The 57,671-nt window shown below is 36.5% G+C and carries 59 protein-coding genes and 6 pseudogenes (2 of these 65 cut by a window edge); 15 read left to right on the top strand and 50 right to left on the bottom strand.

Annotated elements, in window-relative coordinates; genetic code table 11:
• Positions 1–322 (bottom strand): annotated as a pseudogene (locus tag QUF94_RS25965) (VOC family protein); it reaches 26 nt to the left of the window's first position.
• Positions 323–688: 366 nt separating this feature from the next.
• Between QUF94_RS25965 and QUF94_RS25960 the strand changes: the two are divergent.
• Together QUF94_RS25960 and QUF94_RS25955 are read left to right on the top strand one after the other, a co-directional pair.
• On the top strand, positions 689–1,096 hold the full coding sequence (locus QUF94_RS25960) for a helix-turn-helix domain-containing protein (protein WP_289318617.1): 408 nt from the start codon (positions 689–691) through the stop codon (positions 1,094–1,096).
• Positions 1,093–1,242, top strand: coding sequence for a hypothetical protein (locus tag QUF94_RS25955; protein ID WP_214795833.1), 150 nt, complete (start codon positions 1,093–1,095; stop codon positions 1,240–1,242). The genes QUF94_RS25960 and QUF94_RS25955 overlap by 4 nt, the downstream gene beginning before the upstream one ends.
• 251 nt (positions 1,243–1,493) lie before the next feature.
• Here the strand turns inward: QUF94_RS25955 and QUF94_RS25950 are convergent, their stop codons facing one another.
• The 5 genes from QUF94_RS25950 to QUF94_RS25930 all read right to left on the bottom strand — a co-directional run bounded on the left by QUF94_RS25950 (position 1,494) and on the right by QUF94_RS25930 (position 8,150).
• The gene (locus QUF94_RS25950) at positions 1,494–3,029 is read right to left on the bottom strand and encodes an APC family permease (RefSeq protein WP_057277229.1); all 1,536 of its coding nucleotides are present in this window, start codon (positions 3,027–3,029) and stop codon (positions 1,494–1,496) included.
• 605 nt (positions 3,030–3,634) lie between these two features.
• Entirely contained in the window at positions 3,635–4,081 is a 447-nt protein-coding gene (locus QUF94_RS25945) for a GyrI-like domain-containing protein (RefSeq protein ID WP_289318616.1), read from the bottom strand.
• A 288-nt stretch (positions 4,082–4,369) separates the two neighbouring features.
• Positions 4,370–5,839: an aldehyde dehydrogenase family protein gene (locus tag QUF94_RS25940; RefSeq protein ID WP_289318615.1), complete on the bottom strand. Its 1,470-nt coding sequence runs from the start codon at positions 5,837–5,839 to the stop codon at positions 4,370–4,372.
• A 218-nt stretch (positions 5,840–6,057) separates the two neighbouring features.
• The gene (locus QUF94_RS25935) at positions 6,058–6,735 is read right to left on the bottom strand and encodes a cyclase family protein (protein WP_289318614.1); all 678 of its coding nucleotides are present in this window, start codon (positions 6,733–6,735) and stop codon (positions 6,058–6,060) included.
• 47 nt (positions 6,736–6,782) lie between these two features.
• Complete coding sequence (locus QUF94_RS25930) at positions 6,783–8,150, bottom strand: purine-cytosine permease family protein (RefSeq protein ID WP_289318613.1); 1,368 nt, start codon at positions 8,148–8,150, stop codon at positions 6,783–6,785.
• Between the two features lie 500 nt (positions 8,151–8,650).
• On the opposite strand from QUF94_RS25930, the gene QUF94_RS25925 reads away from it, so the two are divergent.
• On the top strand, positions 8,651–8,809 hold the full coding sequence (locus tag QUF94_RS25925) for a GNAT family N-acetyltransferase (protein ID WP_289318612.1): 159 nt from the start codon (positions 8,651–8,653) through the stop codon (positions 8,807–8,809).
• A 351-nt stretch (positions 8,810–9,160) separates the two neighbouring features.
• Positions 9,161–10,138 (top strand): annotated as a pseudogene (locus tag QUF94_RS25920) (IS110 family RNA-guided transposase); the annotation flags it as partial.
• A 241-nt stretch (positions 10,139–10,379) separates the two neighbouring features.
• Here the strand turns inward: QUF94_RS25920 and QUF94_RS25915 are convergent.
• Genes QUF94_RS25915 through QUF94_RS25905 form a run of 3 tightly spaced genes read right to left on the bottom strand, consistent with a single transcriptional unit; the run spans position 10,380 to position 12,122 of the window.
• The gene (locus tag QUF94_RS25915; RefSeq protein ID WP_144553640.1) at positions 10,380–11,516 is read right to left on the bottom strand and encodes a zinc-dependent alcohol dehydrogenase; all 1,137 of its coding nucleotides are present in this window, start codon (positions 11,514–11,516) and stop codon (positions 10,380–10,382) included.
• Between the two features lie 15 nt (positions 11,517–11,531).
• Positions 11,532–11,894, bottom strand: coding sequence for a spore coat protein (locus QUF94_RS25910; RefSeq protein ID WP_289318611.1), 363 nt, complete (start codon positions 11,892–11,894; stop codon positions 11,532–11,534).
• Between the two features lie 12 nt (positions 11,895–11,906).
• On the bottom strand, positions 11,907–12,122 hold the full coding sequence (locus QUF94_RS25905; protein ID WP_137020448.1) for a spore coat protein: 216 nt from the start codon (positions 12,120–12,122) through the stop codon (positions 11,907–11,909).
• 187 nt (positions 12,123–12,309) lie between these two features.
• Here QUF94_RS25905 and QUF94_RS25900 point away from each other — a divergent pair, with 187 nt between their 5' ends.
• Positions 12,310–12,513, top strand: coding sequence for a hypothetical protein (locus QUF94_RS25900; RefSeq protein ID WP_098371985.1), 204 nt, complete (start codon positions 12,310–12,312; stop codon positions 12,511–12,513).
• Positions 12,513–12,812, top strand: coding sequence for a spore coat protein (locus QUF94_RS25895; protein WP_289318610.1), 300 nt, complete (start codon positions 12,513–12,515; stop codon positions 12,810–12,812). Before QUF94_RS25900 ends, QUF94_RS25895 begins: the two co-directional genes overlap by 1 nt.
• Positions 12,813–13,023: 211 nt before the next feature.
• Here the strand turns inward: QUF94_RS25895 and QUF94_RS25890 are convergent, their stop codons facing one another.
• The 8 genes and pseudogenes from QUF94_RS25890 to QUF94_RS25855 form a co-directional block, all read right to left on the bottom strand.
• Positions 13,024–13,176: a DUF8096 family protein gene (locus QUF94_RS25890; RefSeq protein WP_289318626.1), complete on the bottom strand. Its 153-nt coding sequence runs from the start codon at positions 13,174–13,176 to the stop codon at positions 13,024–13,026.
• 237 nt (positions 13,177–13,413) lie between these two features.
• Positions 13,414–13,698, bottom strand: coding sequence for a DUF3784 domain-containing protein (locus tag QUF94_RS25885; RefSeq protein ID WP_289318609.1), 285 nt, complete (start codon positions 13,696–13,698; stop codon positions 13,414–13,416).
• Between the two features lie 195 nt (positions 13,699–13,893).
• Entirely contained in the window at positions 13,894–14,121 is a 228-nt protein-coding gene (locus tag QUF94_RS25880) for a hypothetical protein (RefSeq protein WP_289318608.1), read from the bottom strand.
• Between the two features lie 232 nt (positions 14,122–14,353).
• Positions 14,354–14,548: pseudogene (locus tag QUF94_RS25875) on the bottom strand (CDGSH iron-sulfur domain-containing protein).
• 3 nt (positions 14,549–14,551) lie between these two features.
• On the bottom strand, positions 14,552–14,776 hold the full coding sequence (locus QUF94_RS25870; RefSeq protein ID WP_056529687.1) for a hypothetical protein: 225 nt from the start codon (positions 14,774–14,776) through the stop codon (positions 14,552–14,554).
• A gap of 109 nt (positions 14,777–14,885) precedes the next feature.
• On the bottom strand, positions 14,886–15,248 hold the full coding sequence (locus tag QUF94_RS25865) for a cupin domain-containing protein (RefSeq protein ID WP_289318607.1): 363 nt from the start codon (positions 15,246–15,248) through the stop codon (positions 14,886–14,888).
• A 159-nt stretch (positions 15,249–15,407) separates the two neighbouring features.
• Complete coding sequence (locus QUF94_RS25860; RefSeq protein ID WP_289318606.1) at positions 15,408–16,505, bottom strand: L-dopachrome tautomerase-related protein; 1,098 nt, start codon at positions 16,503–16,505, stop codon at positions 15,408–15,410.
• Positions 16,506–17,090: 585 nt separating this feature from the next.
• Positions 17,091–17,960, bottom strand: a complete 870-nt coding sequence (locus tag QUF94_RS25855) for a LysR family transcriptional regulator (RefSeq protein WP_289318605.1) — start codon at positions 17,958–17,960, stop codon at positions 17,091–17,093.
• 122 nt (positions 17,961–18,082) lie between these two features.
• Here QUF94_RS25855 and QUF94_RS25850 point away from each other — a divergent pair, with 122 nt between their 5' ends.
• Positions 18,083–19,345 carry a benzoate/H(+) symporter BenE family transporter gene (locus QUF94_RS25850; protein ID WP_289318604.1) on the top strand — a complete coding sequence of 421 codons (1,263 nt, stop codon included), beginning with the start codon at positions 18,083–18,085 and terminating at the stop codon, positions 19,343–19,345.
• 187 nt (positions 19,346–19,532) lie between these two features.
• On the opposite strand, the pseudogene QUF94_RS25845 reads toward QUF94_RS25850, so the two are convergent.
• Both QUF94_RS25845 and QUF94_RS25840 read right to left on the bottom strand, forming a co-directional pair.
• A pseudogene (locus tag QUF94_RS25845) lies at positions 19,533–19,948 on the bottom strand (LURP-one-related/scramblase family protein); the annotation flags it as partial.
• 309 nt (positions 19,949–20,257) lie between these two features.
• Positions 20,258–21,244, bottom strand: coding sequence for a YhdH/YhfP family quinone oxidoreductase (locus tag QUF94_RS25840; protein ID WP_289318603.1), 987 nt, complete (start codon positions 21,242–21,244; stop codon positions 20,258–20,260).
• 103 nt (positions 21,245–21,347) lie between these two features.
• Between QUF94_RS25840 and QUF94_RS25835 the strand changes: the two genes are divergently transcribed.
• Positions 21,348–21,767 carry a MarR family winged helix-turn-helix transcriptional regulator gene (locus QUF94_RS25835; RefSeq protein ID WP_056519665.1) on the top strand — a complete coding sequence of 140 codons (420 nt, stop codon included), beginning with the start codon at positions 21,348–21,350 and terminating at the stop codon, positions 21,765–21,767.
• Positions 21,768–22,386: 619 nt separating this feature from the next.
• The gene (locus QUF94_RS25830; protein WP_289318602.1) at positions 22,387–23,208 is read left to right on the top strand and encodes an STAS domain-containing protein; all 822 of its coding nucleotides are present in this window, start codon (positions 22,387–22,389) and stop codon (positions 23,206–23,208) included.
• A 1,088-nt stretch (positions 23,209–24,296) separates the two neighbouring features.
• Here the strand turns inward: QUF94_RS25830 and QUF94_RS25825 are convergent.
• The 28 genes and pseudogenes from QUF94_RS25825 to QUF94_RS25695 all read right to left on the bottom strand — a co-directional run bounded on the left by QUF94_RS25825 (position 24,297) and on the right by QUF94_RS25695 (position 49,682).
• The gene (locus QUF94_RS25825) at positions 24,297–25,385 is read right to left on the bottom strand and encodes a GerAB/ArcD/ProY family transporter (RefSeq protein ID WP_289318562.1); all 1,089 of its coding nucleotides are present in this window, start codon (positions 25,383–25,385) and stop codon (positions 24,297–24,299) included.
• A 26-nt stretch (positions 25,386–25,411) separates the two neighbouring features.
• Complete coding sequence (locus QUF94_RS25820) at positions 25,412–26,491, bottom strand: Ger(x)C family spore germination protein (RefSeq protein ID WP_289318601.1); 1,080 nt, start codon at positions 26,489–26,491, stop codon at positions 25,412–25,414.
• A gap of 28 nt (positions 26,492–26,519) precedes the next feature.
• Positions 26,520–28,055 carry a spore germination protein gene (locus QUF94_RS25815; protein WP_289318564.1) on the bottom strand — a complete coding sequence of 512 codons (1,536 nt, stop codon included), beginning with the start codon at positions 28,053–28,055 and terminating at the stop codon, positions 26,520–26,522.
• Positions 28,056–29,064: 1,009 nt separating this feature from the next.
• Positions 29,065–30,474, bottom strand: coding sequence for an NAD-dependent succinate-semialdehyde dehydrogenase (locus tag QUF94_RS25810; protein WP_289318625.1), 1,410 nt, complete (start codon positions 30,472–30,474; stop codon positions 29,065–29,067).
• A 241-nt stretch (positions 30,475–30,715) separates the two neighbouring features.
• Positions 30,716–31,579, bottom strand: a complete 864-nt coding sequence (locus tag QUF94_RS25805) for an alpha/beta fold hydrolase (protein ID WP_161923007.1) — start codon at positions 31,577–31,579, stop codon at positions 30,716–30,718.
• Positions 31,580–31,583: 4 nt separating this feature from the next.
• Positions 31,584–31,982 carry a hypothetical protein gene (locus QUF94_RS25800; RefSeq protein WP_056519646.1) on the bottom strand — a complete coding sequence of 133 codons (399 nt, stop codon included), beginning with the start codon at positions 31,980–31,982 and terminating at the stop codon, positions 31,584–31,586.
• A 207-nt stretch (positions 31,983–32,189) separates the two neighbouring features.
• Complete coding sequence (locus QUF94_RS25795; protein ID WP_289318600.1) at positions 32,190–34,049, bottom strand: sigma-54-dependent Fis family transcriptional regulator; 1,860 nt, start codon at positions 34,047–34,049, stop codon at positions 32,190–32,192.
• Positions 34,050–34,259: 210 nt separating this feature from the next.
• Entirely contained in the window at positions 34,260–34,562 is a 303-nt protein-coding gene (locus tag QUF94_RS25790) for an ArsR/SmtB family transcription factor (protein WP_056519639.1), read from the bottom strand.
• Positions 34,563–34,813: 251 nt separating this feature from the next.
• On the bottom strand, positions 34,814–35,029 hold the full coding sequence (locus QUF94_RS28965) for a histidine phosphatase family protein (protein WP_430104438.1): 216 nt from the start codon (positions 35,027–35,029) through the stop codon (positions 34,814–34,816).
• Between the two features lie 44 nt (positions 35,030–35,073).
• Positions 35,074–35,169, bottom strand: a pseudogene (locus QUF94_RS25785) (DUF2837 domain-containing protein); the annotation flags it as partial.
• Between the two features lie 177 nt (positions 35,170–35,346).
• On the bottom strand, positions 35,347–35,442 hold the full coding sequence (locus QUF94_RS25780; protein ID WP_286676078.1) for an anti-repressor SinI family protein: 96 nt from the start codon (positions 35,440–35,442) through the stop codon (positions 35,347–35,349).
• A gap of 260 nt (positions 35,443–35,702) precedes the next feature.
• A complete protein-coding gene (locus QUF94_RS25775) occupies positions 35,703–35,885 on the bottom strand; it encodes a hypothetical protein (protein ID WP_289318599.1) in 183 nt (60 codons plus the stop codon).
• Between the two features lie 188 nt (positions 35,886–36,073).
• Positions 36,074–36,835 carry a PAS domain S-box protein gene (locus QUF94_RS25770; RefSeq protein ID WP_289318598.1) on the bottom strand — a complete coding sequence of 254 codons (762 nt, stop codon included), beginning with the start codon at positions 36,833–36,835 and terminating at the stop codon, positions 36,074–36,076.
• Between the two features lie 562 nt (positions 36,836–37,397).
• Entirely contained in the window at positions 37,398–38,600 is a 1,203-nt protein-coding gene (locus QUF94_RS25765) for an IS110 family RNA-guided transposase (RefSeq protein WP_289314851.1), read from the bottom strand.
• Between the two features lie 294 nt (positions 38,601–38,894).
• Positions 38,895–39,427, bottom strand: a pseudogene (locus QUF94_RS25760) (GrpB family protein).
• Between the two features lie 364 nt (positions 39,428–39,791).
• Positions 39,792–40,649: a cupin domain-containing protein gene (locus QUF94_RS25755; protein ID WP_430104404.1), complete on the bottom strand. Its 858-nt coding sequence runs from the start codon at positions 40,647–40,649 to the stop codon at positions 39,792–39,794.
• 97 nt (positions 40,650–40,746) lie between these two features.
• Positions 40,747–41,007, bottom strand: coding sequence for a spore coat protein (locus QUF94_RS25750; RefSeq protein ID WP_289318597.1), 261 nt, complete (start codon positions 41,005–41,007; stop codon positions 40,747–40,749).
• 11 nt (positions 41,008–41,018) lie between these two features.
• Entirely contained in the window at positions 41,019–41,207 is a 189-nt protein-coding gene (locus QUF94_RS25745; RefSeq protein ID WP_289318596.1) for a hypothetical protein, read from the bottom strand.
• 769 nt (positions 41,208–41,976) lie between these two features.
• The gene (locus QUF94_RS25740) at positions 41,977–43,251 is read right to left on the bottom strand and encodes an IS110 family RNA-guided transposase (RefSeq protein WP_289318595.1); all 1,275 of its coding nucleotides are present in this window, start codon (positions 43,249–43,251) and stop codon (positions 41,977–41,979) included.
• Positions 43,252–43,568: 317 nt separating this feature from the next.
• A complete protein-coding gene (locus QUF94_RS25735) occupies positions 43,569–43,832 on the bottom strand; it encodes a hypothetical protein (protein ID WP_289318594.1) in 264 nt (87 codons plus the stop codon).
• 388 nt (positions 43,833–44,220) lie between these two features.
• Positions 44,221–44,778 carry an MEDS domain-containing protein gene (locus QUF94_RS25730; protein ID WP_289318593.1) on the bottom strand — a complete coding sequence of 186 codons (558 nt, stop codon included), beginning with the start codon at positions 44,776–44,778 and terminating at the stop codon, positions 44,221–44,223.
• Positions 44,779–45,532: 754 nt separating this feature from the next.
• Positions 45,533–46,138: an LVIVD repeat-containing protein gene (locus QUF94_RS25725; protein WP_289318592.1), complete on the bottom strand. Its 606-nt coding sequence runs from the start codon at positions 46,136–46,138 to the stop codon at positions 45,533–45,535.
• Between the two features lie 634 nt (positions 46,139–46,772).
• Positions 46,773–46,940: a hypothetical protein gene (locus QUF94_RS25720; protein WP_289318591.1), complete on the bottom strand. Its 168-nt coding sequence runs from the start codon at positions 46,938–46,940 to the stop codon at positions 46,773–46,775.
• Between the two features lie 148 nt (positions 46,941–47,088).
• The gene (locus QUF94_RS25715) at positions 47,089–47,253 is read right to left on the bottom strand and encodes a hypothetical protein (RefSeq protein ID WP_252210153.1); all 165 of its coding nucleotides are present in this window, start codon (positions 47,251–47,253) and stop codon (positions 47,089–47,091) included.
• 252 nt (positions 47,254–47,505) lie between these two features.
• Entirely contained in the window at positions 47,506–47,793 is a 288-nt protein-coding gene (locus QUF94_RS25710) for a hypothetical protein (protein WP_289318590.1), read from the bottom strand.
• Between the two features lie 255 nt (positions 47,794–48,048).
• Positions 48,049–48,219: a hypothetical protein gene (locus QUF94_RS25705; protein WP_170974059.1), complete on the bottom strand. Its 171-nt coding sequence runs from the start codon at positions 48,217–48,219 to the stop codon at positions 48,049–48,051.
• 490 nt (positions 48,220–48,709) lie between these two features.
• Positions 48,710–49,003 (bottom strand): DinB family protein, encoded by a 294-nt coding sequence (locus QUF94_RS25700; RefSeq protein WP_289318589.1) that lies wholly within the window; start codon positions 49,001–49,003, stop codon positions 48,710–48,712.
• Between the two features lie 355 nt (positions 49,004–49,358).
• Positions 49,359–49,682, bottom strand: a complete 324-nt coding sequence (locus tag QUF94_RS25695) for an FIMAH domain-containing protein (RefSeq protein ID WP_289318588.1) — start codon at positions 49,680–49,682, stop codon at positions 49,359–49,361.
• 370 nt (positions 49,683–50,052) lie between these two features.
• Between QUF94_RS25695 and QUF94_RS25690 the strand changes: the two genes are divergently transcribed.
• From QUF94_RS25690 to QUF94_RS25665, 6 genes are all read left to right on the top strand, one after another.
• Complete coding sequence (locus QUF94_RS25690) at positions 50,053–50,259, top strand: DUF1657 domain-containing protein (RefSeq protein ID WP_048683800.1); 207 nt, start codon at positions 50,053–50,055, stop codon at positions 50,257–50,259.
• 143 nt (positions 50,260–50,402) lie between these two features.
• Positions 50,403–50,609 carry a DUF1657 domain-containing protein gene (locus tag QUF94_RS25685; protein WP_289318587.1) on the top strand — a complete coding sequence of 69 codons (207 nt, stop codon included), beginning with the start codon at positions 50,403–50,405 and terminating at the stop codon, positions 50,607–50,609.
• A 29-nt stretch (positions 50,610–50,638) separates the two neighbouring features.
• Positions 50,639–51,499 (top strand): DUF421 domain-containing protein, encoded by an 861-nt coding sequence (locus QUF94_RS25680; protein WP_289318586.1) that lies wholly within the window; start codon positions 50,639–50,641, stop codon positions 51,497–51,499.
• Positions 51,500–51,758: 259 nt separating this feature from the next.
• Positions 51,759–52,334: a YitT family protein gene (locus QUF94_RS25675; RefSeq protein ID WP_289318585.1), complete on the top strand. Its 576-nt coding sequence runs from the start codon at positions 51,759–51,761 to the stop codon at positions 52,332–52,334.
• A 236-nt stretch (positions 52,335–52,570) separates the two neighbouring features.
• Positions 52,571–53,251, top strand: a complete 681-nt coding sequence (locus QUF94_RS25670; protein ID WP_289318584.1) for a DUF421 domain-containing protein — start codon at positions 52,571–52,573, stop codon at positions 53,249–53,251.
• A 143-nt stretch (positions 53,252–53,394) separates the two neighbouring features.
• A complete protein-coding gene (locus QUF94_RS25665) occupies positions 53,395–53,607 on the top strand; it encodes a hypothetical protein (protein ID WP_289318583.1) in 213 nt (70 codons plus the stop codon).
• 571 nt (positions 53,608–54,178) lie between these two features.
• Here the strand turns inward: QUF94_RS25665 and QUF94_RS25660 are convergent.
• From QUF94_RS25660 to QUF94_RS25650, 3 genes are all read right to left on the bottom strand, one after another.
• Positions 54,179–54,712, bottom strand: coding sequence for a hypothetical protein (locus QUF94_RS25660; protein WP_289318582.1), 534 nt, complete (start codon positions 54,710–54,712; stop codon positions 54,179–54,181).
• Between the two features lie 17 nt (positions 54,713–54,729).
• Entirely contained in the window at positions 54,730–55,764 is a 1,035-nt protein-coding gene (locus QUF94_RS25655; protein ID WP_289318581.1) for a bifunctional lytic transglycosylase/C40 family peptidase, read from the bottom strand.
• 88 nt (positions 55,765–55,852) lie between these two features.
• Positions 55,853–57,671 carry the 3' portion of a CD3337/EF1877 family mobilome membrane protein gene (locus tag QUF94_RS25650; RefSeq protein WP_289318580.1) on the bottom strand. It continues 227 nt past the right edge of the window, so the window shows 1,819 of its 2,046 coding nt (coding positions 228–2,046); its start codon lies off the right edge, out of view; the stop codon is at positions 55,853–55,855.

Below are 57,671 nucleotides of genomic sequence, written 5' to 3'. Positions count from 1 at the left end.
TTCCCTCTGGATCTTCAATCCAAATAAACTTTCCAAATTCATTAATCGTCTTTTCCATAACAAGGGGAACACCCATTTTTTCTATATGTTTGATACTGTCATCCAAATTTTCAACTTGAAAGTTTAACATCACTTGTTGTTCTGTTGGAAAATAGCGGTCATTTTCAGAAAAGAAGGAAAAGATAGTTTCATTGCCTGATTGTGGTGTAATAATGGTACCATTCCAATTTTCAATTTCAATTTTTAGGACTTTACTTTACCATTTTTTTATATCCTCTAGATTTTTAGTCCTCCAAAAGATTCCTCCAAAACCCTTTATTATCATAAGAATCTCCTTCCTATCCCATTAGTTATTAATTTAAATGCTAGTTTTGAAAGCGAATTCCTCTTTCACTAACCTGCCAGTTAGAACAATTTAAAAAAGGCTGCTTCGGTTATATGTAATTCCATATAAATGTTATTTTATAGGGGGGTTTATATAGTATTTAATAAGATGTTGATCATTAAAACAAGTAGAAACAAAAGGGATAGAAATCTATCCCTTTTTATTTATGCTGACCTCAAAATGACCTCATTTACCACAACAACTCAAAGAATGTAATTGTAAAATTTTCAATTTTAAATTTTGGCTCTGTTAAAGTAAATTGTTGATTTTTGAGCAAAAAAAAGACAACAATTTTTGTGGTCTTTGCTTTTCCTTATTCAATTAACGCACCCGTTACTTTGTGACCGTATCGCTAAGATTGAGGGCAGTAAGAATGAGTTTAAACGATTCCAAGCCCCAGTATTAACACTGAATAAGGAAGAGGAGGAGGATATCTTTGATAAGCTTATTCATCTGTTTGACGGGGTTGTTGTGGAGGGTGAAATTCAAGAGGTCAAAGAAGAAGAACCAATTGACCAGCTGAAACGCTGGATCGCAAACACTGGTGAGCTCCGAGTAAATGAGTTAGCAAGATTGATAGGTTTAGGGAATAATAAGGTTCATGCCATGATGGTGGAATTAGTAAATGAAGGGTATTTGAAGAAGGAAGGCAGAAGTTATGCCATTAACGTGAATGATGAAGAATTGGATAAATGGAGGGATAAGGAATGATACCTTTTACGACTGCATTGATAATCCCTGTTGTAACCTTCTACGCAATGATCAAAGGAATCGATTATATGTATAGTGAAATGACTGGAAAAGAAAAACCGATTACGTCCATTAACTTTCGCCAATGGAAGGACGGATGGGGATGAATAAAAAATTAGTAAAATGTAAGTCTGCGTTGATAGAATAATTGAACATAAGCAGAAGGGTTCGAGAATCTTTAAAAGATCTCGAACCCTTCTGTTTTAATATGTGAGTGTCCAGTCTAGTTTACGGGATGCGTGAAAAAAAAACGAGTGAAAATATAATTTCTGGTAATCAAAGTTTATGAGATTTTTACGAATAAAAAAAGTGAAGAAGGAAAACCCTTTAGAGTGGCTAATATGAGTTAGCAACAAACCTACATTGACATGTCATTGCGCTTGTTTTTATGAGAGATATATTTTTTCGGTATCGCAACATTATACGGCACATTGCTATGTCCGTAGCTACGATGAATCATCATATACAGTAAACCAATACCTACAACTATGACTCCTGAAACGAGCACGATATAGTTATCATACCAAGGTGCATCTGGCGTTCTTGGCCAACACATGTTGATCATTGCGATGATTCCGTAGACAAGCGCACCAATATTGACGGGCAGTCCCCACTTGCCCAATTGATACTTACCACTTGGCTTCCATCCTTTTAGTCTAGCTCGAAGTGCAGCAAAGACAACCATTTGGAATCCAAGATAAATGCCAAATGCCGCAAAACTGATTACCTTTGTGAGCGCATCTGTAGACACTTTTGATCCAAGCACAATGAGGGCTGGGACAATTGCGGCAAGAAGCAGCGCATAAGGTGGAATGTGACGAGCAGCCGAAAATTTCTTTAACAATCGGCTTCCTACAATCATGTCATCACGGCCATACGAATAGGCAAGTCTGCTTGCTGCCGCTTGTAAACTCATTACACATGAAAGGAAAGAAATCAACACAATACCCAGTACAATCTTCGCGCCAACAGCACCAAATGCATCGTTTAGTAAGGTATCAACAGGCGTTACGTCCTTACCAGCGATAACTGCTGGGATATCAGCAACTGATAGTACTAAAGCAAGGCAAACAAAAGTTGCTGCAGCACCGCCAATGTAAATGGTCCGACGCATTGCCTTTGGGATAAGAACACCTGGATTCGGTACTTCTTCAGCAACATCACCACAGGCTTCGAACCCATAATATTGAAAAATTCCAATTAATCCAGCTGCTGCAAATGCATACATGTAGCTATGACTACCTTGAGCACCAAAAGAATCAAAGAGCACATCAAGACCGTGCACCCTTTGTGTGATAAGCAACCAAAATCCAACTACAAGCGCACCGATAAGTTCAGCAGCAAAACCAATAACTGCAGCAGCCGCGAGAACCTTTGTGCCAAGAAAATTGATGATAGTCGATAGTGCAAGAAGGACTACTGCACAAAGAATCGCAGAGTCCACCGATACTTCAAAACCCAAAACTTGTGCTAGATAAGGTCCAGCTCCGTACGCGACACTGGCAATCGTCACAAGCAAGGCCATTAAGTAAACCCAGCCAGTCATCCACGCCCACTTGCGCCCCCATAGTCTTCGTGCCCAAGGATAAACTCCTCCTGCAACAGGGTATTGCGCAACAATCTCACTGAAGACAAGTGCGACTAGTAATTGTCCGAGTCCAACGATGAAAAAACTCCAAATCATAGGTGGGCCACCTTGCGCAAGTGCGTATGCAAATAGTGAGTACACACCTACTACAGGTGAAAGATAAGTGAACCCTAGCGAAAAGTTTGCCCACGGACTCATGTCGCGGCGAAATTCAGATTCATATCCAAGCGATGCCAGTTGTGCAGCATCACTATCATAATGTTCTGACGCAGAACCTCCAATTTTTTTATTCAGATTTTCTTGCATATTTGAGCCTCCTTAAAATGGTAGATATATTCTTATATGCAATTGTTGCGCCAATATAAAAAATAATATAAATATTCAGTTAATTATACTTTGATAGAGGTAAATTTTACAATTAAATTTCAATTTTGATATTTTGTATTCAACTCTGAAATAATTTTAAGATGGGGGATAGGGATTTTATGCCAAATAACTTCCATCTGTTATTACTTTTTAATCATTAATGCATAATTTATTCATAACTTCATAGGAACGTGGAATTGTTGGGCAGAACCCTAGCTTTTTAGTAAGTAGTTCAGATAACGTGGAGAAAAAGCCAAATAACAAAGTAAATAACATACGAATTGGCAAGTTAAATAGCAGATTAAATAACAATATAATTAGCATAAAAAACACTTGAGTACCCAAGTGTTTTTGGTCTTTAATGTGTAATTCTTGTTCAACTAACGCACCCGTTAGCTTAAGTACATTCTTTCACCAACTTTTGTTATTCCAAATTGGGCAAATCCTTTTTCATAATTGTAAACTACTCGAGGTCCATAAAAAAATGACCCTTATTTTCTTTCACTAAACTACCCGTTTGTTGAAGAAGACTTTCGATTTGTTTTTTAAGCTTGAATTGGTAAATAAATCTGTACTTCTTCATCTCCTTCCCCCATAGGGTGATATGTCTCGATAATATAAGAATCGAGATTTCTTTGATAACCTTGTTCTTCTGCCCAATTCAATAAATTCAAATGAAGTTCTCCCAAATTAGATATATTCCCTCTTGTAGTTATGTAACTTTTATTTATTTCAATATAATCCATTCCTGTTGGTACTTCATTTAATTTCTCACTCACAATTAACCCTACATAATAATGACCTATCCTATGCTCCTCATCCTTTTTAGGCTCAAATAATGCAATTTCATTCTCTGTTAGATTTAGGATTTCGTTTGATCGACTTAATAGTTGCTTTGCAAGCAAGGGTACTAAATTACCAAAGTTAACAAACTCCCCACTACCTTTTAATCCAACAAGCTTAAATTCTTTTTTAACCATCATAAACGACATATTAAACTCTCCTATTCACATAAAAATTCCATAATATTCTAATTTTATTTGTTCAACAAAAAATCCATAATATTCTAATTTTATTTGTTCAACAAAAAATCCTTACTTCCTGCATTGAAGTAAGGATTTCATACTGATTTCTGTACCTGTTATTCAACTATCCTGCCCCGTTAGTTCCATAAGAAACGGGGCAGAAAGGGCGTTTAAGAGCGGTAACACTCAATAGGTATTACCGCAATGAAATATAAATATAAAGTAGTATTCTTTCTTTTTGAAGAACTTCTAACCCTAAAATTTATACCAACCAAGTGATTCTACACTTTTTTGTGTATTTACGTGTTTTGTTTCCAAAAAACTGTCCAATCCTTCTGGGCCAAGCTCTCTCCCAATTCCGCTTTGTTTGTACCCTCCCCAAGGCGCTTCCACGTATGGTGTATGATAGCTGTTAATCCAAATCGTTCCCGCTTTAAGTTCCCCAGCTATTTTTTGTGCTCGTTCCTGATTACCAGATAAAATCCCCGCAGCAAGGCCAAATTTCGTATCATTTGCTAATTCAATGGCTTCTTTTTCCGTGCGGAAAGATTGCACTGTTACAACTGGACCAAATATTTCCTCTTGCACAATTCTCATATTTTGTTTTACGTTCGTAAACACTGCCGGAGTGATAAATAGACCTTTGCGATTTAAACGCTCTCCACCGAATAATAGGGTTGCTCCTTCTTCTTTTCCAATGGAAATATACCGCTCAATTTTGGCCAAATGTTCTTTTGAAATAATGGCACCCATTTCCGTATTTTCGTCAAATGGGTCACCAATTCTCAATTTTTGAAGCTTTTCATTAAGTTTTCCTAAAAATGTTTCATAAAGGTTTTCATGCACAAGTAATCGGGAAGAGGCCACACAAACCTCCCCTTGATTTAAAAATGCACCATAAATAGCCAATTCAGCTGCTAAATCAGCATCCACGTCATCAAAAATAAGAAAAGGTGATTTTCCGCCAAGCTCTAAAGATACCCGTTTAAACGATTGAGCACATAATTCGATAACTTTTCTTCCAGTTTCCGAACCACCAGTAAATGAGACTTTATCCACTTTATCGCTAGTCACCAGAGCTTCACCGGGTCCCTTACCAGCACCTAAAACTAAATTAAACACACCATCCGGCACATCGCATTGATCTAACAGTTCTGTAAACAGAATTGATGATATAGGAGTTATTTCTGAGGGTTTAAACACGATTGTATTTCCAGCTGCTAGAGCCGGTGCAATTTTCCACATCCCAAGTAAAAATGGAAAGTTCCAAGGAACAATTAACGAACAGACACCGATAGGTTCTTTGTGAACTTCACTGACAGACCCATCTTCCATTTTGATACGCCTTGGCTGCTTTTCAACTATTAAATCCACATAATAGCGCAAACATGCAATTGAATCATCTATGTCTAGTTTTGCTTCATTATATGGCTTGCCTGTATTAATAACTTCCAATTTAGTCAAATCGTCTTTTGCGTCTTCCAAGCGTTGGGCTATTCTTTTCAGAGTTTCAATTCTTTTTCCTTTATTGATTGCCCAATCGTTTGTTCGGAAAGCATCGAAAGCTGCCTGTATGGCCAGTTCAACCTGTTCAACACTCGCTTCGTGTATTTCAGTCAAAAATTCCTCATTAGCTGGATTGGACAGAACTCTTTTTTCTCCTTCACCCTTCAGCCAGTGTCCGTTAATGTATAATTGGTCGCATTTTTCTAATAGTTTTTTCAAATGATGCACTCTCCCTAAAAATTTATTTATTAATCAGCTAAATCCTCTACAACTTCGGTAGCTGAAACATAGCATGCTGAAGTTTCCTTGTGTAGTAATAGTGTCCAAAATTGGTATAAAGGTACTTACTACCTTCTTAGGATACTTTTATGACCTGACATTATTTGAGGATAATTTTTATTAATAGCTTGAAAGTAAGGAGATCGAATCCTTATCTATCAATTTTTTTGTGTAACGATTTTATAATCAACTTTCATTGCTACCGCTCGTACAGGTGAACCATCCGCACCTACAATCCGTAAAGGAAAAGCGCTGATGAGAGGATTAGGAAAATCTATCGCTCCAAAATTAGTTAGATTTTCCGCGATGATTCCGTTTACCTTGGCCACTGCATCGTGGATAGGAAATTCTGTACCACCTGTACGATCGATATTGATTGTATCGATGAAAAATGTACGAATTCCCCTTTTTATCATTTCATGAATAACATCTTCATGAACATAAGGATGACGAAAAAATGATTCCTTCGCTACATATCGTGACCAACCTGTATAAAACAAAACGATTTTTCCAGAAGCGAGTTGATCCAAGTAAGGTTCCACATCTTTCAGGGTAATAGCTTCTTCCTCCCCTTTTTCTGTTACTGGAATTATTACTCCAATCCCAATAAATAAACGCAAATCTGATTCATCAATACGTTGGCCCTCACTAATAAAATGGTATGGTGCATCTACATGAGAGCCTGTTTGTGAACCAAGATGTATATGAAGAAGATTATACCCGTCCATTTCTAGAGTTGTAGCAACACTAATGTTCGGTTCAGGATCTCCAGGATAAATAGGTGTATCATTCGTTAATTGGAGTGATAAATCAACAATTTTTTCAATTTTAAGCATAACTATGCCTCCCTTTCTGCGTCACACGCATATTTATTTGTTATTTTTTATATGACTTCAGATTCTTTGCTTTCTTCCTGCACCCTGATTTTTCCCGTAACTTTCATTAGCCCTGAATAAACTACGCAGGTAAGCAGGAAGGTTACTATTGTAGTTCCTATGGAAAGAGGTTGTACGTAGGTAAAGTAATAAGAGAATCCAGCTCCGATAATAAAAGAAATATAAGCAACATAGTTAATCCCATTCCGATACCAGTAAAGCTTGTTCTCGCCAGAAATAATCTCAGAAGCATCATACAGGCTGCGTTTAAGAAGGTAGTAATCTGTCAACATAATAGATACAACTGGTATAAAAAGACTTCCGATCATTATTAGGAAGCCTTGGAAATTCGAAAGTAACCAATCTTTAAGCAGGGCACCGCATATACAAATGATTCCTATTGTTAGCGCAACTTTCCAGAATCGCTGTTTCTTAAAAATCGCTAAGTAAGAAATCGTGGCACTATATAAAACCATTGTGTTCGTTGATACAACAGAGATGAAGATAACTAGCGCAGCAACAAGACCAAAAACAGGATTGGATTCTCCGATTAAAACAGTTGGGTCATACGTTCGTGTCATATTATTCAATAGTGAAAATCCAGAGACAGTTGCCCCAAGTGTCATCGCAATAATTGTTGCGGTACTAAACCCAAAATAAGTTCCAATCATACCGCCTTTTTCTGTTTTACAATGGCAATTATGATCACTTACCATAAGCATCCAGGAAAAAACAGTTGCAACTACAATATCAAATGCCACTATAGCAGTTATGGACGTATTATCAATTGTTGTCATTTGAATTAAACTTCCTGCATCAAATTTAATAAACATATAACCAAAAACGATAACAACCAGTATAACCATTAAACTAACGATAAATTTTTCCGCGCTCTCAATTACACGGTGGCCGTACATAGCCAATAGAACAACTAGCGCTTCAGTTAGAATCGTAAATAAATTAATATTGGTGTATCCTGTCAAATAAAATACCGCTTGATTTAGGCTCAGAGCCCCCATATATGCCTGTACCCAACTCCAGCCGATGAGAACAAGAGTGTTCACGGCTGTAGGCAATACTGCTCCTCGCTGACCGAAGGCTCCTCGAGCCAATATCATGGTGGGTAAGCCGGTGCGAGTCCCTATATTCCCCATTAAAATTAATGGTATTCCACCTACTAACGTTCCGATTATAATTATTGTAAGCGCTTTTGGATATGCCATGTCAGGAACAAACAGCATGCCAGAAAATACTGTGGTTACTACAACATTAGAGCCTAACCAAAGAAATAAAGTAGAGAACCAACTCATTGACCTTTCATTCATAGCGATTGGTCTCATACGATCCATGCCATTTGTTTCAGGTGAATTCGACATCCAATTCTCTCCCTATTCCACTAAAATTTAGCAGTAAATTTTATCATTTGGCTTTAATCAATTTTCTGCTTATTAGGTCTTTACCTTCAATTGTATTGATTTTTTTTGACTATGCTTTGTGTGCATTTCAGTCTGATAATAGCCTTTAATAGCTTTGGACGACGTTAAGTCATCACGTTATCAACACTATTGTAGACGGACTTGCAACGGCTTCTATCTACAGCATATTGAACGCCCCCATGTTTTTCATAAGTATGTAAACACTCCTTTTTCTTGAATAACGTCTGAAAAGTATCAATTTACATATTACTTAAGCAAGATTCGCGCCAATTTACTACACAGATATTGACAGCCAATTCCGCTAGTTTTTTTGATATATTGATTTAAAATCTAATCAATTTCTTATTTTCTGATTTAATTTTTAATTATTTCCTCTTTTTAATTTATATTTTAATCAACATCTATAGACATAAAAGGAAGGGAACCTATTTGATGATGGAATGACAATTCGGGTTGATCAGCAACATAATAAAGGGGAACTAGCTTATGCTACAGAAGCAACCAAAGAAATTGTTCTATTTGGTTTCGGACAGTTAAACCTTAATCGTATATGGGCAATGGCTATATCTAAAAACCCAGCTGCTGCAAAGTTATGTTAAAACTTGGAATAAAAAATGAAGGTTCAATAAAACAACATATCTATCAGGCTGAACTATATGAAGACGTTGACGTATTTGGGTTTACAAACACAAATTTTAAACAACTAAATTCTTAAGTCTTGTTCAACTAACAGGTGCGTTCGTATTATAAGGTCGGCCAGTAAAAGTTACTGTTGATCTTTTTTAATAGAACCTATTCTATCAGTAGCCAGGGTAGGACGTACGGGTGCGTAGAAATTGATCCCGTGAACTATAAACTGTCCGCCCCTACTTGTAGAAACATGTTTGAGGCTGGTTGGGACTACATGGAGGACTAGGGGTACTGATTAGTAAGTAGAGGAGGAAAAAACAATGAATCCAGTTGTTGGTCTGGATGTGGCAAAAGGAGAGAGTCAAGTTCAGGCAATTTAAACCGTATGGGAAGAGCTTTTCAATGAAGCATATCAAAGAGGAATTAGATCATTTTTTAGACTTTCTAAAAGAAGTTGAAGAGGTGACAGGGCTAATGCCTATGGTCATTTTAGAATCTAGGGCATTACCATACTCCCGTTATTCAATACTTGGCGGAACAAGGAATTCTATATATCTTACTAAATCCGATTATTTCTTATCAGGAAAAGAAAACCAGTTTACGTAAGGTAAAAACAGACGCAATCGCTGCGTACCAGTTGTGTGTGCTGTATTATAAAGGTGAACCTCATAAAATTAGAGGGATTCAGCTTTTAGACCTTCGGAATTTGTCAACACAACAGGAAATCGTAACGAATATGTATGTGGAAGCTAAACTTCAGTTTCACACCATTTTAGATCAAGTGTTTCCTGAATACCGGAAGGTTTTTTGGGGATCTATATTCGAAGGTTTCTTTATTGATGTTAAAGGAACATCCTACTTCAGAGGCGGTATTAACAGCCGGAGAAAGTAGACTTGCAGAGAGTGTTATAGAGTTCTGTTCTAGCCGATCGAGTGAATGGGCATGGGAAAAATCAAAAAAAATGATGGATTCCGCATCTCGAAATCCATTTCAAAAAAAACGTGTATGAAAGTCACGTAATCAATCTTCGTATGTATATTGAGTTGCTTTTTCATTACCAGGGACACCTTTCTGATTTGGAAGATCGTATAGTGACCTTGGCAAATGAAATGGAAGAATATAAGATTATCCAATCGATTCCGGTATAGGAGAAAAAATCGCAGCCACGATTATCTCTGAAATTGGTGAAATCGTTCGGTTTAATCATCCGAAAAAACTGGTTGCCTTTGCTGGAGTAAATCCAAGTGTTTACTCATCGGGTAAGTTTACGGAAACCATTAATCGTATTACTAAAAGAGATTTTCGTGGTAGATGGTGGCGGCTAGGATCGCCGCCATAGAAGTTCTTATGGAACTAACCTGCCCCGTTAGTTTAAGTACAAACCTTCACAATCTGCTTCTTTTATCAACCCAAAAACATTGAAAAATTAGTGAAATCCTATTTCTAATTATTGCTTAATTTAATTTATTAGATAAGTTTTCCATAATTTCAACACTCATTGAAGTTAAATCTATTTTTCCAAATGAAAACAACCATCTTTATGGCTTAAGGACCACTTTAATACATCCATCTGTCCTTGTATCAAATACTTCATACCCATGCTTTGCTTGGTCAATTGGAAGTACATGGGTTACAACATCGCCAGGATCTACTTTTCCTTCTGATATTAGTTTATAAAGGTAGGGCATATAAGGAATAACAGGAGCCTGTCCGGTTTTAATATCCACGTTTCTTTGGAAAATATCTCCTAGGGGGAATCCATTATAACGGCCGCCATAAACGCCTGTTATTTGTATGGTTCCCGCCTTACGCACGGCTTGGGACGCAATTACAATCCCTCCCATGGCTCCCCCATGTAATTTAAGACCCGATGCAAGATATTCCATCGGAGTCATTTTGCCACTCATCCCGGAACAGTCAATAACGATATCTGCACCACCTTTAGTGATTTCTTTAAGGTATTCGCCAGTGTTTTCATATTGTGCAAAATTTACGGTTTCGACTTTATTCGTCCTTTTTGCATGCTCTAAACGATAATCGAGATGGTCGACAGCAATCACTCTTTTCGCCCCTTTAAACCAAGCGAATTTTTGAGTAAGTAGACCTACAGGACCACAGCCTAAAACGATAACCGTATCGCCAGATTTGACACCTGCGTGATCTACACTCCAGAATGCTGTGGATGCTGCATCAGCGAGCAACACCAATTTTTCATCTTCTACCTCGCAGTCTTCTGGGATTTTGAAAGGGGTAAAGTTTCCATAAGGAACACGCATATATTCAGCTTGCCCGCCCGCATACCCACCAGTTGTTTCTGAGTATCCAAAAAAACCACCCATTTCCCCATGAGGATTTGAATTATCGCACTGACTTGTAAGGTCGTGGTCGCAATACCAGCAGCTCCCGCAGCTAACGTTAAAGGGGATAATGACCCGGTCTCCCTTCTTTAACTTAGTTACCCCTGGTCCAACTTCCTCAACAACCCCCATCGGCTCATGACCAATCACATAATCTGTAGGCATATTGGGAATTAATTGATGAATTAAGTGCAAATCGGAGCCGCAAATCGCTGAAGTAGTGATTTTTACAATAATATCATCCGAATTTTTGATGTTAGGGTCTTTAACTTCTTTAACCTGTACATTTTTATTGCCCTGGTAAGTTACGGCTTTCATGATGCTTTTCCTCCTTTATTTATTCGGCGTTGCGAACATGCCGAGTCTGTCAGTATCATTCGGGAAAAGATTCATCCCAGCGATACTAACCGCCATATCGGCTGATTTCAAATCTAATTCCACCTGTTTACCTACATCGTTCGGATAAAGCCAGCCCTTCCTGATCATTAAATCGGTTAACTCACCATGTAAGTCAATAGATTGCTCCATTTGCTGGTACAATGCTTTTCTCAATGCGGGATTCGCTGTTTCAGATAATGCAATACCATAAGTATGAATCCCACTTTTGATAGAGAGTAGAAAATCTAGCGCGAAAGAGGAATCAGCCATTTCCGGCATATGTTCAGCGCCTTGAGGATCTAAAAAATCCATTTCCATTTAAATTTCACCTCATTTTTCATAGTTTGTTCGGGCTTGTGTATAAAATCCCTTTAGCTCGTTTATAGCAGCTATAGATTGTTGTACGTCTTTTTCCATTAATGCTTTTAAGTCATTGTCAAAGCAAATTCCTTGCATTAATTTTGATCTCATTAAACCTATTGTTTTAAAATTTAAAATTTCATGCGTTTCCATGGTTTCATGAAATGCCAAGCTTTCATTTTCCATACGTTCACCTCCCTAATCTATATAACAAAAATACCTTTCCCAGTTCATCTGTTAGTTATACGGAATATTGACCGATAGGTAGTTTATTTCGCAAAATACACGTTACCTTTGCAAATGATGATGTATAAAAACTTTTGTATTACAAAAGATATGTAGGTGAATTCTCAAAGAAATGGAGTGAAAAATCATGACGAAGAATTTAGGTCTGCATGAGACTTTAGAGGCGCACGAAATTTTAACTTTCAAGAGTCTTTGTCTAACAAAGTCCTCTACAATGAGCAGTTTAGTACAGGATACAGAACTACAAAATATTCTATTAAAAGACATGAGCACTGGTACACAAGATATTCAAAAACTGCAGGAAATTCTGACGAATCGAGGGGAACAGTAATGACAAATTTTTTGCAAAATATGGCGGGTATGGGTGGCATGACTGATCAGGTTATTGCGTCGGACTTCTTAATATCCGCAAAATCAGGAATTAGAAATATTGCATTTGCCATTACGGAAACAAAAACACCTGAATTGAAAGCAGCCTTAAGAGAACAGCTTCGTGTCGCTGTAGAAAGACACGGAGAGATAAGTAACTATATGATTTCAAAAGGTTACTATCATCCACATGATTTAAGTGAACAATTACAAGTTGATTTAAATACAGCAAATACAGCCCTAAACCTTCCTCAACAATAAAGTCAACTCATGGATGTGAAAACAGACAGATTACACAGCGGTACGGGCAAATAGAAAAAAGCAATGAATTTCTCAAACTAGAGATACATTGCTTTTTTTAGTGGTATATTATAGCAAGTTCTTATAATTGTAATGTAGATGATCCAATCTATAATAAGCTGTTGTGTTTTACTAATTTTACTTCTTTCTTAATATGTTTAAATCGATTTCTTCATGCCACACATACATAGTTCTTAACCGCACTTTCAAACTGAGCTTTACCGCAATTGTCACAGCGACCACTAACGATGTCAGGATAATCTTCGTAGTCATAAATAATTATGCTGTCATATTCCTTTTTTTCTTCTGGAATTTCTTCAGACAAAGTAAAATCACCTTCACTATTTTATTTGATTATATATATTCTACGAAAGACGGAATGCGGAGCTTATCAAGACCTTAATTATAAAAACCCTAATAAATAAAGGAGAGCACATATTAACGATGTATAATATGTACTCTCCTTTTATCTTTTAATGAACTAACGCACCCGCTAGTTCCATAAGAAAAGAGCTGATCGTGATCGTCACAGCTCATTAAAGCTATAGTACCTTTGGTTGGATTAATCAAGTAACCTTCTATTGATAAATACGTACACAATGGTTAATAAAATCAACATAGCAATGATAAAAACCGTTAATTCATAAGGATAGTCAATAAAACTATTGACGACTACTAACAATCCTAACGGTAGAAAAAAAGTTCCACCTGTTACTGTGCCTAATAAGGACTTATTTTTTATCATCTTTTCATTAAATCCTGCTAACAACCAGGTTTGCTTTTTCACAGCTACTAAGTACGACACAAGTAAAAGAGCTATACCAATTACCAATAATCCATAATCCACCTTTTTACCCCCAAAGGACACTTTATTTCCGGATACTTTTTTATACGAACCAAAAAGGTAAAAGTTCCCTTTTTTTGAACTAACCTGCACCGATAGTTGCATAAGAAAAAGCTGCCTTAAAGACAGCTCCGATCTTCAGCTAACGCACCCGTTAGTTGATTAATATGTCTATCCCCATTCCACAAAACATTATCGTTAGAATAAACCAAAATATATATTCTCTTTTTTTACAATGTAGTTTTCAATTCTTATTAGTAGGGTGATTATTCCTGCAATTAGTCTTAAAATTCCAGAGTGAAAATAATCTATACTGTCATAAGTTTGGAAATATAATATTGTTGCAAAGATTACCAAAACCCACTGTAAAAACAGAATAGGTTTATTTCTGTCATCCCAAAATTCTTTTCTCAAGAAAGAACGCATTGTTTTATCTCCTCAATCTAAATAAAAGTCTACTCGTATTATAAACTGTAATGAACTATCCCGCCCCTTTAGTTCATTAAGCAAAAAGGCCACCCAATGGCAGCCCCGGTTCTCAACTAACGCACCCGATAGTTCAACAACATACTCTTTCGTAAAAGAAAAATGAATCGGGCGGCTTTTTTTGGGGTTCGATTTCCCAAAAGGGTGCCCTACAGCTTCTGTCCCACTAGCTTTATTCTGCCCTAACTACGCTTTCGAAATTACTTTTGTGGGATCCGTCACAAAAAGGTTTATTATCGGAAAGTCCACATCTGCATAGGGAAAAGGCTTCTTTTGTTTAAATTTTATTCCCTTCACCATCGACTAGCTCTACATTCCCTGATACACGTAATGAACCATTATCATTAACTTTAATAGTAGCTATAATAAATCACCTCTTTTTTAAAACATTTTTGCCATGGGGGAATAACTTTAAACGATAAATAAGTTCTACTTCCTCAATATTATTTGATTGACATCCTGCAATTACCAAAAGAAGGAGTGTTATACCAATAAAAACACACCACATTTTATCGCCCTCCCCCTTATTTTTAGAGGATATTACTTTAAAAAGTTCCAAAAACCTTATTCTACTAACCTGATCCTTTAGCTGCATAAGAAAAAGCAATCCTTCTTAATGAAGAATCGTACCCGTTAGTTAAGGAATCGACTTTTTTTACTTCTTCTTAATGAACTAACGCACCCGTTAGTTCAACAAGATTTTTTTATTTATGTTCTTTAATTGGCATAAAATTAGAAGGGGTTAATTCTTCAGACTCAATTACAATTGCAGTTAGTCCAGTGGCAGTTGCTGTTTCGTGTCCTTCGCCTTTTTCCCAAAAGACCACATCGTTAGCTTTTATATTTACTTTTAATTCATCATCACTACGAACCCACCCTTCCCCATCTACAACAATGAGTAATTGTGGAATAACAGCTTGATGGAAACCTACAATTCCGTTAGCTTCTAAATGCATACAACCAATTTGTGTGGGTTTTTCTGTTTTTACAATTCGAGACATAATGAAATTTGAATTAAAATGAGAAATATTTTTTCCTACTTCCTTGTCAAATCTATAAAATTCCAAAAAGATTAACCCCCTCTTTTTACATTCTACTTTGTAAATACTACGTACTTAATCAATAGTCCTGTTTAGAATTTATTCTTTCACTTACCTGCCCTTTTTGCTGCATAAGAAAAAGCTGCCTTAAAGACAGCTCCGATTTTCAGCCTGTTCGTTCTATTACTATGAAAAGGTAGGAGCAGGGAATTCATCAATTCTCATACGAAGTAAACTATATGGTTTTTCCCGCAGGTCTCTTCCATAATGAAATCTCGCCTGCCGATGTAATTGATTCACAATGACATATAAGTATTGATCGGGGCCAATCGAAAAAGTATCCGGCCATAAAATTCTCGGGTCATGTGCGATGGTTTCCATTGCGCCATTCGGCAATATCTTCCGGATACTATTGTTTTCATAGTCTCCCGCATAAACGGTTCCTTTTGCGCCGGTAATCATTCCATCAGACGCACCTTTTTCCCCCCAATACTGCACATATTGGGATAAATTCAGGTCCTGTATCCTTCTGTCTCTTAGGGCTTCTGTTGAGATCGAGAACAGCTGACGGCTGGTTAGCGGAGCATAAAATAAAACCTTTCCATCAGGAGAAATCGCTAAACTATCGGAAGCCAATCTAAATGGGAAAGTCGAGCCGTCCGGGTTTCGATTCATCAAAGTTTCACCTTCTACTTTCGGTAAAAAATAGGGATCAGGTGAAGTTGATATTGCCCCATTTAACCGTCTAAACGCGTTCCCATTTTCTAAATCTACGACGATAATAGCCCCTGGCCCTCTGGAAGAAGAATCCGTTATATATGCATAGCCTGCTCTTCCAACCCGAAAATCCAAACGGACATCATTCAGATAAGTTGTTGGCAAGACAACATCTTCTGTAAAGGTATATACTCTCCTTATTGTATTCGTTCTTAAATCAACAGCAACTAATTTTGCTCCCCCTTGAATAGGTTCAGAAAAATTTGGTGCCCCTGTATCTAGTACCCAAAGTGTTCCTCTTCCATCAGCAACGATACTTTGGACACTGACGAAAGACATCGTAATATTACCAGTATTAACCAAATTGGTTTCTACATTGGGATAAGGCTGCAATTCACCCTCAACAATTTCCGCCACAGTAAATTGAACGTCGTCTCCCCATTTCGGAAAGCATACAAAAATACGACCGGTTTCGGAAACGCTGACACCTGTAGGCATAGCCCCATAAAAAGCATGCACCAGTTCAAACTGCCCAAAATATTTTTCCATAGGTAACATAGGTTGCATGATATCCTCCTCATCAAATCCGAACGGATATCACCTATATATGATGAAAATTTTTTGTAGTGCCTGGTTCTTGATAAATTTTCTATCGTGATGGATGCTGTGGGTTTATTAGTCCAGGAGAAACATGGGAGTTTCGATAAAGTGATTCAAACTTCCATGTTTCTCCAAAGACGGGGAATGAGAGCATCTGAATTTACGTTTGCAGTCAATTTTAGAACTAACATAAAAACTATTATGATTTGAGTCCCGTCCAGCAGCCTGGTTAGAAAATAAATCTGTCTCCTTTAAAGGGGAGTAGTTTTAAGTTTAATGTAACTTTTTCATCCTGAGCATAAGTAAGAATTTTTAGAAGCCTATAAAGTGGGCGGATATTCATTTAATATAGATTATTTAAGAACCTCATTTATTTATGATACGGTTCCCCATAACGAATCTAAATGAGGTTATAAAACCATGATATATTTTATTTTTCATTTAAAGATCTACTTTACCACAGTCAAAACTAATACCTGTTTCATTTTATTTGCCATTTTTGCCATTTTTCAACGTTGAAGTCTTTTACTTTTGAGTAAATAATTTTGGTGTCTAAAAAAGTTTTAAAAATTCTTTTGCTGCTTTTGATAAATAACTATTCTTCCTCCAAATTACTTTGGGTTCAGATATTAAGGTCTGATCCTTTAGCTGAATGACTCTCAATCCTCCCAATGAATGGAGGGATAATAACGAGAGCGGTAAGATCGTTGCACCAAACCCCGATGAAACGAGACCAAGTAACATAATTAAATCCTGACATTCGCACAGTATATTTGGTTCTAAATCTAACCGTTGAAATTCATTGACAATTTGTCCATACGCACCTAAACCATAGTTTGGTCGCAGAAGAATCAATGGCAAATCGATGATTTCCTCTAACCTGCATTGTTCTGATCCACTCCACGTCCATTTTTCAGGCAAAACAAGCACATATGGGTCAATTTCCAATGTCATTTGAGAGATACTTTTTTCCGTTATTGGACTATTTGTTATCGCAATCTCAATCTGACGTTTAGATAACATTTTCATGAGATGAATCGTTTCACCTTCCCATACTTTGAAAGTAAGACCAGGATTTTTCTCACGAATATCTACCACCTTGGAAAGAATTAAAGATGCACAATAAAGATTGGATCCAACAGATAAAATCCCACTGTTGTCTTTCCTCAATTCTTGAACTTCTACCATTGTTTCATCAAGTTTATTTAAAAGTTCTTTTGCTCGAAGAAGTAATCTTTCCCCCTCCAAGGTTAAATTAAGACTTTTGTTATCTCGATCAAATAAAATGACGCCTAGCTCTTCTTCCATTTGTTTGAGTTGTCTGCTCAAAGGGGGTTGAGCAATATTTAATTTCTTTGCAGCTGTCGTGATCTTACCTTCTTCTGCTATAGTGACAAAGTATTTTAACTGTCGAATATCCAAGATGAAACCTCCATCATATCTAAAAGATATAGTAAAAAGATAAAACAGATATTTTAAGTATTGATAAATTAAGTATACACTACGATGTAGTGTAATTCATAAGTTGAAGGGGAGTGACTTTGTTGTTCAAAAAAAATACCATACAATTTCCAAAGCTTTTATCAGTTGGGAATATATCGAATGGATTTGTGGCCTGGCTTTTTGGTTCAGCAGGACCATTATTAATTGTTTTACAAGCTGCTGAAAAAGGTCATTTGTCTGGTAGCATAACCAGCTCATGGATTTTCGCCATTTATGGAATGGGGGGACTCCTAACGCTCATCGTCTCCTTATATTATGGGCAACCCATAGGCTATGCCTTTTCAATACCTGGAGCCATTCTTGTCGGCTCAAGCTTAACCCATTATTCTTTCAACCAAGTGGTTGGTGCCTATATTATAACCGGGATCCTTATTTTTCTTTTAGGATTATCTGGCCTTGTTACAAAATTGATGAAGGTTTTGCCTATGCCAGTTATGATGGGGATGGTGTCAGGCGTCTTACTCCCTTTCGGAACTGAAATGATCGGCTCGGTTGTAAAAAATCCTTTACTCAACGGAATCCCTTTACTTGTCTTTCTAGCTCTTTCTTTTTTCTTACGATTTTCAAAAAAGTTTCCGCCTATATTAGGGGCGATCATTGCAGCAATTCTTTGTCTTAAATTTTTGCCGAACGTTTCTGTACAGCCTATCCATATAACAATGGGCATTCCCCATTTTATCATTCCATCATTTAGTTTTTCCGTTGTAGGGGAACTTGTCATTCCATTACTCTTAACGGTTATTGCCATTCAAAATGCCCAAGGGATTGCTATGTTAGAGACCCATGGCTATCGTCCACCGATCAATGCCATGACCAATTGGAGCGGAATCGGTACCATTATAAATGCTTTTTTTGGGGGCCACCCAGCCTGTATTGCAGGTCCCATGACGGGCTTACTTGTTAATAAAGAATCAGGCAAACTTGAACATAGGTATGTCGCTGCTATTGTATTAGGAGTATTATCCTGTCTATTAGCTCTATTCTCTCCAATAGCTTCGCAAATTCCATATGTCATTCCTGCCTCATTAATTCAATTACTAGGTGGCGTCGCCATGATTAGTGTACTGGTTGACTCTTTGAAAATGAGTTTCTCTGGTCCATTCAAATCAGGCGCCCTCTTTTCCTTTATAATCACAATCTCTGGGATCTCTATTCTCCATATTGGAGCGCCATTCTGGGGTCTGGTTGGGGGTACCTTGGCCACCGTATTCTTGGATAAACAAGATTTTTATAAATCCGAATCAAGTGACCAAAACAATGAAACTAACTTGAGTGAAGCTCTTTACAAGGACAAAATTTCCTAACACCGTTTCTTTAGACCTCGGATACATCTCATGACAAAATAAATGCCACCTAGACATAGTGCAGTCTAGGTGGCATTTATTTCTTTGTATAGAGTAAAAACCTCATATACTTATGATACGATTCACCGCACCTATTCAAGCAGTGATTTTTTTAAAACTGTCAGCCTTTTAATTTTACACTTCTACTTTAAATCGACGCTGCTGATGAAGCAGCTGCTTGATCAGCCTTCACACAATCAATTGTAACAACGAGTGCAATAATAATGGTTTCCATCTCTTCATCTATTATTTGAACCTTGTAGCTATCGCCCCAAGTGAACCACTCCTTGCCCACTTCACCTACGATTTTACCATGCTGTACAACTTGAAAATCCATATCCAACCAATTACCATATACTTCAATGCCTGCCGCATCAATTGTATATCGTGCTTTTAAGAAGGAAATTCCTTCTTTATTGTTAATACCTCTCGACCATTCACCTCAACCAAAAACTTTGGTAAAATGCTGAACACCTTTTTCGTAATGAGTGCTACTTCATCTCTTGCTGTATTCATAATGGAGAAAGTCTTTGGAACTTGCATAAAACTTCCCTCCACGTAATATTTAAGTCTTTTACATTACTTACGTTTGAAATGGGCATTGGTTCCAATCTTATGCATTAAATTCCAAATAATAGTTTCACTTAAAAGCTCCTTCTTTTCGGTTCACCACTATTTATCCTTACTAATTTACCTTTTGTAAAGTCAGCAATTCTTCCTTCGCAATCTGGCCCAATTGTTGAATAACTCCTTATGTACTCTTCAACTAGCTGCCCCGATGGTTCCATAAGAAAAAGCTGCCCTAAAGACAGCTCTGATCTTCAGCTAACTAAGATAAGCGTTGTTTACTTCTTGAAAAAGGTTAAATGTTTTTTAATATTTAATAATGGTTCTTCCCAAATGGTGACCATTTTTAATCGCTTCAATCGTTTGAGGTAATTCTTCAAGTGAAATTTCACTTATTAGAGTAGTTTGAGAAATATTCCATTCATTCGCTATTTTCTCCCAAATATAACCACGATCTTTGATTGGTACATTTACAGAATCAATTCCCAAAAGGTTAATTCCTCTAAGTATAAACGGCAATACTGTTGATGTTAGTTTTATACCACCTGCATTCCCACACATACTCATACTTCCACCATAAGAAATTTGAGGAATTAATACAGAAGCAATTTCCCCACCAACAGTATCTAGGACAAAGTCAAACTTTTGCTTATTTAATGGTTTATTTTGCACTCCTAATTCATTTACAAAAATGACATCGGTAGCTCCTAAAGATATAGCTACCTCTATTTGGTGTTCTTTTCGAACTAAAGCAGAAATATTTTTGTAACCAATTTTAGATAAAATTTGTAAAGCAATACTACCTACTCCACCAGTTGAACCAGTGACTAGAATCCTAGGGTTTTTAATTATATCCATACCTTTCTCCTCTAAAGCTATGATAGAAAGGGCAGCCGTAAACCCTGCTGTTCCAAAAACCATAGCATCTTTTAAGGTTAAATTGACTGGCATAGGAACAATCCAATCTCCAGGGACTCTAGCATATTCTGCAAATCCTCCTGTATGGCTCATCCCCATAGCAAAACCTGTAACAACAACTTTCTGTCCCTCTGTGTAACGATTATCTGTTGTATGAACAATGGTTCCACTTAAATCAATTCCGGGGATCATTGGGTAATTCCGAATAATTCCTCCATTTTTTTGAACAGCTAACATATCCTTATAGTTTATTGAAGAATATGACACCTTAATTAAAACCTCGCCGTCCGAAAGACTGTCAAGATTAACATCTTCCAAACCATAAATTACTTGATCATGTTTTTCTTTTACAATAATTGCCTTGAATGTATTCATAGATATCTACCTCCTTTTTGATACAAAACATTTTTGCATCAAAAATGTTTCATTACAAAAACTAACATGATATTATAGGTAATGTCAATATGGAGGAGATACTATGGAATTAAAAGATTGCATGAACTTTTTACTAAGTGCTAGTCAGAATAAAGTTTTTAAATATTTCAGCAAGCTTTTAGAGGAATTTGGAGTAACACCAGCTCAATATGGTGTGTTAAATTGTTTGTGGAGAGAAGGACAATTATCCCCTAAACAAATTGGAGAAATGGTATATTTAGAAGCCCCTACTGTCTCGGGGATATTAGATAAAATGCAAAAAGCTGAATTAATAGAACGTTCGGTAGATCCAAAAAATCGTAGAAATGTTTTAGTGATGGCTACTCAAAAATCTAAAGAAATCAGAGATGAAGTTGAAGCTGCAACAATTAAGTTGAATAATAAGGTTCTTCAAAACTTGTCGGATAATGATAAAGTAGTACTAAAAAAAGCATTAAATACAATAATAAAGTCTGATTTTTAACGATATGTAGCCAATATAATAACACTTATTTTCTTAACCTACGGTTGGAACAGTACTTGGTTGGAGTGTAAATTTGCAGATTAGCTCTACCTAGTTTGTTAATATAAAAAAATTAAATTAGCCCCCCTCATAATGATTGATGGGGGGGGCCTGACTACGTTGTAAAATGTAAGACTTATAAATCCCATTGTTAAACTAACCTGCCCCTTTAGTTGCATAAAGAAAAAGCTGCCTTAAAGACAGCTCTGATCTTCAGATAACGCCCGTTAGCCATCCATGAATCGCAAAAATCGGCGATTCACCACAAAGAATGAAAAAGGTTAGGAAGTGTCAATACTGATACTGCCCTTAATCCAGTCAACCCTAATCCATAGACTAATTAATTAACGCTCTCCTCTTTTTTTTAAACGATTGAGCAGGGTCTTCTTAAGTATTGTCATTTTTCATTTTTAAAGAAACTTATTTTCATGGTAGTTTAAGTAAAAATCTTAACAATATTAATTAACAAAAATACATCCATTTTCCCTTTAAATTAGAAGCTTATGGTGTAAACGTGTTTAGTAATTAAAAGAACCGGGTAATAGTAGTTTTGGCATATAAAAAATAGGAGGATTAGGTTATGAAGGGGTCACTAGATACATATAAATTTCTGGAATTCATCCAAGAAAATAAAGAGGATTTTGAAGATTCATTATTAAACGAAGCATCTTATGTGAAAGAAAAAATCGAAGAAATTTTAACGATCGGTAATATTGACCTGATAAATAATGCCCATAGTCTTGTTCAATACATTATTGAGGGTAAAGAACAAGAACTTCAATCATTTGCTAAGCAAGAAGGTATAGCTTGGGCGACACACGCAATACCCTTATCTTTCAAATTAGAGTGGGTGCAAGCCATTCGAAGGACCTTGTGGAGGTTCCTACAAGAATATAACGAGGTAAAGAATAAGGTTATTACTGAAGAATTTTTTTCGGTAGAAAAACAAGTTAATAATCAGGTAGACAGATTTTTAAATGTTTTTTTTATTACATATTCTCAATACAAAGATTCGTTGATAATGGCTCAAAAAGAATTGGTTGAAAATCTTTCAGTGCCTATAATACCAATAACACCCACTATATGTATTTTGCCTCTTATTGGTGCGGTTGATCTTTACCGAACGAATATTCTCGAGGAAAAAGTTTTAATAGAGATTGGAAAATTACGTATTCAAACATTGATTATGGACTTATCTGGAATTATGGAAATCGAGGCCGAAGTAATTGATCATTTAATGAAGATTATAGACGGCACTTCATTAATGGGATGTACCACTGTGATTACCGGGTTAAGAGCTGAAGTGGTTAGTAGTATGATAAACGTAGGAATAAGATTAAATGAAAAAGCACAAACATTAGGAACTTTACAACAAGCATTGAATAAATACTTATTAAGTTAAACACGGAGAATTTTAGAGGAGAGTGCTTTGCCGACTCTTTTTTCTTATTCAATATATTCTGAACAACTGTCTAAATATTTGTTCCTGCCCGGCAGTTACGCCTTGGTATAAGCTATAGTTAGGGTATTTAGTTTTTAATTCAACACTAATCAAATCATTTTTTTCTTCAACTAAAATGCTGGTACATAAAGAATGTGCTGCCTTAAAAACAGCTCCTGTTTTCAGCTAACGCACCCGTTAGCCATCCATGAAGCGCAAAAATCATCGCTTCACCGCAGAGAATGAAAATTGGTCTCTAGGTCGATAATGTTTTAATGGCTGGCGAACAAGGTCGTTGAACTATGGTGCCTTTGAGCCCATCAGTTAGTCTGACTCCGACGACCACGGTGTACCACCGACTGTCGCGCCCTTTATGGGTAGCACTCATGGGAGATTAATCCTTTTTGATCGTCGCGCTAGCCTTTACTTAATTTGCAATGATTGGAGGTTTTTGTTTAACGATTTACCAAACTAATTAGATCACTCATAAGGCTCAGCCTTTTTTTAAAAAGCATTTTTACTGGGTCAATTTTGTTGTGGTTTTTTCTGGATATTGAGCTTTTTTAACTTTTATGGGAGCTCAATAAGAAAAACGATACCTCTTATTGAAGTATCGCACTCGTTAGTTTAATAAGTACATCATTAATCAATCAAATGGTTCTCTTCAATTTTCTTTTCTTATTTGAATCTGTAATTAATATTAAAACTAAGATTCTTAGGGCTTATTCCGCACAATTGCACCTCCCCTACTTACTCCCATTCCTCCCCCCCTAATTAACTTCAATCCAACAAAATGCGTTATGATACCTAAATTTACAGAATCAATGGAGAAATATATAATGGTAAGCTTGATTTGTGTTAAAACATCAGTGTGACAAATCCCGGACGCAATAAGGCGAACTAAAACCTCACTTAGTTTAGGATCATCATTGTAATTTCTGTGATTTGGAATGGTTCACCTTCCCCAATGTAACTGCAGACCTTTTCTGTTGAATCCTTACAAAACGATCTGCCCAGATTGTATTATAAGTTTCTAGAAGCTTTCTATCCTACTTAGTTATTTTATGCTTAATATGAATGTACAAAAAGAGAAAAGGGATATATAGATACACAAAGTAAAAAGCAATGTTTGAATACATTTCATTCAATCGCTCTATTTGACTCCTCTCTTTGAGCACATTAGCTATAATAAAGAATAGGACCAGTACAATGAACAGACTTATACGTTGTTTCACATTTATTACTTTCTTAATAGCACGACAACCTGCCCATATTTTCACACTGATATTGGGTAATACGAGAAGTAACCAAATCGAAACAACGATAAATTCGACTCTTTCTATTAGAGGGAATTTCGCAATTTTCATTTGAGCTAATGTTGGCCATATTGTATGGTTTAATTGTCCTTCACTAAAGAAAACAAATGTGATGAGTGCTACTATTAGATAAAGTAAGCTTGAGAACAAAAGTCCAAAATGGGCCCATTTTTGTGATTTGTCTGGATTTTTTATGAATGGGTAGAACATGAATAAGGTCTCAAAGCCAACATACTGAAACAACATAGCTTTAGAGGATGATACGATTTCCTTCACAGAGTGGTTAAAGACGGGTAATAAATTGTGAAAATTGGCAAATTCCAATGAAAAAAAATTAAGGGGAAACAGGATAATAAAGGGTATGATAGTTCCCCAGAAACACATTCCAGTAATCACGCGGAATCCACCGGATACAACGTAATAAATGAGGACTAGAAGAATGAGGCTTATTTGCCAGGTCTTCATTAAGGGAAACAGCCAAACTTGAACAACTTCAACATAAACACGGAAAACAATTAACGCTAATATAAGAAAGTAGAAAATCACAAAAATGTTGAACAGTCCGCCAATCCATTTTCCAAAGCAAAATTTGTGAACATGTATGACATCATTTTTAGCAATTCCAAGAATACGATAGACCATCCAAACTAGTATATGAATGCTTATACTTGATAAAATGATGGAAATCCATGCATCATAACCTGCGTCCTTCGTTATTTCTCGTTGAAAACTCATGATTCCTATGCCAATAATATTCGTGTAGATCAGAAAGAAAACGTAAAAGGAAGATACTAAATGTCGTTCGTCTAGTAATGATTTCACGTGGTTCCTCCTCTTATCATGCAGACTTACTCTTCAATACCTGTATTTAGGATGTCAATATTTGTGTGTACAGTGGTTTTTACTTCTGGGTATATCTCCATAAACCGTTGATAGTCCCAATTTCTTGAGGTGGCTCTAACCTTTTCTCCCAACCCAATGGGATCAACATTGTATCCTTGTGCCAGTGAAATTAAACGTTGGACCTCTTCCTTAAAGTGTGCATTTAAAATTCGTTCCAATTTTACAATATCTTTATCTTTTTTCAAATCAAACCAGGATGATGCTTTTTCAATCTCTGCATGGATGGTTAAATCGATGAATATACTCGGAATGTCTTCGCTTTTCTCAACCGTATATGTAGTTTTTGCATCCAGGTTTTTCAAGAGAATAAAACCTTCCTTTTTATTTTGCGTGATTTTGGTTTTATATTGTCCATTTTGAGACCCATCAATTAATGTTTTTAGAATTAAGGACTGTCTTAAATTAATATGATTTATGTACTTCCCGTTTTTTAATAAGGCTAACCCGTCAATTTTAATTTGATTTTCCTCTAGGATAAAGTAAGGTAAAATTTGATCCCTCCCTTCTTGATGAAAATTGTTCAAAAACATGTGCAGATTCATTTTTGGCAAATTACCACTTTCAATGTTTTGATTGATTTTTTCACTTAAATGGAATGAAAGATTCACATGTTTACTGGATTGAAGTATATCTTCGGCTGTGTTTTCAGCAATGCCCAACTGCATTCGACTCGCCGTATTTGGATTTCGGGCAAAATTAGTGATAACATCTTCGATTCCTTGTGTGGCATATTCCTTGCCGAACAATACAAAATCTAATTTTCCTGTCTCAATAGGATAAGCAGATTTTGCATTCAGTCTCGGGAGTATGTCTTCATATGAATCAGACACCGTTTTATAAATCTTCAATTTGATATTTCCCTTCTCCGCGAAAGTAGGATAAATAGCAATTCCTTTAACTTTGCCTTCTTCCCGATCATATCCTAGAGCTTCAATTATCTGAACTTCATCAATGATCCTCTCATGTATACCACACCCTGATAAAAAGAAAGTTAAGCTAAAAGTTAACAGAAAACATAATTTCATTTACTTCACCTTTATGACCCTTTCCTGATTATTCATCAAAATCACTTTTCTTTTTTTTGTGATTATCTGGGTGGTATCTCCAAATTGATTTAGGACGTAAATAATTTGGCCTTTTGGATGTTTTACTATAAGAGGAACGGATCAGGCTGTCCGTTAAATCCTCTGGCCTAAAAGGATAAAATGGAACGGTATAGGGTGTTCCTAAAGATTCTAACCGTGTAAGGTGAGTGATTAAAAAGGCAATCCCGATAACGATACCTAGTCCCCCCCAAATAGATGCGAAGAGAATTAAAGGAAAACGTAAAAAACGTATAGTGTTCGACATTTTATAAATGGGGGTAGTAAAGGAAGCTAAGGCAGATAAGGCGACTATAATGAGTAAGACATTACTTGTAAGGGCCGCCTCAACTGACGCTTGGCCGATAACAATACCGCCCACTATTCCCAATGTTTGTCCTACTTTTGTAGGTAACCGGACTCCCGCTTCACGTAATAGTTCAATCGTGAATTCCAGAAAAATCACCTCTAATACCGGTGGAAACGGGACATTATAACGAGAAACACTAAGTGAACCGAATAAATCGTTTGGAATCATCTCGTAATGGTAAGTGATAACGGCTATATAAATAGATGTTCCAAAAATGGAGAAAAGGACACTGCATATCCGTATTAAACGAAAAAAAGATCCAAGAATCCATGGGAGAAAGTAATCTTCAGGTGAAATAAAATAATCAATGATCGTAGAAGGACCTGTAATGACATATGGCGACCCACTACTTAAAACAGCTACTTGTCCGTTAATAAGAGATTGAACCGCCCTATCCACACGTTCAGTTGGAAGAAGCAAAGGAAACGGTGTAAGGGAATTATCTTCTATAAATTGATGCAGCTGAGAAGTATCAAAAATGACATCAAAATCAATATCTTGAAGCCGTTGGGTCATGGTATTAACATGCTGCTCACTCGTAATCCCATCAATATGAGCAATAATAACTCGAGTATTTGAAGTAGAACCAATGTTTACTTCCTTCGTAATTAGATCAGTTGTATTTATTTGTTGTCTTAATAAATGTATATTTACATCAATATTCTCTAGAAACCCAATTTGTGGACCCACCACACTAAACTCATTTTCAACGTTATTTTGTTCACGCAATCCAGCTTTATCATTAGATAAGAGAATTAAAGCAACCCTTTGATCATTTTCCTTCATTTGAAGTATCGCATACCCTTTAAGTAACTTTGATTCAGCTTCGTTCCCATTATCCGTTATTACAATATCTTCTATTGCGATGATTTTCTTTATGTCATCAATTTTCTCTAGCCTGTCTAGTTTAAAAGGAGTCTCTCGGAAAATCAGTAAAATTTTCAGTTGGAGTTGTTGTTGATCGACCAGTGTATTGTAGTAAGAAATGATTAAATGTCCCGATTCATCCGTAAGTGGAAATTGTTTAAAATCACTGGATTTTTTAGCCTTAGCAAACAGCTGGCCAATATCTTGTGAATTCTCAGTCACGGCCTGTTTGTCTTTATTATTTCTAATCTTTCGTTTTTTGAAGAACATCTAATCACCTCCCTATTACAAATGAATTTATATCCTTCTATATTATGTGAAGGCATCCCCATATTTATGTAAATCCGTTTTATAATAAGTGAAAACTTTATCCTCTCCAGTTTACATAATATAAATATAGCTTAGAGTAAGCAAAGGACCATGATCCTAAAGAAATAATCCCTGTAGGGGTAGGTTCGGACAGCAAAACACAAATTTACAAAGTTAAAACTTTTTCAAAATAAAAAGAGCCAAAAGGCTCTCTTAAATCATCGAATGGAGTTTAAATTTTAATGCTCCCCTGTATGATAAGTTAAATATTACAAGATATTGTTAATTTAAATCATGTTTAATCATTGATTTATAATAATTAATTAATATAACAATTTAAGGGCTACTAATCACTTAAAATACTTTATCTTTCATAAGTGTCTTCACTACATAAATTTGTTGAAATATAGAAAATAAACTTCATTAATGGTTTGTTTAAACGACTTCACCGGAAGGGGGCGCATACAGGCTTCAGATAAGGAGGAATGTTCGTTTATCTAATAGCAGCAGAAGCCATGAGCCGTTTGGAGGATGCAATACAGTAATTTTCAAGTGTATATTACTGTGTTTTTTCATTCTATCAATTAGTGTTTAACATTATTAGCGATTTTAATATGTTAAACACACATTATAAATAGAAAACGTGTATATTATGTATTAACATTTGATAAAAACAAGCCAGATTTACTATCAGTGTTTAGTTTACATAATACGGATTATCAGCAATTAAAAAAACTTGGATTTGAAGTCTTCCTAAAATAAAGTCAAATTCATATATAATTTGATTGGAATTGCTTCATGAATCTCAAGATAACAACTAAAATACAAGTTATGTTTCTATCGAATTATTTTCACTCCAGAACCTAATACGTTGAAAAGGAGCGAGCTGTTGCCAGCTCCTTATTCTATTTCTTCTTATGTCTACAAAACCGAAGTTTTATCACCCCAACGGCGAAAGTAGAATGTTCGATTAAATGCCGATGGAAATGTATTTCACTTCAAAAAACTCCTCAATACCATAATGGCCGCCTTCACGTCCTAGTCCGCTTTCTTTAAATCCACCAAATGGTGCCTGTGCAACAGACGGAGTGCCGTCATTTACACCAACGATCCCGTATTCCAAGTCCTCACTTACACGAAACGCACGTCCAAGGTTTTCAGTAAATACATACGCTGCTAATCCGTAAGGAGAATTGTTCGCACGCTCAATCGCTTCTTCTTCCGTTTTAAAGGTCGTAATCGGCGCGACTGGTCCGAACGTTTCTTCTTTCATACAAACCATTTCATCTGTTACACCGCTTAAGACTGTTGGTTTAAAGTAATAGCCGTTCGTTTCTCGAAGCGCATTCCCACCGGCCAATATTTTTGCGCCTTTATCGACTGCATCAGAGATATGGCTTTGTACTTTTTCTACTGCTTTGTCGTTAATGAGCGGACCGATGTCAGTCCCTTCTTCTAAACCGCTGCCTACTTTTAATTCCGAAACAGCTTTCACGAACTCTTGTGTAAATGTTTCGGCGATCCCTTCTTGCACATAAATGCGATTTGTACAAATACATGTTTGACCGGCATTACGGAATTTTGATTCAATAACACCTTCCACCGCTTTTTCGACATCGGCATCGTCCATCACAATGAACGGGGCGTGACCGCCCAATTCAAGCGAGACCTTTTTCACGGTGTCCGCTGCGCGTCTCATTAAATATTTGCCGACTTCCGTTGAACCCGTAAACGTAATTTTCTTTACACGGGTATCGTCTAGCCAAACGTTTCCGATTTCTTTCGGGTCTCCTGTAACGACATTGACAACCCCTTTTGGGATGCCTGCTTCTTGCGCGAATTTTGCTAAAAGCAACGCAGTTAACGGAGTAGACTCAGCTGGCTTAACAACGACCGTACAACCTGCTGCTAATGCCGGGGCTACTTTTCTTGTAATCATCGCCGCCGGGAAGTTCCAAGGCGTAATCGCTGCGACAACACCAACCGGATGCTTTTGAACGAGAAGGCGTTTATCAGAATGCGCAGCCGGAATCGTTTCTCCATATACACGCTTTCCTTCCTCTGCATACCATGTTAAAAAACTGTTGGCATACTGCACTTCACCAAGCGCTTCTTTTAATGGTTTTCCTTGCTCCATGGTCATCGTTTTCGCAATTTCCTCTTTGTTTTGATCGATGAGAGTATACCACCTTTTTAAGTATTCACTACGTTCATAGGCCGTCGTTTTCGACCACGTACGAAACGCCTTATGTGCCGCATCTACTGCCGTTTTTGCTTCCTCTCTCCCGCCGTTTGGCACGGTCGCAATGATTTTTTTTGTGGCAGGATTATCTACTTCTAATACGTTTTGAGTATTAACCCATTCGCCGTTTATGTACATACTGTAATGTTGCATTGAGCTTCCTCTCCTTTTTCGTTTCAAATAAATGCTCGCAATCTTCTCCTTGAAAGAAGGTTCTTCTGTAAATCAGGACACATAATAAAATTCCAACCGTAAATGCCCATATTGCGCCTTTTACAGCAAGGACAGAAAAAATAACAGGAGAGACTTTTCGTCTCTCCTGTATGATGTCATGATTCGTTTGAAACAGACTTTGTGATGGCCTCTTTATTTTTATTTTTTATACTAAAGTATTTTCTTTGGTTAAGATATCTTGAAGAACTTCTTCCAAGTATTTAACAAATACTTCGTGGTTTTCACTCATTGGGAAATGACCAATACCTTTCATTTCTACAAACTTGGCTCCTGGTATTTGTTCAGACGTACGTTTAGAGTCTTCAGGTGTTGAAAGATAGTCATATTCTCCTGTCAGCATATATACTGGACATTTATTCGTGTCAATTTGATGGAGCTTTCCACGTAAATCATGATCTACACTATAAAAATATAGGTCTCCTTTAAATACACCTGGAGCCCCTTGGCTATAGTACCACGATGTTAAACGACGATCTTTTTCTGGGCTTTGTGGAGCCATGAGTCCCCAGACTCCTGATCCACAAACTTCTCCACCGTGAGTATGGGGATGATTCCACCATTCCTGATAAAATCCAGGTGTATGGTCGGATCCCTCAACAGGTATGGTGGCTCGGAAGTACTCAGGATACTCAAGTGCCAACTGAAGCGCAGCATGTCCGCCAAAAGAGCTTCCCATAAAAATGGGATTTTCTAACTCCAAAGCCTCACAGAAATTAAGAACAAATTGAAGATAAAAATCTGTTGTAAGCTTGTATTCTTCTTTCCACCATTCCACACCATGAGGGGGATCTGATTTACCGTGTCTTGGTAAATCATAAGCTATCACTCTAAAATTCTGTGTAATGTTTGAATCTTCAAGTAAGTCTCGCCATTGTCTGCTGTCAGCCCCAGCTGTATGCTGACAAACTAATGGGATACCTTGTCCATTTTCCTCAAAATAAACCTTGTGCTCAATGCCATCTACTTCAACATAAACATATTGACCTTTAACAGAAGAAAATTTACCCATCATATTACACTCCTTTAACTAACTTGTTTTTTACTTCTCGAGTAACATCCAGGAAACGGATCATGTACCTCAAATTGGCATACAGTTCCTTAAGATTTCCTTCCAATTGCAAATTCCCTTGAAAGACTGCTGCGAATAATTCATGGAACATTGGAGGTGGTATTGGCTGAGTGAATTTTTCCCAAGCTTCTAAACTACCTCTAATCGCAAAACTCCATCCGTCTAACGCTCCCTTTTCAAAGAAGTTAGTCAGTTTACCTTGCTTAATTTGGACTATGTATTCCTTTGCACCGATTTGCAAGAGTAAGTCTGTAACACAATATTTACCTATTACATTTAACTCTTGATCTGTGTTTACGGCTTCTTGGAAATTTTCCATCCATTCTTTTGATCCTACTTGCATATTTTATTAGCCTCCCTTTACTTGTTTTATTGGGACATGGTCCTCAACTTGATATATTGCAAGAACCGTGCCAATTAATTAGACGTTTAAAATAAAGTGAAAATGGAGTCTGCAATGGGGCTTTTACTTTATGAGCTTGATGATTCCCATTTTAAAAATGTACATTTGACCGGTCTGTGTTCGGACAGACGAACAGTTATATATACTTTATTCGACGTTATATTTTTGAATTTTCCGATAAAGAGCACTGCGGGAGATACCCATTTCCCTCGCAGCTTGGGCACGATTACCGTTGGCTTTATTGAGAATGATAGAGAGATATTCACGTTCACTTATTTTATCTATTGATTGATCCAATCCTAAAAACTCATGTGCATGAAATGAATCGAAGTGATCTTCATCATGTAGATAAACAATTCGCTCAATTACGTTCCTCATCTCTCTTAAATTCCCTGGCCATGTATGTTGTTCGAATATATTCATTACTTCTGGAGTGAAAGAGATTGTTTTTCGTTGTGCTTTTTCACAAGCTTCACCTAACATTGTATTCAAGATGCTTTCCACGTCTTCAATTCGTTCTCTTAAAGAAGGGATTTTTATATTAAAAACGTTTAACCGATAATAGAGATCCTCTCGAAATTCTCCTTTTTCAATTAGTTCTTTAATATTTTTATTTGTCGCAGCTAAAAAACGTACATCAACTGGAATCGGTGTAGTACCTCCTACTCTTACCACTTGTTTTTCTTCTAAAGTTCTAAGAAGAGTAGCCTGTAAATCAAGTGGTAAATCTGCTATTTCGTCTAAGAATATGGTTCCTTTGTCCGACGCTTCAATTTTCCCTTGACTCCCTTTATGTTTTGCACCTGTAAAGGCTCCGCCTTCATAACCAAACAACTCTGTAGTAATTAGTTCTCGAGGCAAGGCTGCACAATTAATCGCAGTGTAAGGTTGGTCCCTTCTTTCGCTTTGCTTGTGAATAAAGCGAGCCATAAAGTCTTTCCCGACTCCACTTTCCCCCTGTATAAGAATACTTGCATCACTTCTTGAAACCTTTATAGCTGTTTGTATGGTCTTCTGGAAAGCTGTATTTTTAGTGTAAAAGGCAAAGTAATCTTGATTGATTTTACCTTTTGGTAGGGTTTCCTTAGTTTGGGAATGTATAAATAGGACGTTGGCTAATGGTTTACCTCGCTTCACTATTTCTTCTGAATTGATGAAAAACTTCTTCTCATTCACTTCAATTTCGGTTGAAACTGAACCTTTTTCAACGCCACTCAAAATCATTTTTTTACTTGATTCCGAATGACCGTTGTTTTCTTCCCACAACTTTAAAAAGTCATGAGCAGGCTTGTTTTTGTATAACTCTATACCTTGTTTATCAAACGATATAATACCTGTGTTGGAGTTGAACTTATGAACGTATTCAGTTAATACGTGTGATAAAACTTGCTCTTTGATTTCTGCTTTATGAAATCGGTATCTTTCACTAATAGCATGAGCACCAGCAAATGCCAGTGTATATAACTCTCTCAAATCATTATTAGGACCCATACGGCAAACGTCAAAGGCCCCTATGTATTCTCCATCAACAAAAATAGGACACGCAGAACAATCCCAAACGCGAAGGGCTAAACAGTAATGCTCATTCCCTGAAGTAGCCATGGCAGTGCGTGTTCTAAGCGCAATTGATAGCCCTGTTGAACCAACGTTTTCTTCCATCCATCGTGCACCTACAGACATTCCACACTGGTCGGCTATTTTTTGAGATTTCTGATCAGCCATCATTTCCACTAAGTATCCTTCTGCATCTGCAAGTAAAAGAAGGTATCCTCCTCCTTTTAAGCGCTTACAAAAATCCTTCATAACTGGCAACGCAGCATTAATCAGGTCGAGGTTTTTCTGTCGTCTTCCTACAAGATCACTTTGTGGAATATGAGAAAAAACATTTTCCCTCTCATGAGAAACACCCATCTGTTTACACCTATTCCACGAATCCAAAACTTCTTTTCGTACGTTGATGTCGGTGTTCCCATCAAGAACAAACTGCCTCCATTGCTCGTCAGCCATAATAAATGTTCCCCTCCTCAAAACTGAATTTCGTTGATATCCATTCATACATGAATATCCCTGGTGTTTATCAAACTTATTCATCATTATCTTCTTTACATCATTGATAGTACTTTCATTAAACATTTTAACATATCTGAATTTGTCGATATATTTGAGGGGTTAAGCTGAATTTTTCAACACAATGGCGAGAAATTCAGTCTAATTTTCTTATATGTCTTGCCGAATAAACTCGGCGAGTTGAAGGATGTTTTCTTCGTTTCTTTTATAATATGTCCACTTTCCAATACGGGTGGAACTTACAAGTCCAGCTTTCTGTAAAATGGAAAGATATTGAGAGACCGTTGATTGTGTAATATTTAATTTTTGGTGAAACTGGCTTACACATACCCCTATATCTCGAAAATCACCCACTTCCTGAAGGGAAAAATGTTTTTCCGGTTCTCTTAGCCATTCTAGCATTTTAAGCCTTGTTTCATTTGATAATGCTTTGAAAATTTCAATAGGTTTCATGATTCTTATTATATCTATTATTTACGATATGTAAAATCATTTATTATCTTGTAGGTTCTCGTTTAAAAACATTCATTAGAAACATAAGACTATGCATTTCTTTTAAATATAGAGATAAAGGAGAGAACATATTAGTTATGTATAATATGTTCTCTCCTTTTTATTAAATTAAAGCTCCCTATTGCGGAACAAGAAAAACATATTTCTTATTCTGCCTATTTAACATAACGTCACATTACAGGAGGTAGAGACTAAACACTCGTTACATTATTCAGGTGTGAAACATCACCCTCCGATAATAAGTGATGCATCCCATCTTTTATTTCTAAGATTGTAAGGCTTGTGTCATGTATAAATGGTGGTGCCCATAAATCTTTAATCGATTTTCCTTTCACATACATGAGTAAAGATTTTAGAATAACAGAATGAGTGACAACTAAAATATTTCCGGACTTATGTTTTGAGATAATGTTTTTAAATCTTCAACCTTCATCTTTTCACCACCAAATAAACCAGATAATCTGACTGCATATGCAAGTGTTTCGATAGAATGGATAATAAATATAAATAGAGATATAAGAATTAATTTTTCTGTAAAGAGTTCCAAAACAAATTACCTACTTTAATATATTTCTTCCCATATTACCACATATATTTCCAATTTGTGTTATGGAACTATCCTGCCCCTTTAGTGCCATAAGAAAAAGGCAGCCTCAGCAACCTGCCTTATTATAGAGTTGACACAATCTGTGCAACAGCTTATAAGGTGAAAATAAAAAGGACCTTATCGAGGTCCCGAAGATTGATTTAAGAATTCTTTAATTTTATCAATAGATATACCAGATTCTTTAGCTAAAAGAATTAAATTTATCCACTCAATATCTAAATCAATATTTGATTCAACCTCATTAATTAAATTGATAATATTATACCTTGAGAATGATATATCTAATTATACATTTTTCCAACGAGGTTTTAATGGAAATTTTCTGAAAATTACCTACACGTTTCTACAAAAATCATCGTCTTACTAAGAAACTACCCTTCTTCAACTATCCAGCCCCTTTAGTTGCATAACAAAAAGATTGCTTCAGCAACCTCCCTTATTGATGTAAAGCACACGTTAGCTTAACAAACAATTTAATGATGTGAATTATTTACCTTGTTCCTTTTTCCAAGCGAAAACCCAGCAGCTAATAAAGATACTGTCGCTAAACCAACTCCAATAATAATAGAATAGTCGAAATAATTTTTAAGTGCCATACCACTAGAAATAGCTACAATAAACAAAAGTAAAAAGAAAACCGTATAATTCTTACTCATAATTCCTCACCACCCTTTAACTATATTACTAAAAAAAGTAAATAAATTGTTGAACTAACCTGCCCCATTAGCACAATAAGAAAAAGCAGTCTCATGACGGCTCTGACTCCAGAGAACGAACCTGTAATGAAGATGGATAACAATATATCACGGAATATAGTTGATATCCTATTCAAGCACTTACGAAGCTATCCTTTAACACAATCACGTACTGCCTGCTGTAAAGTTCCAAATATCTGTATTAGGGATAAATCGGCTCCGAGCTGAACAACACTTTGGGCAATTTCGGGTCTTATTCCCGTTACAATAGAACGAACACCAAGCAAACCAAGTACGGCACTAGTTTCAAACAGACATTGGATTACCATTGCATCAAGTTCATAGATGCCTGAAAAATCGCTAATCAAAGTATGGACACTCTGTTCCTGTATTTTTAAAGGCACATGTTCTAAAATATAATTCGCTCTTTCAGAATTGATAGAACCTACTAGGGGTAACACAGCGACCCCTTCCAATATAGGGACGACTGGAGCTGATAGTGTGTTAATTTCTTTGGACACTTTTTCGAGTGATCTTTCGATTTCTTTACGCTTTGTTATATCTCTGACGACAGATTGAATCGCTTTTTTATCCTCATACAAAACAGGAGTACAGTTTGTTTCTACATCAACTAGTGAACCATCAAACCGTCTTAATTGTTTTTCGATAGTTCCAGTTGGTTTATTTTCATCAAGGATCGATTTTGTGTGCCTTACTGTCAGCTCTCTATACTCCTCGGGTACGATATCGAATACAGATTTACCTATAACTTCCTCACTGGAAGCTGCCCGTAAAAAGTCTACTCCTGAAGGGTTTATATACTTAAATTTCCCATCTTGTTGAATAATAATTGCCTCCGTGGTCGATTCCACGATTTGACGATACAATTTTTCATCCGTATTATTTCCCATGAAAATCCACTACTCCTTACCAAAAGCTATAAGTTTTCAACTAAAAACATTATACAATAAGTGAATAATTATTGTATTTTACGCCCCATATCTGTGCTTATTAGTTTAAAAACCCTTCTTCAACTCCCTCAGTTTAATGCGAATATCTCTCGAAGGAAAGAAAAGAATTAGCCATTTCCTGATAACATAACTAAGTCATACAAGTAATTTACAACCTTCCCCATTCTCCAAACTATTATTGCTGAACTAATTGCAATTACAGCTAAACTCACAACTTTTATTAACTCTAATTTGCCTTTATCCACCTCCTCAACCTGTACTATTTATGAGTATATATTCTTCAATGATAATAAATAATCCTTGTGCAACTAACCTGCCCCGTTAGTGCCATAAGAAAAAGGCTGCCGCAGCAACCCGATTTATTGAACTAAACCAGCTAATAGGATGTCAATATCTTTCTCTAAAATTTTCATTTCCCTTATGATATACTATTTTTGTTCATGACAAATAACCCTCCAAAACCCTTTTGGAAGGATTTTTCTCTGTTTCACAAAACCGTTAATCAGGCTAAATCTAGGAATGCTTCTTTTCTCTTTAATAAAGCGTAAATCCAATGAAGAAGTTTATTCATACAGGCAACGATCGCCACTTTGGCTGGCTTTCCTTCTGATTTTTTCTTATCAATGAAAGCTTTAAGCTTTTTGTTTCTTGAACTCCTTATGCCGCATAGCACGGCAAGATACAGGGAATGACGTAGTCTGCTCGAACCTCTTTTAGTAATACGATTAATGGTTGCCGTATACTTACCCGATGAGTGAACACTTGGATCTATTCCAGCGAAGGCAACCAGTCTTTTCGGATGATTAAACCGATCGATTTCACCAATTTCAGAAATAATTGTGGCTGCGATTTTTTCTCCGATACCTGGAATCGATTGGATGATCTTATATTCCTCAATTTCATTTGCCAGGGCCACTATACGATCTTCCAAATCAGAGAGGTGTCCCTGGTAATGAAAAAGCAACTCAATATACATACGAAGATTGATTACGTGACTTTGATACACATTTTTTTGGTATGGATTTCGAGATGCGGAGTCCATTATTTTTTTGGCTTTTTTCCATGCCCATTGACCCGATCGGCTAGGACAGAACTCTATAACACTCTCTGCTAGTTTACTTTCCCCGGCTGTTAACACCACCTCTGAAGTGGGATATTCCTTTAATATCAATAAAGAAACCCTTGAATATAGATCCCCAAAAACCTTCCGGTATTCAGGAAACACTTGATCTAAAATGGTGTGAAACTGAAGTTTAGCTTCCACATACATATTCGTTACGATTTCCTGTTGTCTGGACAAATTCCGAAGGTCTAATAGCTGAATTCCTCTAATTTTATGAGGTTCAAAATCCTCTTTGTAATACAGCACACACAACTGGTACGCATCGATAGCGTCTGTTTTTACCTTCCGTAAACTGGTCTTCTTTGCCTGATAAGAAATAATCGGATTTAGTAAGATATATAGAATCCCTTGTTCCTCCAAGTATTGAATAACAGGAGTATGGTAATGCCCTGTAGATTCTAAAATGACCATAGGCATCTGCCCTGTCACCTCTTCAATCTCTTTTAAAAAGTCTAAAAAATGATCTAATTCCTCTTTGATGTGCTTCATTGAAAAGCTCTTCCCATACGGTTTAGATTGATCTAAAAATGCCTGAACTTGACTCTCTCCTTTTGCCACATCCAGACCAACAACTGGATTCATTGTTTTTCCCTCCTCTACATACTTACCAGTACCCCTAGTCCTCCATGTAGTGTCATAGCTTCGCTTGTTATACGAGATCTACGTCCCAACCAGCCTCAAACATGTTTCTACAAATAGGGGGCGGACTGTTTAGTTCACGGGATCAAGTCCCACGCACCCGTACGTCCTACCCTGGCTACTGATATAATAGATTCTATTAAAAAAAGGTCAACCAGTAAAAACTGGCTAACCTTATAATACGAACGCACCCGTTAGTTTAAGTACATTTCTTCACAAACTTATATTAGTTCGCAACTAAGATTTAAGAACATAATTAATAAATTCTGTTTTTGCTTTAGTGTACGCTTCACGATCATTGCTATATTTTTTTTAAGAATAGCGTATTCATCAATAAACTGCTGATTAGTCCGTAATAAATCACGAAAAAGTAGCTGATTATCCCACCGTTCTTCTCCCTCAAGTAAAATATGTAAATGTACTACTCGTTTGTCGTTAATTACTTTCACAAAAAATCTTTGCCAAGGTCGATTTTCTATGTTAGGTGGTACATAATTCCAGTCGTGATTAGCTAAAAATGAAGATATTTCTTTTATTTTTTGAAATGAATCAATTTTAGCCATTAAATCAATGATTGGTTTAGCTGGTAAATTTGGAATAGATGTACTTCCATAATGTTGAATTTCCGTTATGCCGAAAGTTGAAAGAAGATTAAGAAGAAGTGCTTTTTCCTGATTACCTTTTTCTACCCACTTGGGATTTGGTTCGACAATGTCTATTGTCTCATTAGCCCAAACGGGCCATGTGCTTTCATCATGAATATCTTTCATTTTACTCTCCCTCATGATTTTAATTTTTTCAGTTTCAGAAAAATCTTTGTACCTGCATTCTTTTACAAACCTGCCTCGATAAAAGAAAAAGCTGCCTTTTAAAGACAGCTCCGATCCTAAGCTAAAGCACCCGTTCGTTCATTAAGAAAAGCGATTCTTATTAAAGAATCGCGCCCTTTAACAGAAGACTCGATTTCAAGATATCATAAAAGACAATAATAATGCTCTTTCACTATTGTCTTTCGTTTGTTTAAGTACATTCCTTCACAATCTCTTCTAATTTAAAAAGGTTACACCGAAATGGCAAAACTTTAAAAATTTAAAAATCTTTTATCTACATCCATCCATTATCTTTACATTTTTTCTACATATTTTTGCTTTGTTGAAGAAGTTTAGATTCCCCTGTCTGTTCCCATTCTTCCACTGTCTCATATGCTTTTTCTGGAGAATATCCTTTTCCAACTAGAACCCCCATTAGAATAAATTCTTGAAGAATATGAGTAGCATTTATTCCTCTTTTAACATCCTCCAATCCTTCATTTACCAAAAATTCCGTATACCGTACCCATTCATCTGGAGTCTTACCAGAAATAACGGTATTTCCATTGCTATGACCGTTGCCTTGTTCCGCAGCCATCGCATCTGCTTTCATAGGATGAACAGTACCAAATGGGTGGTTAGGCGGAGCATATATGGTGTATAGTTTTAACGGAATATTACCAGTATTGGTTAGATTATGCCATGTTCCAGCAGGTATCATGATTGCCGAATCATCATATACATTTCTTACAAAGTTTAAATTATCTTTACTCTTGCCCATTTGAACAATCCCCTTGCCCTGTTCAATACGTAAGAATTGATCAACGTTAGGATGTATTTCCAAACCGATATCTTCGCCAATATTGAGGCACATCAAAGTAACTTGTAAATGTGTTCCTGTCCATAAAGCAGTACGATACGCATTGTTTTGTTTCGTCGCTTCATTAATATTAATGACAAATGGGTTAGCTCCAAAATCTTTTAACATTCCTCTACTATTTCCATTAGAAACACGATAGGAATCAAATGTATTTGCGTGAGTTGTCCCATTAGGATAAGTCCAGTAATTCGGGTTTCCACCATAATTATATGACGAGCTTTCATAATAAGGGTTTTGATGTAGATACCCATAAGGAGTATAATGCACTTTCCTCAATCCCTTCACAGATTTATGTATTATCATATGCTCCTATTTAGAAACGTCCTTTTAAAAATTTTAATAAGTTTTATTTTTATCCTAAAAATAAAAAGCCGAATACAAAATTCGGCTTTCAAAAAAATTAATTTTGTTGTTCAGACATTAATTGGGTTCTTAATTGCTGTACTACCTCTTCTGAAGCTGAAGCAGCTGGTTTATAGTGTCCCTTTTGAATGGCAAAACTATATAATGTTCGTTGACGGGACTCATCCTGATTTCTCATTTGAATCAATGTCTGTCTTAGTTCTGAATTATTCGTTTGGGCAATGATATGGGCATATCCTGTTAAGCTTGCATTTAAGCCAGCCAGATAATCATTGACCATTTCTTTATCTTGAAACATTTTAATCCTCCTTAATTTAAATATGACATTAAATCTTGTTGGGCTTGTTTTGCTGCTTGTGCATCTCTTTCAAAAATAGCTTTTAACTCTGGATCAGTACAACTTTGAGCATAAACTTCCAATTTTTTCGCTACGTTTCCATGTCCACCGATTAAACTTCGTAAGTGTTCAACTTCTAGTTCAGTTAAATTATGGTTCATTATTTATCCTCCTTTACTTTAATAAATTCTCCCTTTTTTAAAATTACATACATTACTTGACTCTTTCGTACAATAATTTCAACATAATGCATTAATTTTACTAAATCAACGTCTCGTTACTTTATTTCTTAGTCCATATATATCGAAAAAAAATAAGATGAGAACAAGTATAAGCAGAGATGAATTACAACACACTCACATTCAAATACGTCAGATTACCTTTTAATATATTATTTTGAAGTTCTATTCTCATTAACCTGCTTCTTTAGTTTAAGTACTTCTTCACAATATCCATTAGCGTTACTAAACAATCTGGCCCAATTGTTGAACAAAATTCAAACGCACCCTTGAACTCCCTCAGTTTAATACGATTTTCTCACAAATACTCGCTTATTCGCAGGATTTCATCACCATTGAATTTATGTTCACGGTTAAATGGAGTGATTTCAGGACATGAAAATTTCGTGAAGGCATAGTGAAATAAAGGAGTTGTACAACACTCCACATTTTACCATATAATGTACATTCTCCACGCCGCCCCTGGAGGCTTTCCCTCCCATGTCTCAACGGGTCAATTGCCCTATCATTCCTTCGTCATGCCTATCCAAGGGGTGGAGGCCAGTTATGCTATCCTGATGGGTCGGTGCCCTTTTGTTCAAGAAATCTGGTACTCCGTACATATTTGAAATCCTACGAATAAGCCAACATTCGTAAAAAGAAAAAGTCTATGAAAATTAGTTTTTGAAGGTTCCCTTCGAGAACCCTAAAACTACGCAACCAGTTCAGTTATAGGTTGAACTTTATCTGCACAATAAGACTCGTTTCTGCGTGCTATTCCAACAAATATCCTGGCTAGTTTACCTACCAATTTCATAATCGATTTCATTTTCTTCATTTTTTTCACCTTAACATTATGGGTATGAATGGCTCGAAATTCCGTGTTATTCATCACAAGGCTCATGGTGGCTAAGTAAAGGAAACGCCTTAGCCTGGATCGCCCTCGCTTAGAAATGACCATTTGGCCTTTCCACTTTCCAGAGCTTGCTTCAGCCAGATGCAACCCAGCGTGCCGAAGTAAAGAATTACCGTGTGAAAAACCACTTAGATCTCCTGCTTCACCTAATATTCCGGCTAAAGAAATTTCACTAATTCCCTTAATGGCAAGAAGCTTCTTGGCAAAAGGTATTTGTTTTAATACATCCTTAACCTCTTGTTCCACTCTTTCGAGTTGTAAGACTGCGAGGTCATACTCCTCTAATAATTGTTCCAAATGAAATTTATACGTTTCAAGTGCTTGTCTTGTGCCGACAGATTTCCTAGCTAACTGAAGAAGTAATTGAGCTTTCTTTAATCCAGGCTGCCTCTTCATTATTGATTTCCATCCTGAAACAACATCATGAGATTTCAGGGAACGCAGTTCCATTGGAGATGGAAATAAACGAAGTGTGGCGATAGCCCCTTTACCAGTAATGTCATTAAATACTTGCCTGAGTTCGGGAAAGACAATATCCACCCAACGGTTTAATTGATTAATAGTGCTAACGAGTCGTTTAACTACCACATCACGGTTAGACATAAGGACCCTAAGTATTTCAAATGATTCTGAAGTGTTCCTGACAAAGGCGTAGTAACCGTTCTTCACCATATCAGCGATGACCAGGGCATCTTTCTTATCACTTTTGGACTGAGTATTATCACGGTTTTCTTTATTCCTTTTTACTAAGTGAGGGTTTACTGTTACTACCTCAATTCCTTGTTTAAAAAGCCATTTTGAAAGATTAATCCAGTAATGGCCTGTAGGTTCCATTCCCACAATGGCTGCATCCAGTTTATTTAATCTTTGAAGCTTATCCATCCATTTTAATAAACTAGCAAATCCATCTTCATTATTTTCAAATGCAAGTGGATCTCCGACTACAATTCCACGGAAATTCACTGCTCTAGCCACATGTAATTGTTGGGCAATATCCACTCCAACAACAAGGTGATTATCGGAAATTCTTTCTATTAGTTGATTTTGTTTATCTTGCATTTTAAACTTCATATTAGGGTTCCTCCTAAGGTTTTGAGTTAGAGTGGTTTCTTACTCATATCTTACTGAGGAGCCCTATTTTTTTCAAAGCTGAAAAATAACGAACTACAGGAATGCTATCCTGCCCCGTTAGTTCATTAAGAAATTCAACAACACCTTTAACAGAGCTTCAACAAAAAAAAGAGCCCCTACTCAAATCGAGTAAGGGCTTTTCAATGTAACGCATTCAAAAACAAGGTGAAAACTTATGGTATACATATTATTCTTTTGCATTCATCCTACACAACAAAAAAAAACATCTGAAGAAGAATATACAGAATGATAATTTACTAAATTAACATCCCTCTTTTTGTTAATTCATTTGTTAATTTGTCAATTTGCTGTTGCATTTTTTCAAGCTTCTCATCTAATTCTTTTTGATCTTGTTTTTCTTTTTCTGTATCAATGATTGCCTCATCAATAGCAGTTAAAACTGCTATGGCTGTAATACCGTCCGCAATAGTGGTAAGAATAGCACCTGTTAGCCCAAGTCTGAGACTAGGACTTATTGGCGATTGTTCATTTTGTTCTGACTTTGAATAGGTGTTATTCATACAATTGCTCCCCTCATTCAACAATGTTAGAAAAGTTCAATTTAAAACTTATGTTCAAGGGTTTGTGATAATACATATTCTTGCAATATTGCTTACCTTGAATAGGTATGGTTATTTTTAATAAAAAGTCCTGACCAAAAATCCCTCACAATCGCCAGTAACACGAACATACAATTACTCCTTATAAGTTTTAGGGGGTTACTTACATTTAAGTTATGCTCAACATAGGTAAATGACACAGGTTTTGTTAGAGTAGCTTGGCAGTACTCTAACGTATGCCTTATGCAACTATCCTGCCCCTTTAGTTCAACAAGAAAAAAGCCGCCGTTCATGCAGTCAGTTTAAAATATCAAAATGAATTAGGTGAGAACAAAACTAAACATAGCAACTATACTATAATTGGTCTGATGTAATAAGCGGAAGGACGAAGTTCAATGTCTGTCATGAGGAATTCATGGCTTTTCATTAAATTTTGCATTATAGATTCAGTTATTGTTGCTGTATCATATGCGCAAACTGATACTAACCCCATTTCATTTACGCTTTTATTTGCTACTTCTTCAAATTGATTTATTTTTTGTTCTATTTCTAGCTGATGCCCCCACTCTACATGAGCCCATGTTCGAATCGTTAAATTTTCATCAAGGAACGGTTTTAAAATTTCTTCAAAATCCGCTACAATCGTTGGCGTATGAAAATCCCCGTGTTTACAGTAGAAAGCAAAGTTGTCTGTATAGTGTACGTTAGACAATTCTTCAGCGGTAAGCACTAATCTAACTTTATTAAATATCCTTACAGAAATGCTTTCATTTTCGATTAATATTATATGGTCTCCTTGTTTAATACCGGAGACTATAAAAGAGACAGCATTCTCTATATAATAGTCAATTTGTTCAAAGTGATAAAATATATGTTCTCCATTGGATAATTTCAAATTATATTCCACATTATGGTCTCCTTTTTAACTGTATTGTAACACTACAAAACATACTTCAAGACAATTGAATATCGGAATAAAAAATATATTTTCACAAACAGTCATTTACCTAAAATATGTTTACATAACAGCACTTATCTGAAATTTTCATACTTTTCAGGATGTATTCCCTTAAATTCAAGGATTCGGCTGTGATTTCTTTGGGTAAAGATTCTAAAAGCTGATAATAAAGCATTCCACCATAATTTAGTCCTGGATAAAGAATGTTTAATGCTTCAACACCACGTTCGTTGAGAAGATTTAAACGTTCCTTGGTTGCTCTAAAGATGCTTTTAGATTTCCCAACAAGTAAGCCATAGTGCTGCCTCCCCATAGATGCTCTATGTTAGTGGTCAATTATTTATATTCAATTGTTACTACCCGATTTATATATGCGCTTAAACCATTATTCTTTTTTGCCGAACCTTGTTGAACTAACCTGCCCCGATAGTTCCATAAGAAAAAGAGTTGCCAAAGCAACTCTCTTATTGAAGTAAAGCACCCGTTAGCTTAATAAGGTGTTTTATATTTTTTATGCAAAGAATAGGTCTGTTATATGAGTCTTACAAGCTAGCAAACCCTTGCTACATCAAGGGTGTATAAAATCCTGAATAAACGATAAAAAACGACTAAGAACCAAACCCCTGATACACATGGGTTTGGCTTTTTTAGCTACTTCCAATAATGTGATGTTATGTCAACCTCACATGTATAGGATATTCATTTAGATAGGGCCAGTTGGGTAAATCGCCAATCCGAACGGACCATTTAAAACGCCTGTACCAAAATTTCTTACACGTATAGGATCGTTAGGATAATTGTTAATATCATAAACTTCTACCGTGCTATCGTTCAAATTTGCGACGTATAAAAGCGTAGGTGCAACGGGATCATTAGGATAAAACACCAATCCCTGAGGGCCACTTAAATCATCTGCACCAAAATCTGTTACTCGTACAGGAGAAGTAGGTAAGAGAATATCATACACTTCTATCGTACTATCGTTAAAATTGGCTACAGACAAAGTGGTTCCTGTAATCACCAATCCGGTAGGACCACTTAAATCGTCTGTACCAAAATTATCTACATGTATAGGATCATTAGGTAACGAAATATCGAAGATTGCTACTATGTCATCGAGTTGATTGGATACATACAAAGTGTTACCTGTAATCGCTAATCCGGTAGGACTATTTAAAGCTCCTGGAAACTCTTCTCCAGTAAACTTACTCACAAATATAGGGTCAGCCGGAGCAGAAATATCGTAAATTGCTACACCACTGGCATCGCCTCGATTGGCGATATAAAGAATGTTACCTGTAATCGCCAATCCGGTAGGTTCACTTAATCCTGTACTAACCTGCCCTACATGTATAGGATCTGCAGGAAGGGAAATATCAAAAATTGCTACCGTGTTATTGAATTGGTTTGCAACATAAAGAGTGGTACCCGTAATCGCTAATCCGGTAGGACCATTTAAAGATCCTGGAAAATCTCCTGTACCAAACTTCCTTACAAGTAAAGGACTTAGCGGAGTGGAAATATCAAAAATTGCTATTGTATTATCCTCACGATTAGATACAAATAGATAGGTCTCCTACTTTTGTGATTTGAACGTTCATAAATCATGAACAAGAAATGTACGAGTTATTCTCTCTATTTTATGTAACAAGCGTTTGGATGACTGAGTACTCGCCTTGCTGTAGAAGTACATTCTTTGTTGAAAAAGCCTTTAAAAACACGCGCAAAATATCTCCAAAAGTTACATCTTATAAAAGTGGGTGTCTAAAAGTTATAACTTTTTAGATAACTTGTAAAAGGGATAGCGTCAGGAAAATGCGGATTTATAACGCTAAGGAAATGTCACCTATTAAAAAAGCCGATTTCCATCTCAAGAAATCGACTTTTTTAGTTATTCTTAATGAACTAACGCACCCGTTAGTTCATTAAAGCTAGTTTATTTATTATTTGTGATTTTTCAATATTTGAACCTCTTCTTCTAGTTTATCAATTTTTTGTTGAAGTTTTTTCCTAGGTTCTAAAATCCTTCGACCTAATAAAACGAATAAGCTGGTAATAGCAATAACTACCCCAGCAGAAGCTATAAACAATATCAAGGTAATGTCAAACATAGAAACAACTCCTAATTTGTTTTCATGGTATTTTCATATACGAAAATTGAACAACAAAGTTTTATTTCACTATTAGAAAAAGAGCTGCTGATCAGTTCCTGATAATGAAGTAAAGCACCTGTTGGTTCATTAAGAAAAAAGAGAGAATTTAAATTGAAATAAATCGTCCCCAGTATGCCACCAGAATTAACAAAAATAAGATAGCAGAAATAACAAACACTTTTTTACTGTTATTTTCATCTTCTTCTTTCTTTTGCCACATTTTCTTTCTATATTTCATTTGTACCTTTTTCTTTTTATCATCTAATTTCATATAGAGGGTAGACTCCTTAATGAAAAATAATTAAACGTATTTTACCACAAAAACCCACTTGCCTTAATGAACTAACCTGCCCCGTTAGTTCCATAAGAAAAAGCTGCCTTAAAGACAGCTCCGATCTTCAGCTAACGCACCCGTTAGTTTAAGTACAAACCTTCACAATCCTGCTAACCTGCCCCGTTAAAAAAAGGCTGTCTAAACAACAGCCTGACTATTACACCCCTAAGTTAGTCTTCTTGTATATATTTATGGTCCAAAAAAAATCATAAATAGCATTAGAAATATGTTTAATACTAACAATATCTTACCAAAGAGATTTTTTATTGCTAAAACAGAAAATACAATAGAAATTAAGAATGAAAAAATTGCTAGTTTTGGTGGGAAATACGCAACGTCTAAAATGCCTGACATGGAAAAAAACAAAAGAAAAATGCTAATAAATATAAATATCATTGAAAAAATTAATGCTATCGTAATATAAATAAAAGTCCTGACTTTTTTCAAATGTTGTTTCTCATAACTATTATCAACCATTTTCCCCTCCTGATTTTAATAAAAATTTCCAATAAATACAATTATAACATTTTATAAACTATAGAGTAAGCATTCTTCAACTATCCTGCCCCGTTAGTTCCATAAGAAAAAGCTGCCTTAGAGACAGCTCCGATCTTCAGCTAACGCACCCGTTAGTTCATTAAGAAAAGCGATTCTTATTAAAGAATCGCTCCCGTTTGTTGAACAAAGAATTTTTATTTTTTCTGTTAATCGACTTGAAAAAATAACCAATTTTTATTCATTACAAGCATTAGTTGTTTCGTCACCAAATACTTTGGCAATTGTGTTCGAAATTCCCTGTGCCCCTAAACACATTTTATATTCTGATTCATCCGATATTCCAAAATTAAGGACTATACTTACTATAATTACGAATGATGCTACTGCAAATAATATTTTCTTCACATTGATATCTCCTTTAGACAAGAAATTATTTCCATCAAAAGCGTATCAAAGATTTACTAAGCCGTAAATACAGTTATAGACTTATAAAATATAAGACTTTAGTCGTAACTCCCATGCTATTATTAGATATGTTCCATCTTCTAACTTCCACACTATACTACAGTTATCCTTTTTTTTAGTAACCTGCTTCGTTACTTTAAGTACAAAGTTTCACAATCTCTCCTAAACTTTAACCTAGACATCTAGGTGTTGTTCAACAATATGGCCCTTTAATGGAATAACATGACTGACGTTTTTAAACAACTTTATTATGTTTTAAATTTAATGTCAGTTAACAGTATTCCTTATGGAACTATCCTGCCCCTTTAGTTCATTAAGGGGTAGAGTCAGGAAAATGCGGATTTACAACGTTAAGGAAGTTTCAATATTAAAAAACCTAATTTCTCAGCATTAAATGAGAAATTAGGTTTTTTCATTAATAGAAAAAGACTTATAAGTATTTATCACTAATCACTTTCATATGGTGTAACTCGTGCCCGACAATGCCATATGCAAAGGTACCTATCGAAACTGGGTTGTTCATTACAGTTCCATTACGATCCCACGCTGCATCATCAATGGTTGAAATAAGACTTAACGTGTTGGAGCGTACCGTGTCTAAACCAGCTAGTAGCTGCTCCCAGGATAATTTGTTGAAGTTTGCCGCAGAAACGTATTGATCCTGATCCATTGCTGGGAGTGGTGCACTTTCATTTCGTGCAATGGCAAGCATTCGATACGACATACAAGAATCCTCCTCATCGGAATAGTTAATTATGGTTCTAGGCTAATATTCGACTGTCAAGAAGATATTTCCTTTATTTGATATTTAATTACATTACCGCAAAATAATTGCAAATTAAACAACTTTATTATCTCTGTACAACTGATTTATGCAGTTAACATAATACAGATAATAATGGATTAATTCACTTTTTATTCCACTAACCTGCCCCGTTAGTTGCATAAGAAAAAGCTGCCTCAAAGACAGCTCCGTTCTTCAGCTAACGCACCCGTTAGTTGAAGAAGATTACGATATTTTCTACATAAACAAAAGTCAACCTCTCTTCGAGTCTATAATTCAAAATTTTTCCCCTGTTTCAATCTTCTGATTCACTTTCTTCGTAAACCTCTGATTCACTTTCGCACCCGATTTGGTTACGAATAAGTGTTGCACAATCAATTAATGATTGACCTTGTTCGGGAGTTAGCACTCCTGCGTTTATCAAACCGTTTACCTCGTTGATGAATGCTTGAAGTTGATTACAGGCTGCATGGGGCTGACCTTTATTCAATGAATTGATGGCTGCATTAAGTTTTACAATTAAGGAGTTACTTTGACCACTATTTAAAACACCAGCATTGTGCAATGCATTGATTTCATTAATGAGGTCTTGGATCTGTTGCTGAGGTGACTTAAGCACCACTGTAACAGCAAAGGTGCAAGTGCTGCTATTTTTTAGGAATAAATCCAGCTAGGCATAAAACAGAAGGGTTAAGTTTAGATCCATGCTTTTCACAACTCATCATACATAAGGAAATACATGGGGATAAAGTATTCGTACCATTAGATTTAAAAAGAATTTGGAATCGTTTATAGTAATGAAAAATAGCAACCGTGTGGATATAAACGGTTGCTATTTTATATTTTTAGGAAAAAGATGCAACTTACTACCAATTACTTCTGATGATGGGTTTTAGGCATGAAAATATGGATAAATTTTAAAGGTATATAAAGCTCTATTTTCACCATTCTAAAAGAGTATATCTTTATAAAAAAAGGAGGCGTTATTCATGACAGTAATCAATGACGTTAAGACAACTGTGGCAGGTTTGAAAAGTGCTCAGGCTAGCTTCGAAACTTTTTCACTGGGTACGGACAACGAACAAGCAAAGCAGCTTTACCAAGATGCTGCTAAACAAACTCAATCCGTTATAGACAGCATTGAACCACGTATTCAACAAATCGAACAAGAAGAACCCCAATACAAACAACAATAATGAAAAGCTAGGAAAGGTTGGTTGAGTATCAACCAACCTTTTTTACCTTCAATGATAAAACAAAGGGGTTGATTTCATGAAAGACAAAATAAACCAATTAACCTTTATTACTAACTGTTATCGGATTAGGCTCAGGATGTAAGATGACCATCGGATCGGAAGTAAAGCAATGTCTTGCCAACCTAAAAGGCGTAGAAGCCAGTTTATCGAGTTTAGCATTACGGACAAATGAAAACGAATCCAAACAAATCTTACATGAAACGATGATGGTAGTGAACGAAGTAGTGATAGATTTGAAAAAAAGGGTGGGAGAATTGGAGAGTGAGGAATTCCAGTATAAAGGGTTTTAAAATAACGTATAAAAAGGAGGTGTTATGTAGTGCCTGATTGGTTAGATGTATTTGTACGGGCTTTGTTGTTTTTAATTATACTTTTTTTAGTAACTAAATTGTTAGGTAAAAAGCAACTATCTCAACTGTCTTACTTTGAGTATGTGGTTGGGATAACCATAGGTAGTATTGGGGCAGAAGTGATTACGGGACTTGAACGAAATATTTCAGTGGGGATTATAGGGATTGTAACCACTGCAGCAATACCTTTCATAGTTGGATTAATTACTTTGAAAAGCAAACTGCTTCGGGATCTTGTAGAAGGAAAAGGAACTGTTTTTATCAAAGATGGAAAAATCATGGAAGATAATTTGAAAAAGGAACGATATACAACGGATGAATTGTTAGAATTACTTCGAAAAAAGGATGTCTTTCAGGTGTCTGATGTAGAATTCGCGGCATTAGAGGCAACTGGAGATTTATCCGTTATGTTGAAGAAAGAGAACCAGCCTTTAACGGCAAAGGATTTAAACTTGGTGGTTGCTTCAGTTAAAGAGCCTCAGACCGTCATAATGGATGGTGAAATATTGGATGAACCACTTGCGACGATTGGACGAAGTCGAGGTTGGTTACACACTGAATTAGAAAAATTAGGGGTCACCATTGAAAATGTCTTTCTTGGACAAATAAATTCTTATGGAGAACTAACGGTGGACCTTTTTGATGATATATTGCAAGTACCATCTCCTCAAGAAAGGCCTTTACTTCTTTCGACCATGAAAAAATGCCAAGCAGACTTAGAATTATTTGCACTAGGAACAGAAAATAAAGATGCTAAGCAGTTATATGAAAAAAACAGTAAAAAACTACAAAAAGCTATTGATAAAGTTGCGTATATCTTAAAAAGTTGATTGTATAATCGGTTTTATAAGTTCATAGGTTATTTCATTAGTTCCAAAAATATAGGAGGCAAATAAATGCCTCCTAAAATTCACCCAAAAGTTGTCAAACGTAATGCAGTAAAAGGAGATGTATATGTAAACTAAAGGGAAATTCAACTTGTCACGCCCATTTTTTTTAAAAGGTTGCTTTCAACTTATACAAATCTCAGCCTCATTCTGGAATCATATGCTTGTACATATATTAGCAATAAACATATGATAAAAGGTGATGTATATTCTTCAGAAAATCACGGCTATCCTTATAGGTAGTCTATTGTTGAGTATCGGAATAAACGGCTTTTTAGTTCCTCATCATTTATTAGATGGAGGGATTACAGGCATTGCACTCATCATTCATTATTACTTTGATTTTCTAACAGGTTTAGCCATGTTTCTTTTAAGCATCCCTCTGTGCATATTCGCGTGGATTAATGAACGAACGTTCTTTTATAATAGCTTTCTCGGTTTAATTTTTGCTTCTATGTTCATTGATTGCCTAGCCCCTTTAAGAAACCAATTTTCCCTTTCTATTTTCCCGAGTATGTTAATAGGAGGAGGATTAATTGGAATCGGAGTAGGAATCATGCTTCGATTTGAGGCAAGTACCGGAGGAACCGACTTGTTAGCTCAAATTATATCGAAAGCTATGTCCGTAAATATAGGGGTCGTTATTTTCATGATAGATGGTCTAATTGTAACGTCGGCGTTTAAAATGTTAGAGTTAAAAGCTTTCCTTTTTTCTGGCTTAACTATTTGTATAATTGGAATGATTACATCTTTAATGGCTAGCCCATCGAATAGGTAAGGAATGGAACCATTGAGACCTAGAAGATTGAATGAGATCATTGCATTACCCTTCCCGGTAAAGATTTTCCTATTTTAATAAATAACTTATTTCATAAAGTGCTTGATAACTTGGCTTGAAGTTAGATTTTCTTCAATTGTATATAAGTTGTCCACCTTGGTAAGTATGTTTTCATGGTTTTGTGACAGAATAGTATTTGTCTTTTTATTAGGAAGCATTAAAATGAGGTTGAAAAAATGTTCACTTTTATTGGGAAGTTAATTCTGCTTTTTGGTCTAGTGATTTTGGCAATGCGCTGTATGGGAAAGACTGTACTGGCTCAGTTGACCCCGCCTAATCTTGCGGCCATTGTGTTTCTTGTCACGTTGTCCGTCAGTCCTATCAAAGCCGACGGAATTGGACAGACCATTGCAGGAATCATTACCATTGTCATCATGTATCTGTTGTTTTCCAGATTAAGTCTTTTTCGCAGGTTAAATCGAATGTTCATTGGCCAACCAAGCATTTTAATCAAACATGGGAAAATCTCCAAAAAAGACTTACGGAAAACTCGCTTTTCTCTCGTGGAGCTATTGTCAACCATTCGAGCTGCAGGATATCCGAACATACGGGATATCGATTATGTGATTCTGGAACCGAATGGAGAACTTAGTATATTGCCCAACCAATCTGTTGTTAATTTAACGCCTAGACACTTAAATATTGAAACAGACTATCAAGGACTCCCGATTGCCATGGTTGTCGAAGGGAAAATCCAGCATAAAAATTTAAGATTAATCCAAAAGGATGAAAAATGGCTTCAGGAAGAATTGACAACCCAAGGATTTCACCAAATCAATAACATCTTTTATGCGGCCGTCACTGATAAAGATCATTCTTTAATCGTTGACAACGGTAACGATAATCAAAATGCGTAATTTACATACACCTATTTTCTATAGGAAGAGAAAAAAATTGCTCAAATAAAACCAACATTTTTTTTGGTTTTTCCCGGTTATAAAAAGACTGAGCTTGGTAAAGATATAAAAGTAATTTAAAATAATACAAAGGGAAGATTCTAATGGCTCAAAATCAAATTGACGTAAACCAATTAAATCAAGCTAAAGCAAATGTGACCCTTACCCAAAGTTTACTAACTCAAGCAATTGAGAAATCATCTTCAGACCCAACTTTAGCTCAAGAAGCAATCAAACAAATTGCTAATGAGATTGCACAAGCTCAAACAGCAGTAAGTCAAGTGCAAAGTGCATTTTTAGCCCAAAAATCTGAATAAAAACATTTAATTTTCTCCTGTAGCTTATTAAATTTTCAGGTTTTTTTCTTAGAGGGGTCCTACCACATAGCCATCAAGCCAAGATTCTAAGGTATCCCCAAAACGAAATTTTTATCTCTCTCTAGTTGTTTATGAGAATTTAGCTCATTTTTTTCGTTTTTGGGGTAACCAGTTTCCGTTTTGCTATCTGTACCCCTCAATCAAGCCAATATTCCCTATAGTAGGAAATCGGCTTTTCTTATCCAGAAATTGTCTTAGCATATAATATCTGCGTTTTACCAGCAGGACCCTTATAAACATAACTGTATTATTTAAAAGAGCATGCAATTACAGCATACTCCTAATTTTTGGATTTACTCAAACCTTTCAAACTGCTGTTTTCTTTTGAAGTGGAGAAGACGGTTAATAGGCATTCATCGGAATCATCCGTACTTATTTGGATTATTCAACCAAATTGATAACGCCATGTAAGTTCCTTTGAGGAGACCTCTTACCCAAATTCCCAGTAGCAGATTCTATAGTTGAGAGTTGTTTTTAAATAGGAATTTAAAGTGAATGCCAAAATCCTCTTTTATTTCCCTTCCGTTAATTGTCCAATAAATTCAACATCATCTACCTTCCAGCCTTGATCTTTCACAAATATGAGCGAAGTTTTAACGATAACCGTTTCGGTGGCAGCCACATTGTTAAATTCCGTAGTGAGTTTAAATTCATTAAAAAATTCAGCTTCCGTCTTCGATAACTGGTATTCAAAAGGCTTCAGTCCTATCATGGCTGATTGGACGGACTCATTCGAATCCGGAAGTTCCGTTCCGGAAGGATGGGTCGCTTTGAATCCTTGATCGGTCATGAATGGTTCAACTTTTTTATATCGTTCGGCAGTGGTTTGATAAGAGAAAAAACTTTCAAGAAACTGGCGATTCACCTTTAAAGCATCCGTGTTTTGGATAGAGGATAGGGATTGAATCTGCTCTTCATAGTTACCCTGGTTGGTCCTGACTTCATTCAGCTGTGACCGCAGAGAGAATATATACATGATGACCAAAGTAGCCATGACGAATACTATCATCATAAACAAGAAATTTTTCTTTTGGGTTGACTCCATGCCCTGCACCTCCATTTCTAGATCCGTCTAAAACCTAGGAAAGGATATAATTTTTTCCATTCTTCAACGGCCGAATAAGAAGTACCACCACTGCTATTGGCATTGATAAATTGACCGTTCCCCACATACATGCCAACGTGCGAAGCACCGGGCTTATAGGTGGAGAAAAAAACGAGATCACCCGGTTTTATTTGGTCTTCAGGAACCGGCTTTGTTTTGATGTACTGCGATTGAGCTGTCCCGTACATATCCATGCCAACCTGTGCAAAGGCATATTCCAGCAGCCCACTGCAGTCGAACCCTCCTGCTGCTGGTGTCCTGCCTCCCCATACATAGGGTCTGCCGAGGTACTGTTTCATTATGTTATGAACTTCCTCTACATCAAAAGATTGCGAACCGTCCCCCATGACAACCACGCTGTCCTTTCCACCGTTGTAATATTGCATGACATGGTCCACATAATTCACATCACCATAACGGCTCCACCCTTCCCTTGCAGCCATACTATGACTAAACTGGATGGCTACTTCCTTGGAATAGCCTCCACGCTCCAATGCGTATCCAATAAATCCATTTCCAAAGTTATAGCTTTGCAAAGCTAGGTTTACATCACCTTTGGCTTGCTTCATCACTTCTGCAAAATGGTTCACGCCTACCTGAATGGAATACTCCGGGTCGGTAATGGCACCGGGTGGGAGCCCGATAGATTCGGAAGATTGCATCACATCTAATTCACGTCCACCAGACTCCTGTTGAATCATGGCCATGATAAGCCCGACATATTCCCCCACCCCATTTTGTTCCGCATATTTCCGAATTAACGGCTCGTATCGCATGACTTCAGAAGACACTCGCGCTATTCCTCCTGCTCCTTCACCGGACATCCCTGATTCAAACTGGTCCTCACCGCCCAGGCTGATTAAAATGAACAAGGCAAATCCGAAAAGCGATGTAAGGAGAACAAGGATGCCTACTAGGATCCAAGTGATGGGGTTTTTGAGAATGGCAATGGTTCCAGCTGCTTTTACACCTTTCTTTAAAACGCCTTGCATAGGAACTCCTTTCTAAAAAGAGATTCTGACTAAACAATAGGTGTGGATGTTCACAAACATACCTGTCATGACTAATCCTCTCGAATTATCATTCTCGATCCTTTTCGGTTTCCTTGGCTTTGGGTTTCCTGCCCTCCGAACGTTTGACGGATATGGAAGGTAATACTTTTGCTTTTCTAGCATCCATCTTCTTTTGAATTTCCCATTGCGTTAGGTGTTTGCCTGGCTCTCTTGAGGCTGCTGCTTCTTGTTTGCTTTCCATTTTTGTAGCTGGATTACGATGCGAGGAAGGTTGATTTCCAGGGTCATGTACCCCCTCTGTCCGTTGCCAAGAAGGCTTAGGCTGTTCTTGTTTTCTACTTTCTTGTCTAGTTGAATCCGGAGGCTTCACACCAGGCTTCCGGGCTTCCGAAACCGTACGTTCAGAACTTCGTGAAGGTTGTCCACCGACTGGTCCTTTGCCTGTTGCCCCTTCCCCCTTTTCACTTTTATAATCCTTTAAATCAATCGCAGCTCCCGCATTTCGTGAAGCTGATCGGTTGGCCATGCCTGTATTCAAACCCGTTGCTGTATTTACCGAGCCCTTACCAGTTGCTTGTTGGCCATGTAACCCTACACTTGGTTTTTGAGATGTATTCTCGCCAACCACTTTTCTGTGTTCTGACCTTCTACTGTTTGCTATGGGTGAATTGGTAAAGGTCTTTCGGCCCGTACCTTCTTTTCTCGACTGATATTCTTCTTGACGCTTTTTATTTTGGTGGCCTCTATAAGCTTTGGCGACCATTCTTTTGGCTCCCTTGAATCCTGATTCACCAGCATCACCCATCTTATCAAGTGTATTGGTTGTCGCTCTCTCGACCACTTGTTGACCTTGAATCATACCAGCAGAAGCAACTTCAAAGATTTCGGAACGGTATTTGAATAATCCCCAAATGGTCATGCAGATAAGAAAGACGACAAAGACATACCCTTCTACACCATTCGTCACTTTTACGGATTCATACAGCAATGTGACAAGTCCAGTAATAACGGCAATCAAAAGGACTAATCCCGCTTTCATAAGTAATACGCCCACAAGCTTCTTCCCGTGATTCAAGGCCGTTTCACTATAAGAAGGAATGACGGAAAGAACTAATGGTATGGCTGTGAAAATGACTAACGCCAAGAACCATACTTGAAGTAAAAACTTAAAGGTCCCTAATAACAGGACTGGAATGGAAAGTGCAATGGTTGAAAGAATCGTGACAATCAAGTATCCGAACCGTTCACCGCTAAAACTGGATGACATTTGTTTGTTTTCATATGTTTTAACTTCGTCTTCAATTACTACTTTACGTTGCTCTTTCCCTTCCTCTGTATTTGGTTTTATTTCTAAAAGGCTATCAACTCTGTTCGGATCCTCGCTTACTACATCAGATTCTTTGGTAGAACCATAATTCATGAGTAAATATGGACGCTTCACCATTAAGTTAAATAGTTGATTTTCCAACACCGCAATTCCTTCTTTGGAATCATAGGCAGCATTGCTGTCAAACTCATCAGAACTGACCAAAACGTTTGCAGAGCTTGTAATTCCTTCGAGCTCCGCCCCCCGATCATTCAGCCATTTAATGTTTCCGGTTGTATCTGAATAAAACCAAAAAGTAATAACCATGATAGACATAGCTCCAAGGATTGATTTCACCGCATGGCCGACCTGTTGATTTACAAGGTAACGCCAGGCAGCTGTACCTCCCACTAAAATAACAAACAAGGATAAAAACGTTCCGGACATGATTTCATAGATTCGCTCACTCATGATTGCAGCTTCATCAACAATGATCCCAATCAAATCAAAGGACATCAGCTGGTTAACCGAATATAAAGTAAAACTGGCAATGGTTTTATTAAATCCCCACATTCCTTGA

It is taken from the genome of Peribacillus sp. NJ4 (assembly GCF_030348345.1).
Classification (GTDB): domain Bacteria; phylum Bacillota; class Bacilli; order Bacillales; family DSM-1321; genus Peribacillus.
The sequence above is the reverse complement of the archived record's forward strand: the minus strand, read 5'-3'. Positions and strand labels throughout refer to the sequence as shown.

What these genes read in the sequence shown, in the direction of transcription:
- QUF94_RS25955 (WP_214795833.1), top strand. Translation starts at nt 1,093, where the DNA reads ATGATACCTTTTACGACTGCATTGATAATCCCTGTTGTAACCTTCTAC.
- QUF94_RS25950 (WP_057277229.1), bottom strand. Translation starts at nt 3,029, where the DNA reads ATGCAAGAAAATCTGAATAAAAAAATTGGAGGTTCTGCGTCAGAACAT.
- QUF94_RS25945 (WP_289318616.1), bottom strand. Translation starts at nt 4,081, where the DNA reads ATGTCGTTTATGATGGTTAAAAAAGAATTTAAGCTTGTTGGATTAAAA.
- QUF94_RS25935 (WP_289318614.1), bottom strand. Translation starts at nt 6,735, where the DNA reads ATGCTTAAAATTGAAAAAATTGTTGATTTATCACTCCAATTAACGAAT.
- QUF94_RS25930 (WP_289318613.1), bottom strand. Translation starts at nt 8,150, where the DNA reads ATGTCGAATTCACCTGAAACAAATGGCATGGATCGTATGAGACCAATC.
- QUF94_RS25925 (WP_289318612.1), top strand. Translation starts at nt 8,651, where the DNA reads ATGACAATTCGGGTTGATCAGCAACATAATAAAGGGGAACTAGCTTAT.
- QUF94_RS25915 (WP_144553640.1), bottom strand. Translation starts at nt 11,516, where the DNA reads ATGAAAGCCGTAACTTACCAGGGCAATAAAAATGTACAGGTTAAAGAA.
- QUF94_RS25910 (WP_289318611.1), bottom strand. Translation starts at nt 11,894, where the DNA reads ATGGAAATGGATTTTTTAGATCCTCAAGGCGCTGAACATATGCCGGAA.
- QUF94_RS25905 (WP_137020448.1), bottom strand. Translation starts at nt 12,122, where the DNA reads ATGGAAAATGAAAGCTTGGCATTTCATGAAACCATGGAAACGCATGAA.
- QUF94_RS25900 (WP_098371985.1), top strand. Translation starts at nt 12,310, where the DNA reads ATGACGAAGAATTTAGGTCTGCATGAGACTTTAGAGGCGCACGAAATT.
- QUF94_RS25895 (WP_289318610.1), top strand. Translation starts at nt 12,513, where the DNA reads ATGACAAATTTTTTGCAAAATATGGCGGGTATGGGTGGCATGACTGAT.
- QUF94_RS25880 (WP_289318608.1), bottom strand. Translation starts at nt 14,121, where the DNA reads ATGCGTTCTTTCTTGAGAAAAGAATTTTGGGATGACAGAAATAAACCT.
- QUF94_RS25870 (WP_056529687.1), bottom strand. Translation starts at nt 14,776, where the DNA reads ATGCAGCTAAAGGATCAGGTTAGTAGAATAAGGTTTTTGGAACTTTTT.
- QUF94_RS25860 (WP_289318606.1), bottom strand. Translation starts at nt 16,505, where the DNA reads ATGCAACCTATGTTACCTATGGAAAAATATTTTGGGCAGTTTGAACTG.
- QUF94_RS25840 (WP_289318603.1), bottom strand. Translation starts at nt 21,244, where the DNA reads ATGAATACATTCAAGGCAATTATTGTAAAAGAAAAACATGATCAAGTA.
- QUF94_RS25835 (WP_056519665.1), top strand. Translation starts at nt 21,348, where the DNA reads ATGGAATTAAAAGATTGCATGAACTTTTTACTAAGTGCTAGTCAGAAT.
- QUF94_RS25830 (WP_289318602.1), top strand. Translation starts at nt 22,387, where the DNA reads ATGAAGGGGTCACTAGATACATATAAATTTCTGGAATTCATCCAAGAA.
- QUF94_RS25820 (WP_289318601.1), bottom strand. Translation starts at nt 26,491, where the DNA reads ATGAAATTATGTTTTCTGTTAACTTTTAGCTTAACTTTCTTTTTATCA.
- QUF94_RS25815 (WP_289318564.1), bottom strand. Translation starts at nt 28,055, where the DNA reads ATGTTCTTCAAAAAACGAAAGATTAGAAATAATAAAGACAAACAGGCC.
- QUF94_RS25810 (WP_289318625.1), bottom strand. Translation starts at nt 30,474, where the DNA reads ATGTACATAAACGGCGAATGGGTTAATACTCAAAACGTATTAGAAGTA.
- QUF94_RS25805 (WP_161923007.1), bottom strand. Translation starts at nt 31,579, where the DNA reads ATGGGTAAATTTTCTTCTGTTAAAGGTCAATATGTTTATGTTGAAGTA.
- QUF94_RS25800 (WP_056519646.1), bottom strand. Translation starts at nt 31,982, where the DNA reads ATGCAAGTAGGATCAAAAGAATGGATGGAAAATTTCCAAGAAGCCGTA.
- QUF94_RS25795 (WP_289318600.1), bottom strand. Translation starts at nt 34,049, where the DNA reads ATGGCTGACGAGCAATGGAGGCAGTTTGTTCTTGATGGGAACACCGAC.
- QUF94_RS25790 (WP_056519639.1), bottom strand. Translation starts at nt 34,562, where the DNA reads ATGAAACCTATTGAAATTTTCAAAGCATTATCAAATGAAACAAGGCTT.
- QUF94_RS25775 (WP_289318599.1), bottom strand. Translation starts at nt 35,885, where the DNA reads ATGAGTAAGAATTATACGGTTTTCTTTTTACTTTTGTTTATTGTAGCT.
- QUF94_RS25770 (WP_289318598.1), bottom strand. Translation starts at nt 36,835, where the DNA reads ATGGGAAATAATACGGATGAAAAATTGTATCGTCAAATCGTGGAATCG.
- QUF94_RS25765 (WP_289314851.1), bottom strand. Translation starts at nt 38,600, where the DNA reads ATGAATCCAGTTGTTGGTCTGGATGTGGCAAAAGGAGAGAGTCAAGTT.
- QUF94_RS25755 (WP_430104404.1), bottom strand. Translation starts at nt 40,649, where the DNA reads ATGATAATACATAAATCTGTGAAGGGATTGAGGAAAGTGCATTATACT.
- QUF94_RS25750 (WP_289318597.1), bottom strand. Translation starts at nt 41,007, where the DNA reads ATGTTTCAAGATAAAGAAATGGTCAATGATTATCTGGCTGGCTTAAAT.
- QUF94_RS25745 (WP_289318596.1), bottom strand. Translation starts at nt 41,207, where the DNA reads ATGAACCATAATTTAACTGAACTAGAAGTTGAACACTTACGAAGTTTA.
- QUF94_RS25740 (WP_289318595.1), bottom strand. Translation starts at nt 43,251, where the DNA reads ATGAAGTTTAAAATGCAAGATAAACAAAATCAACTAATAGAAAGAATT.
- QUF94_RS25735 (WP_289318594.1), bottom strand. Translation starts at nt 43,832, where the DNA reads ATGAATAACACCTATTCAAAGTCAGAACAAAATGAACAATCGCCAATA.
- QUF94_RS25720 (WP_289318591.1), bottom strand. Translation starts at nt 46,940, where the DNA reads ATGTTTGACATTACCTTGATATTGTTTATAGCTTCTGCTGGGGTAGTT.
- QUF94_RS25715 (WP_252210153.1), bottom strand. Translation starts at nt 47,253, where the DNA reads ATGAAATTAGATGATAAAAAGAAAAAGGTACAAATGAAATATAGAAAG.
- QUF94_RS25710 (WP_289318590.1), bottom strand. Translation starts at nt 47,793, where the DNA reads ATGGTTGATAATAGTTATGAGAAACAACATTTGAAAAAAGTCAGGACT.
- QUF94_RS25700 (WP_289318589.1), bottom strand. Translation starts at nt 49,003, where the DNA reads ATGTCGTATCGAATGCTTGCCATTGCACGAAATGAAAGTGCACCACTC.
- QUF94_RS25690 (WP_048683800.1), top strand. Translation starts at nt 50,053, where the DNA reads ATGACAGTAATCAATGACGTTAAGACAACTGTGGCAGGTTTGAAAAGT.
- QUF94_RS25685 (WP_289318587.1), top strand. Translation starts at nt 50,403, where the DNA reads ATGACCATCGGATCGGAAGTAAAGCAATGTCTTGCCAACCTAAAAGGC.
- QUF94_RS25675 (WP_289318585.1), top strand. Translation starts at nt 51,759, where the DNA reads ATGTATATTCTTCAGAAAATCACGGCTATCCTTATAGGTAGTCTATTG.
- QUF94_RS25670 (WP_289318584.1), top strand. Translation starts at nt 52,571, where the DNA reads ATGTTCACTTTTATTGGGAAGTTAATTCTGCTTTTTGGTCTAGTGATT.
- QUF94_RS25665 (WP_289318583.1), top strand. Translation starts at nt 53,395, where the DNA reads ATGGCTCAAAATCAAATTGACGTAAACCAATTAAATCAAGCTAAAGCA.
- QUF94_RS25660 (WP_289318582.1), bottom strand. Translation starts at nt 54,712, where the DNA reads ATGGAGTCAACCCAAAAGAAAAATTTCTTGTTTATGATGATAGTATTC.
- QUF94_RS25655 (WP_289318581.1), bottom strand. Translation starts at nt 55,764, where the DNA reads ATGCAAGGCGTTTTAAAGAAAGGTGTAAAAGCAGCTGGAACCATTGCC.